54 protein-coding genes and 1 riboswitch (1 of these 55 running past the window's edge) are annotated in these 56,932 nt (G+C 71.2%); of the genes, 42 read left to right on the top strand and 12 right to left on the bottom strand.

The window, feature by feature from the left end; genetic code table 11:
• The 18 genes from proS to IE241_RS13400 all read left to right on the top strand — a co-directional run.
• Positions 1–1,255, top strand: partial view of a proline--tRNA ligase gene (gene proS / locus IE241_RS13485; RefSeq protein WP_190021955.1) — the 3' portion only. It extends 161 nt beyond the left edge of the window; 1,255 of the gene's 1,416 nt are visible here — the last part of the coding sequence; its start codon lies off the left edge, out of view; it ends in the stop codon at positions 1,253–1,255.
• A 330-nt stretch (positions 1,256–1,585) separates the two neighbouring features.
• Positions 1,586–2,176, top strand: coding sequence for a hypothetical protein (locus IE241_RS13480; protein ID WP_190021954.1), 591 nt, complete (start codon positions 1,586–1,588; stop codon positions 2,174–2,176).
• Between the two features lie 155 nt (positions 2,177–2,331).
• Complete coding sequence (rpsP, locus tag IE241_RS13475; protein ID WP_106679545.1) at positions 2,332–2,766, top strand: 30S ribosomal protein S16; 435 nt, start codon at positions 2,332–2,334, stop codon at positions 2,764–2,766.
• 2 nt (positions 2,767–2,768) lie between these two features.
• Entirely contained in the window at positions 2,769–3,008 is a 240-nt protein-coding gene (locus IE241_RS13470) for an RNA-binding protein (RefSeq protein ID WP_020868149.1), read from the top strand.
• A gap of 84 nt (positions 3,009–3,092) precedes the next feature.
• Entirely contained in the window at positions 3,093–3,800 is a 708-nt protein-coding gene (gene rimM, locus IE241_RS13465) for a ribosome maturation factor RimM (RefSeq protein WP_190021953.1), read from the top strand.
• Positions 3,800–4,609, top strand: a complete 810-nt coding sequence (gene trmD, locus IE241_RS13460; protein WP_190021952.1) for a tRNA (guanosine(37)-N1)-methyltransferase TrmD — start codon at positions 3,800–3,802, stop codon at positions 4,607–4,609. The genes rimM and trmD overlap by 1 nt, the downstream gene beginning before the upstream one ends.
• A gap of 130 nt (positions 4,610–4,739) precedes the next feature.
• On the top strand, positions 4,740–5,090 hold the full coding sequence (rplS, locus tag IE241_RS13455) for a 50S ribosomal protein L19 (protein ID WP_030369336.1): 351 nt from the start codon (positions 4,740–4,742) through the stop codon (positions 5,088–5,090).
• 45 nt (positions 5,091–5,135) lie between these two features.
• On the top strand, positions 5,136–5,981 hold the full coding sequence (gene lepB, locus IE241_RS13450; RefSeq protein WP_190021951.1) for a signal peptidase I: 846 nt from the start codon (positions 5,136–5,138) through the stop codon (positions 5,979–5,981).
• Positions 5,982–6,123: 142 nt separating this feature from the next.
• The gene (lepB, locus tag IE241_RS13445) at positions 6,124–7,008 is read left to right on the top strand and encodes a signal peptidase I (protein WP_373300664.1); all 885 of its coding nucleotides are present in this window, start codon (positions 6,124–6,126) and stop codon (positions 7,006–7,008) included.
• Entirely contained in the window at positions 6,950–7,954 is a 1,005-nt protein-coding gene (gene lepB, locus IE241_RS13440) for a signal peptidase I (protein ID WP_190022196.1), read from the top strand. Before lepB (IE241_RS13445) ends, lepB (IE241_RS13440) begins: the two co-directional genes overlap by 59 nt.
• Before the next feature lie 113 nt (positions 7,955–8,067).
• On the top strand, positions 8,068–8,811 hold the full coding sequence (gene lepB / locus IE241_RS13435; protein ID WP_190021949.1) for a signal peptidase I: 744 nt from the start codon (positions 8,068–8,070) through the stop codon (positions 8,809–8,811).
• Entirely contained in the window at positions 8,804–9,337 is a 534-nt protein-coding gene (locus IE241_RS13430) for an NUDIX hydrolase (RefSeq protein ID WP_190021948.1), read from the top strand. Before lepB (IE241_RS13435) ends, IE241_RS13430 begins: the two co-directional genes overlap by 8 nt.
• A 39-nt stretch (positions 9,338–9,376) precedes the next feature.
• Positions 9,377–9,685, top strand: coding sequence for a DUF2469 domain-containing protein (locus IE241_RS13425; RefSeq protein WP_007821609.1), 309 nt, complete (start codon positions 9,377–9,379; stop codon positions 9,683–9,685).
• A gap of 82 nt (positions 9,686–9,767) precedes the next feature.
• Positions 9,768–10,127 carry a YraN family protein gene (locus IE241_RS13420; RefSeq protein WP_190021947.1) on the top strand — a complete coding sequence of 120 codons (360 nt, stop codon included), beginning with the start codon at positions 9,768–9,770 and terminating at the stop codon, positions 10,125–10,127.
• Complete coding sequence (locus IE241_RS13415; protein ID WP_190022195.1) at positions 10,127–11,734, top strand: YifB family Mg chelatase-like AAA ATPase; 1,608 nt, start codon at positions 10,127–10,129, stop codon at positions 11,732–11,734. Before IE241_RS13420 ends, IE241_RS13415 begins: the two co-directional genes overlap by 1 nt.
• A complete protein-coding gene (gene dprA / locus IE241_RS13410; protein WP_229899209.1) occupies positions 11,731–12,912 on the top strand; it encodes a DNA-processing protein DprA in 1,182 nt (393 codons plus the stop codon). The genes IE241_RS13415 and dprA overlap by 4 nt, the downstream gene beginning before the upstream one ends.
• A gap of 236 nt (positions 12,913–13,148) precedes the next feature.
• Positions 13,149–13,985, top strand: coding sequence for an RNA polymerase sigma factor WhiG (gene whiG / locus IE241_RS13405; protein ID WP_190021946.1), 837 nt, complete (start codon positions 13,149–13,151; stop codon positions 13,983–13,985).
• Between the two features lie 206 nt (positions 13,986–14,191).
• The gene (locus tag IE241_RS13400; RefSeq protein WP_190022193.1) at positions 14,192–14,731 is read left to right on the top strand and encodes a TetR/AcrR family transcriptional regulator; all 540 of its coding nucleotides are present in this window, start codon (positions 14,192–14,194) and stop codon (positions 14,729–14,731) included.
• On the opposite strand, the gene IE241_RS13395 is transcribed toward IE241_RS13400, so the two are convergent.
• Entirely contained in the window at positions 14,721–15,182 is a 462-nt protein-coding gene (locus tag IE241_RS13395) for a M23 family metallopeptidase (protein ID WP_373300663.1), read from the bottom strand. The genes IE241_RS13400 and IE241_RS13395 overlap by 11 nt on opposite strands.
• A gap of 625 nt (positions 15,183–15,807) precedes the next feature.
• Here IE241_RS13395 and rpsB point away from each other — a divergent pair.
• From rpsB to IE241_RS13350, 9 genes are all read left to right on the top strand, one after another.
• Complete coding sequence (rpsB, locus tag IE241_RS13390; RefSeq protein ID WP_106676927.1) at positions 15,808–16,659, top strand: 30S ribosomal protein S2; 852 nt, start codon at positions 15,808–15,810, stop codon at positions 16,657–16,659.
• Between the two features lie 98 nt (positions 16,660–16,757).
• Positions 16,758–17,594, top strand: a complete 837-nt coding sequence (gene tsf / locus IE241_RS13385) for a translation elongation factor Ts (protein WP_190021944.1) — start codon at positions 16,758–16,760, stop codon at positions 17,592–17,594.
• Between the two features lie 163 nt (positions 17,595–17,757).
• The gene (gene pyrH, locus IE241_RS13380) at positions 17,758–18,537 is read left to right on the top strand and encodes a UMP kinase (RefSeq protein WP_190021943.1); all 780 of its coding nucleotides are present in this window, start codon (positions 17,758–17,760) and stop codon (positions 18,535–18,537) included.
• 167 nt (positions 18,538–18,704) lie between these two features.
• Positions 18,705–19,262 (top strand): ribosome recycling factor, encoded by a 558-nt coding sequence (gene frr / locus IE241_RS13375; protein WP_190021942.1) that lies wholly within the window; start codon positions 18,705–18,707, stop codon positions 19,260–19,262.
• The gene (locus IE241_RS13370) at positions 19,262–20,362 is read left to right on the top strand and encodes a phosphatidate cytidylyltransferase (RefSeq protein WP_190021941.1); all 1,101 of its coding nucleotides are present in this window, start codon (positions 19,262–19,264) and stop codon (positions 20,360–20,362) included. Before frr ends, IE241_RS13370 begins: the two co-directional genes overlap by 1 nt.
• 165 nt (positions 20,363–20,527) lie before the next feature.
• Entirely contained in the window at positions 20,528–21,637 is a 1,110-nt protein-coding gene (gene rlmN / locus IE241_RS13365) for a dual-specificity RNA methyltransferase RlmN (RefSeq protein WP_190021940.1), read from the top strand.
• Between the two features lie 66 nt (positions 21,638–21,703).
• A riboswitch (TPP riboswitch) is annotated at positions 21,704–21,811 on the top strand.
• Positions 21,807–22,907: a thiamine ABC transporter substrate-binding protein gene (locus tag IE241_RS13360; RefSeq protein ID WP_190021939.1), complete on the top strand. Its 1,101-nt coding sequence runs from the start codon at positions 21,807–21,809 to the stop codon at positions 22,905–22,907. (Overlaps the previous riboswitch by 5 nt.)
• A gap of 77 nt (positions 22,908–22,984) precedes the next feature.
• Positions 22,985–24,598, top strand: a complete 1,614-nt coding sequence (locus tag IE241_RS13355; protein WP_229899259.1) for an ABC transporter permease — start codon at positions 22,985–22,987, stop codon at positions 24,596–24,598.
• The gene (locus IE241_RS13350) at positions 24,599–25,642 is read left to right on the top strand and encodes an ABC transporter ATP-binding protein (protein WP_190021937.1); all 1,044 of its coding nucleotides are present in this window, start codon (positions 24,599–24,601) and stop codon (positions 25,640–25,642) included.
• 89 nt (positions 25,643–25,731) lie between these two features.
• Here IE241_RS13350 and IE241_RS13345 read toward each other — a convergent pair whose 3' ends face one another.
• From IE241_RS13345 to IE241_RS13325, 5 genes are all read right to left on the bottom strand, one after another.
• On the bottom strand, positions 25,732–26,655 hold the full coding sequence (locus IE241_RS13345) for a DMT family transporter (protein WP_190021936.1): 924 nt from the start codon (positions 26,653–26,655) through the stop codon (positions 25,732–25,734).
• Positions 26,656–26,800: 145 nt separating this feature from the next.
• On the bottom strand, positions 26,801–28,060 hold the full coding sequence (locus IE241_RS13340; RefSeq protein WP_190021935.1) for a hypothetical protein: 1,260 nt from the start codon (positions 28,058–28,060) through the stop codon (positions 26,801–26,803).
• A complete protein-coding gene (locus tag IE241_RS13335) occupies positions 28,042–28,779 on the bottom strand; it encodes an ABC transporter ATP-binding protein (RefSeq protein WP_190021934.1) in 738 nt (245 codons plus the stop codon). Before IE241_RS13335 ends, IE241_RS13340 begins: the two co-directional genes overlap by 19 nt.
• A 462-nt stretch (positions 28,780–29,241) precedes the next feature.
• Positions 29,242–30,621, bottom strand: a complete 1,380-nt coding sequence (locus IE241_RS13330) for an aspartate aminotransferase family protein (RefSeq protein ID WP_190021933.1) — start codon at positions 30,619–30,621, stop codon at positions 29,242–29,244.
• A complete protein-coding gene (locus IE241_RS13325; protein WP_190021932.1) occupies positions 30,606–31,109 on the bottom strand; it encodes an Lrp/AsnC family transcriptional regulator in 504 nt (167 codons plus the stop codon). Before IE241_RS13325 ends, IE241_RS13330 begins: the two co-directional genes overlap by 16 nt.
• Before the next feature lie 165 nt (positions 31,110–31,274).
• Between IE241_RS13325 and IE241_RS13320 the strand changes: the two genes are divergently transcribed.
• Together IE241_RS13320 and IE241_RS13315 are read left to right on the top strand one after the other, a co-directional pair.
• Positions 31,275–32,726 (top strand): gamma-aminobutyraldehyde dehydrogenase, encoded by a 1,452-nt coding sequence (locus IE241_RS13320; RefSeq protein ID WP_190021931.1) that lies wholly within the window; start codon positions 31,275–31,277, stop codon positions 32,724–32,726.
• Positions 32,727–33,012: 286 nt separating this feature from the next.
• A complete protein-coding gene (locus tag IE241_RS13315) occupies positions 33,013–34,200 on the top strand; it encodes a polyamine ABC transporter substrate-binding protein (RefSeq protein ID WP_190021930.1) in 1,188 nt (395 codons plus the stop codon).
• A gap of 101 nt (positions 34,201–34,301) precedes the next feature.
• On the opposite strand, the gene IE241_RS13310 is transcribed toward IE241_RS13315, so the two are convergent.
• A complete protein-coding gene (locus IE241_RS13310) occupies positions 34,302–35,015 on the bottom strand; it encodes a glycerophosphodiester phosphodiesterase (protein WP_190021929.1) in 714 nt (237 codons plus the stop codon).
• Between the two features lie 36 nt (positions 35,016–35,051).
• Entirely contained in the window at positions 35,052–36,074 is a 1,023-nt protein-coding gene (locus IE241_RS13305) for an adenosine deaminase (protein ID WP_190021928.1), read from the bottom strand.
• A 425-nt stretch (positions 36,075–36,499) separates the two neighbouring features.
• On the opposite strand from IE241_RS13305, the gene IE241_RS13300 reads away from it, so the two are divergent.
• The gene (locus tag IE241_RS13300) at positions 36,500–37,066 is read left to right on the top strand and encodes a DUF4190 domain-containing protein (protein ID WP_190021927.1); all 567 of its coding nucleotides are present in this window, start codon (positions 36,500–36,502) and stop codon (positions 37,064–37,066) included.
• Here the strand turns inward: IE241_RS13300 and ybiA are convergent.
• Positions 37,018–37,650 carry a riboflavin biosynthesis intermediates N-glycosidase gene (ybiA, locus tag IE241_RS13295; RefSeq protein WP_190021926.1) on the bottom strand — a complete coding sequence of 211 codons (633 nt, stop codon included), beginning with the start codon at positions 37,648–37,650 and terminating at the stop codon, positions 37,018–37,020. The two genes, IE241_RS13300 and ybiA, sit on opposite strands and share 49 nt — an antisense overlap.
• A 102-nt stretch (positions 37,651–37,752) precedes the next feature.
• Here ybiA and IE241_RS13290 point away from each other — a divergent pair, with 102 nt between their 5' ends.
• Positions 37,753–38,259: a DUF4190 domain-containing protein gene (locus IE241_RS13290; RefSeq protein ID WP_190021925.1), complete on the top strand. Its 507-nt coding sequence runs from the start codon at positions 37,753–37,755 to the stop codon at positions 38,257–38,259.
• A gap of 313 nt (positions 38,260–38,572) precedes the next feature.
• The gene (locus IE241_RS13285; RefSeq protein WP_190021924.1) at positions 38,573–40,096 is read left to right on the top strand and encodes a gamma-aminobutyraldehyde dehydrogenase; all 1,524 of its coding nucleotides are present in this window, start codon (positions 38,573–38,575) and stop codon (positions 40,094–40,096) included.
• Between the two features lie 110 nt (positions 40,097–40,206).
• Here the strand turns inward: IE241_RS13285 and IE241_RS13280 are convergent, their stop codons facing one another.
• A complete protein-coding gene (locus IE241_RS13280; RefSeq protein WP_190021923.1) occupies positions 40,207–40,647 on the bottom strand; it encodes a phospholipase in 441 nt (146 codons plus the stop codon).
• A gap of 244 nt (positions 40,648–40,891) precedes the next feature.
• On the opposite strand from IE241_RS13280, the gene IE241_RS13275 reads away from it, so the two are divergent.
• From IE241_RS13275 to IE241_RS13250, 6 genes are all read left to right on the top strand, one after another.
• Positions 40,892–42,088: a polyamine ABC transporter substrate-binding protein gene (locus IE241_RS13275; protein ID WP_190021922.1), complete on the top strand. Its 1,197-nt coding sequence runs from the start codon at positions 40,892–40,894 to the stop codon at positions 42,086–42,088.
• A 110-nt stretch (positions 42,089–42,198) separates the two neighbouring features.
• Positions 42,199–43,362, top strand: a complete 1,164-nt coding sequence (locus IE241_RS13270; RefSeq protein ID WP_190021921.1) for an ABC transporter ATP-binding protein — start codon at positions 42,199–42,201, stop codon at positions 43,360–43,362.
• Positions 43,362–44,282 (top strand): ABC transporter permease, encoded by a 921-nt coding sequence (locus IE241_RS13265; protein ID WP_190021920.1) that lies wholly within the window; start codon positions 43,362–43,364, stop codon positions 44,280–44,282. The genes IE241_RS13270 and IE241_RS13265 overlap by 1 nt, the downstream gene beginning before the upstream one ends.
• The gene (locus IE241_RS13260; protein WP_190021919.1) at positions 44,282–45,112 is read left to right on the top strand and encodes an ABC transporter permease; all 831 of its coding nucleotides are present in this window, start codon (positions 44,282–44,284) and stop codon (positions 45,110–45,112) included. The genes IE241_RS13265 and IE241_RS13260 overlap by 1 nt, the downstream gene beginning before the upstream one ends.
• A gap of 4 nt (positions 45,113–45,116) precedes the next feature.
• Positions 45,117–46,529 (top strand): NAD(P)/FAD-dependent oxidoreductase, encoded by a 1,413-nt coding sequence (locus IE241_RS13255; protein ID WP_229899207.1) that lies wholly within the window; start codon positions 45,117–45,119, stop codon positions 46,527–46,529.
• A 237-nt stretch (positions 46,530–46,766) separates the two neighbouring features.
• Positions 46,767–47,228 (top strand): hypothetical protein, encoded by a 462-nt coding sequence (locus IE241_RS13250; RefSeq protein WP_190021918.1) that lies wholly within the window; start codon positions 46,767–46,769, stop codon positions 47,226–47,228.
• On the opposite strand, the gene IE241_RS13245 is transcribed toward IE241_RS13250, so the two are convergent.
• Both IE241_RS13245 and gabT read right to left on the bottom strand, forming a co-directional pair.
• Positions 47,155–47,961, bottom strand: a complete 807-nt coding sequence (locus tag IE241_RS13245; protein WP_190021917.1) for a phosphatase PAP2 family protein — start codon at positions 47,959–47,961, stop codon at positions 47,155–47,157. The two genes, IE241_RS13250 and IE241_RS13245, sit on opposite strands and share 74 nt — an antisense overlap.
• A gap of 333 nt (positions 47,962–48,294) precedes the next feature.
• Positions 48,295–49,644 carry a 4-aminobutyrate--2-oxoglutarate transaminase gene (gene gabT / locus IE241_RS13240; protein WP_190021916.1) on the bottom strand — a complete coding sequence of 450 codons (1,350 nt, stop codon included), beginning with the start codon at positions 49,642–49,644 and terminating at the stop codon, positions 48,295–48,297.
• Between the two features lie 283 nt (positions 49,645–49,927).
• Between gabT and IE241_RS13235 the strand changes: the two genes are divergently transcribed.
• From IE241_RS13235 to IE241_RS13220, 4 genes are all read left to right on the top strand, one after another.
• Complete coding sequence (locus IE241_RS13235) at positions 49,928–52,189, top strand: ATP-binding protein (protein ID WP_373300661.1); 2,262 nt, start codon at positions 49,928–49,930, stop codon at positions 52,187–52,189.
• 99 nt (positions 52,190–52,288) lie between these two features.
• Positions 52,289–53,944: a PucR family transcriptional regulator gene (locus IE241_RS13230; RefSeq protein ID WP_190021915.1), complete on the top strand. Its 1,656-nt coding sequence runs from the start codon at positions 52,289–52,291 to the stop codon at positions 53,942–53,944.
• A gap of 218 nt (positions 53,945–54,162) precedes the next feature.
• Positions 54,163–55,608, top strand: a complete 1,446-nt coding sequence (locus IE241_RS13225) for an aldehyde dehydrogenase family protein (RefSeq protein ID WP_190021914.1) — start codon at positions 54,163–54,165, stop codon at positions 55,606–55,608.
• Positions 55,609–55,936: 328 nt separating this feature from the next.
• Positions 55,937–56,896, top strand: coding sequence for an NADP-dependent oxidoreductase (locus IE241_RS13220; protein WP_229899205.1), 960 nt, complete (start codon positions 55,937–55,939; stop codon positions 56,894–56,896).
• Positions 56,897–56,932 lie beyond the last annotated feature (36 nt).

The raw sequence follows: 56,932 nt of genomic DNA, 5'->3' as shown, positions 1-56,932 counted from the left end.
GGACGCGCGCATCAAGGACGCGGGCGCCTCCAACGCGTACTTCCCCCTCTTCATCCCGCAGTCGTACCTGACGCGCGAGGCCGAGCACGTCGAGGGCTTCGCCCCCGAGCTCGCGGTCGTCACGCACGGCGGCGGCAAGGAGCTGGAGGAGCCGGTCGTCGTCCGTCCCACCTCCGAGACGATCATCAACGAGTACTTCTCCAAGTGGGTGCAGAGCTACCGTGACCTGCCCCTGCTGATCAACCAGTGGGCCAACGTGGTCCGTTGGGAGATGCGCCCCCGTGTCTTCCTGCGCACGAGCGAGTTCCTCTGGCAGGAGGGCCACACGGCGCACGCCACGTACGAGGACGCGCGCGACTACGCCGCCCGCATCCACCGTGACGTCTACTACGACTTCATGGTCAACGTCCTGGGCATCGACGTCGTCCTGGGCCGCAAGACGGCCAAGGAGCGCTTCGCCGGTGCGATCAACACCCTCACCCTCGAGGGCATGATGGGCGACGGCAAGGCGCTGCAGCTGGGCACCAGCCACGAGCTGGGCCAGAACTTCGCCAAGGCCTTCAACACCTCGTACCTGTCCAAGGACGGCCACCAGGAGCTGGTGTGGCAGACGTCCTGGGGCGTCTCCACCCGCATGGTGGGCGGTCTGATCATGTCGCACGGCGACGACAACGGCCTGCGGGTGCCGCCGCGCCTGGCGCCGGTCCAGGCCGTCGTCCTCGCGATCAAGGGCGACGACGCCGTCATCGCCAAGGTGCGCGAGATCGGCGACCAGCTGAAGGCCGCCGGGATCCGGGTGCAGGTCGACGACCGCACCGACACGCCGTTCGGCCGCCGCGCCGTGGACTGGGAGCTCAAGGGCGTCCCCGTGCGCATCGAGGTCGGCCCGCGCGACCTGGAGAACGGCACCGCGATGCTGGCCCGCCGCATCCCCGGCGGCAAGGAGCCGGTCCGTCTGGAGGAGCTCGTCGGGCTGCTGCCGAAGGTCCTCGAGGAGGACCAGGCGCTGCTGCTGAGCCAGTCGCGCGAGCGCCGCGAGGCCCGCACGACCGACGTGAAGACCATCGAGGAGGCCGCCGAGGCCGCCGTGGCCGGCGGCTGGGCGCGCATCCGCTGGGCCGACCTGGGCCCGGAGGGCGAGGCCAAGCTGGCCGAGCAGGCCGTGACCGTGCGGTGCCTGGTGGGCGAGGACGGCTCGGTGCCGGAGGCGGACGACGCCCCGGGCACGATCGCGATCGTGGCGCGCGCCTACTAGGCGTGACGCGCGCCTACTAGGCGTCGCTTCCGCACGGGGCCCCGCCCCGTGCGGCACCGTCAGGGCGGCAGGCTTCGCCGCGATGCCGCCGCTGTTCACGCTCCGCGGGGCGCCTTCGGGCGCCCCGCTGTCCGTAGGGGCGCACGCCCCCGTGTGCGCGCTTACTGATGAGTCAGTACGTCCCGGGTTGCGAACGGGTGCGCGGCTTCTCCATAGATCTGCGCACCCGCCCTCGTCGGGACGCATGAGCGTGAAACTGACTGGTACGTGCAAATTATTTGGGATGGCCCGGTATCGGAACACCGGGCCGCCCCTGCTCGTTGTCACGACGTGAGCACGACACCACCTGTTCTCGCCGCAGAGCTGGCGCAGGCGTGGGCCGACATTCAGCGGCACCACCCCGAGCTGCCGGATCTAGCCGCGCCCGAATCGCTGATCGGGGAGTCGTCGTCCGCATGCGGCGCCGAGCTCTCCTTCGAACGGCTGCTGCACGAGGCAGTGCACGGCATCGCGGCCGCCCGCGGTGTCCGTGACACGTCACGTGCAGGCCGCTACCACAATCGCCGGTTCCTGGCGATCGCCGAGGAGCTCGGACTCGACCACAGCGAAGACCCGCATCCCAGTAGCGGCTTCTCCCTGGTCGTGCTCAACCCGGAGGCGCGCAAGCGCTACCGCCCCACTATCGAGAGACTGCAGCGCGCCCTCAAGGCGCACACGGTCGCCACCACCGCCGACACTTCGCGGACCTTCCGCGGGCCGGCGGCACGGCACGGCTCGTCCGGCGGCGGGGTGCGCGTCAAGGCGGTGTGCGACTGCGGCCGGAACGTGCGGGTCGTGCCCTCCGTGCTCGCCCAGGCGCCGATCATGTGCGGTGGCTGCGGGCAGCCCTTCCGGATTCCCGAGGCGGTCACGGTCGGCTGACCTGGAGGGGTGTGGCACAATGGGACGCTGTACTCGACAGTCGCATAGGACCCCTCTCTCCTCCGGCTGGCGCGTCCGTCGGGCATCCGAGTACCGCAACCCCACGTGGCATCTCGTTGTGCCCAACCACGTCAAGACCAGGAGACACCACTCCCGTGGCAGTCAAGATCAAGCTGAAGCGTCTGGGCAAGATCCGTTCGCCTCACTACCGCATCGTCATCGCCGACTCCCGTACCCGCCGTGACGGCCGGGCCATCGAGGAGATCGGTCTGTACCACCCGGTGCAGAACCCCTCGCGCATCGAGGTCGACTCCGAGCGTGTCCAGTACTGGCTGGGTGTCGGCGCGCAGCCGACCGAGCCCGTTCTGGCCATCCTCAAGGTCACCGGCGACTGGCAGAAGTTCAAGGGCCTGCCGGCCCCGGCCCCGATGCTCGTCGCCGAGCCGAAGAAGGACCACAGCGGTCTCTTCGACGCCGTCGTGAGCGCCGCGGGCGAGGCGAAGGGTGAGGCCATCACCCCGAAGGCGAAGAAGTCGGAGAAGAAGGACGAGGCCGCGGAGGCCGAGTCCGCTGAGTCGACCGAGGCCTGAGGATGCTCGAGGAGGCCCTTGAGCACCTCGTGAAGGGCATCGTCGACAACCCCGACGAGGTGCAGGTCGCTTCGCGCAACCTGCGCCGCGGGCGCGTGCTGGAGGTCCGGGTTCACCCGGACGATCTCGGCAAGGTGATCGGTCGCAACGGCCGCACCGCGCGTGCCCTGCGCACCGTCGTGGGCGCCATCGGCGGCCGTGGCATCCGCGTCGACCTTGTCGACGTGGATCAGGTCCGCTGAGAAGCGGTTGAGCACCGGCACGGGCCGGGAAGGGTTTGCGCCCTTCCCGGCCCGTTGTCGCGTACGGAGAGCAGAGAAGGAAACATGCAGCTCGTAGTCGGCAGGATCGGCCGCGCCCACGGCATCCGGGGTGAGGTCACCGTTGAGGTGCGCACGGACGAGCCCGAGCTCCGGCTCGGCCCCGGCGCCGTCCTGGCCACGGACCCCGCCGCCGCGGGGCCGCTGACCATCGAGTCCGGCCGCGTGCACAGCGGTCGGCTGCTGCTGCGCTTCGCGGGCGTGGGCGACCGCACCGCCGCGGAGGCGCTTCGCAACATCCTCCTCATCGCCGAGGTGGATCCGGAGGAGACTCCGGAGGACCCGGAGGAGTTCTACGACCACCAGCTGATGGACCTGGAGGTCGTCACGGTCGACGGCACGGTCGTCGGCCGGATCACCGAGATCTCCCACCTGCCCTCGCAGGATCTGTTCATCGTGGAGCGCCCCGACGGGTCCGAAGCGATGATCCCCTTCGTCTCCGAGATCGTCACGGAGATCGACCTCGACGAGCAGCGCGCCGTCATCGACCCGCCGCGGGGCCTGATCGACTCCGATGAGGCGGAGATCGCCAGCGCGCGGGAGGCGGAGCAGGAGGAGGGGCAGGGCCCCGAGAACGGTTCCGAGAACGGTTCCGCGGATGACTCCGAGGACGGCTCCGAGGGCGATTCCAAGGACGGTTCCGAGGACCGTTCCGCAGACGAGCACGGCTCCGGGGACAGCTCCCGGAACGGCTCCGAGCGGGGCGACGCCTGATGCGCCTCGACGTCGTCACGATCTTCCCCGAGTACCTCGAGCCGCTGAACGTCTCGCTCGTCGGCAAGGCGCGCGCACGGGGCCAGCTCGACGTCCGCGTGCACGACCTGCGCGCGTGGGCGCATGACAAGCACAACACCGTCGACGACACCCCCTACGGCGGCGGCCCGGGCATGGTCATGAAGCCGGAGCCCTGGGGCGAGGCCCTCGACTCGGTCATCGAGTCGGGCGAGGGGCAGCCCGTGATCGTCGTCCCGACGCCCAGCGGCCGCCCCTTCACCCAGGAGCTCGCGGTCGAGCTCTCCGAGAAGCCGTGGCTGGTCTTCACCCCTGCCCGCTACGAGGGCATCGACCGCCGGGTCATCGAGGAGTACGGCGACCGCCTCGACGTCCGCGAGGTGTCCATCGGCGACTACGTGCTGGCCGGCGGCGAGGCCCCCGTCCTCGTCATGGTCGAGGCCATCGCGCGGCTGCTCCCCGGCGTGCTCGGGAACGCCGAGTCGCACCGCGACGACTCCTTCGCCCCGGGCGCCATGGCCGACCTCCTCGAGGGCCCCGTCTACACCAAGCCCCCGGAGTGGCGCGGCCGCGGCATCCCCGACGTCCTGCTCAGCGGCCACCACGGCAAGATCGCCCGGTGGCGCCGCGACGAGGCGTTCCGGCGCACGGTGCGCAACCGCCCCGATCTGATCGAGCGCGCGGACCCCGCGGCCTTCGACAAGAAGGACCGCGAGATGCTCTCGATCCTGGGCTGGGGCCCCGGCCCCGACGGCCGATTTGGGCGAGTGGCCCCGGACGTGGAAGAATAAGCCGTTGCCTTGCGCCCGGCGTGCGCCCCTGCCACAGGGGGAACGACGTTCGCCCTGTGCTCCGGCACCATCCCCACTTCAGTACGAATTCCGCTGATGACCTGTGGCATCGGCGAGGAAGCAGACGAACATGTCCTCCCTGCTCGACAACGTCAACGCCGCGTCGCTGCGCACCGACGTCCCGGCCTTCCGCCCCGGCGACACCGTGAACGTCCACGTCCGCGTCATCGAGGGCAACCGCTCCCGTATCCAGCAGTTCAAGGGTGTCGTCATCCGCCGCCAGGGCGCGGGCATCAGCGAGACCTTCACGGTCCGCAAGGTCTCGTTCTCCGTCGGCGTCGAGCGCACCTTCCCGGTGCACAGCCCGATCTTCGAGAAGGTCGAGCTCGTCACCCGCGGTGACGTCCGTCGCGCCAAGCTGTACTACCTCCGTGAGCTCCGCGGCAAGGCCGCGAAGATCAAGGAGAAGCGCGACAACTGAGCTTCTGTCCGGAGTCCGCGCCTGGCCGGATAGGCTTTCGGCTCGATGGACACCGACGTACAGCTTTCGGAGCGCGACCGCTCTCCCCGCCCCGCAGAGGGCGCGGAGCAGGGGTCGCGCTCCTCGCGTTTTCCCGCTTCCCCGGCCGCCTGGGCCAAAGCCGCCCGGGCGTGGCTTCGGGGCGGCGGCCCGCTGCGCCGTGCGGGCGTGCTGCTGACACTCTGCCTGGTCTTCCTGCTGCTGCTCAGCAGCTACGTGGTGCAGCCTTTCCTGATCCCCAGCGGGTCGATGGAGAACACGCTCCGGGTGGGGGACCGGGTGCTCGTCAACAAGCTCGCCTACAGCTTCGGGGGCAAGCCGGAACGGGGTGATGTGATCGTCTTCGACGGCACCGACTCCTTCGTGCACGACGTGCCGGCGGAGAATCCGGCCGCGGCGCTGATCCGTAAGGGGGCCTCGTCCGTCGGCCTCATGGGGCCCGCGGCGACCGTCTACATCAAGCGCGTGGTGGGCGTCGGGGGCGACCGGGTCACCTGCTGCGACGCGCGCGGCCGGCTGCAGATCAACGGTCACCCGGTGGACGAGGCCTTCCTCTACCCGGGCGATACACCTTCACGCGCCCCCTTCGACGTCGTGGTCCCCGACGGCAAGCTGTGGGTGATGGGCGACCACCGGGGCGACTCCCGCGACTCCCGTGACCACCTGGGGGAGCCCGGCGGCGGCATGGTGCCGGTGAGCAGGGTCGTCGGGCGGGCCGACTGGATCGGCTGGCCGTTCGGACGGATGACCGCACTGGAGCGTCCCGACGGCTACGCGCGCGTGCCGGATGCCGACGCAGCCTCCGGCCACACGGGGAAGCCCGCCGGACGGAGCGGGAGGCCGGGTGGGTAGCAGGGGGCGCACGCTGCCGGGCCCCGCGGGTCCGGCGGATGCAGGAGCGGCGGGGGCGGGCAGCGCCACGGGCGGCCGCGCGGCGCGGCGGAAGGCGGCGCGGCGGGTCAAGCGGCGCCGGCGCCGCTCCGCGGTCAAGGAGGTGCCGATCCTCATAGCGGTCGCGCTCCTGATCGCCCTGGTGTTCAAGACGTTTCTGGTGCAGGCGTTCGTCATCCCCTCCGGCTCGATGGAGCAGACTATCCGGATCGGCGACCGCGTCCTGGTGGACAAGCTGACCCCCTGGTTCGGCTCCCGGCCGCAGCGTGGTGACGTCATCGTGTTCAGGGACCCCGGCGGCTGGCTGGACGGGGAGCAGCTGACGAACGGGCCCGACCCCGTGGGCGTCAAACAGGCCAAGCAGCTGCTGACCTTCATCGGTCTGCTTCCGTCCGCGAACGAGCAGGATCTGATCAAGCGTGTGATCGGTGTCGGCGGTGACACGGTCAAGTGCTGCGACAAGAACGGCAAAATCACGGTCAACGGAACGCCGCTCGACGAGCCGTACCTGCACCCCGACAATGCCCCCTCGAAGCTCGACTTCACGGTGCGGGTGCCTCAGGGCCGCTACTTCGTGATGGGCGACCATCGTTCCAACTCGGCTGATTCCCGCTTCCATCTGGACGAGCCGGGGCAGGGCACCGTGCCGCAGGAGCTGGTCGTCGGCCGTGCGGTCGTGATCGCGTGGCCGCTGGGCCACTGGCACCGGCTGTCCGAAAGAGACACTTTCGCATCGGTCGGTGACGCGCCGTCGGCGGAGGCGCGAGCACACGGCTCGGCGCATAGTGTGTCCTCCATGGATCAGCAAGGATTGATCCAGCTCCCGACCCCTGCGGAACTCCCGCTCGTTATGGGAGTGGTGGGCCTGCATCGTGTGTACGGCGGCCCGCAGCGTGGAGAGCGGAGCGAGAGGAGTGGATGTGGGGGACTTGGCGGTCGGCGCGCGGTCCGGTCACGAAGAGCCCGAGAAGCGGCCCGAGGAGGCTGACGGGTCGCCAGGGGCCGGCGGGCCGGCGGAGGCCATGTCCCAGGCATCCCAGGAGGCTACGGGCGGACCGGTGCGGACGGATGGCGAAGACGTGAGCCCGGACGGGGACGCGGACGGGGAGAGCCCGCGCGGTGCGGGGCCCAAGAAGCAGCGGTCCTTCTGGAAGGAGCTGCCGATACTGATCGGCATCGCTCTGGTACTCGCGCTGCTCATCAAGACGTTCCTGGTGCAGGCGTTCTCGATCCCGTCGGATTCGATGCAGAACACCCTCCAGCGCGGTGACCGCGTGCTGGTGGACAAGCTCACCCCGTGGTTCGGCGCCGAGCCCGAGCGCGGTGAGGTGGTGGTCTTCCACGACCCGGACAACTGGCTCGGGGATGAGACCCAGACGCCCCAGCCCGGCCCGCTGGGCGGCGGCGTGCAGCAGGTCCTCAGCTTCATCGGCCTCATGCCCTCGGCCGAGGAGAAGGACCTCATCAAGCGCGTCATCGCAGTCGGCGGGGACACCGTGGAGTGCCAGAAGGGCGGCCCGGTCAAGGTCAACGGCAAGGCCCTGTCGGAGAAGGACTACCTCTTCCCCGACAACACCCCGTGCGACGACCAGCCCTTCGGCCCGATCAAGGTGCCCAAGGGCAAGCTGTGGGTGATGGGCGACCACCGCCAGAACTCGCTGGACTCGCGCTACCACCCGAACCAGGACCACGGCTTCGTCCCCGTGTCCGAGGTCGTGGGCCGTGCCTTCGTGGTCGCCTGGCCGATCAACCGCTGGTCCTTCCTCGGTGTCCCCGGCACCTTCGACCAGCCGGGGCTGAACGCTGCTGCCGCAGCCGCCCCGTCCGCTCTCGGGCTCGCCGGTGCGGTGCCGCTCGTCCTGTGGCGCCGGCGCAGGCTCGTCGCGCAGGCCGGCCCGCAGGGAGCGGCCCGGACGAGCGTGCCGAAGAGGTGACGGGACCGGCCTTCCCGAGGGGCTGACTCGCCTGCATACCGCCCGGTAGTGTGCGGTTCCCGTGCCCCTGGGCATGCGGAGTCCGATCTTCTACGCGGGGCGGGAGCACTGGGATGAGCGCAGCAGGACGTACGGACGACGGCCACGGCCGCGCGGGCAGGGTGCTGTCCGGGCTGGCCGTGGCCGTCGGCTGTGTGCTCTTCCTCGGCGGCTTCGTCTGGGGCGCCCTGCTCTACCAGCCCTACACCGTCCCCACCGACTCCATGGCCCCGACCATCGGGCGGGGCGACCGGGTGCTCGCCCAGCGCATCGACGGCGGCGACGTGCGGCGCGGGGACATCGTCGTCTTCAAGGACAAGGTCTGGGGCGACTCCCCGATGGTCAAGCGGGTCGTCGGTACGGGCGGCGACACCGTGGCCTGCTGCGACAGCCGGGGCCGCCTCACGGTCGACGGCAAACCGATCGAGGAACCGTATCTGCAGGCCGAGGGGCCGGCGTCGCCCACCGGCTTCTCCGCCACCGTCCCCGACGGGCAGCTGTTCCTGCTCGGAGACCACCGCAACGACTCCGTGGACTCCCGCGGGCACCTCACCGACGCCTCCCACGGCACCGTGCCCCGGAGCGCCGTCAAGGCGCGCGTGGACGCCACTGCCTGGCCCATGGACGGCTGGGGCATGATGGACAGACCCGAGTCGTTCGCCGCCCTCCCGGACAGCACCTCGCAGCCCGGCCCACTGCCCCTGGTGCTGGCGGCCGTGGCCGTCGGCGCTGTGCTCATCCTGGGCGGCGCGGCGTACGGGCCTGTGGCGCGCTTCGTGACGCCGAGGCGCAGGGAGGAGGTGCCCGCTCATGGCTGAAGAAGGGCCCGCCGGCACGGCCGAGGAGACATCCGTCCGGGCCGGTGAGCTGCGCAGGGCGTCACGGGTCGTCCTGCTCGACCCGGACGACCGCATCCTGCTGATGCACGGCTACGAACCGGGCGACCCCACGACGACCTGGTGGTTCACCCCGGGCGGCGGCCTGGAGGGCGCCGAGAGCTGGGAGCAGGCGGCGCGCCGGGAGCTGGCCGAGGAGACCGGGATCACAGAGATCGACCTGGGCCCCGTCCTGTGGCGCCGCACCTGTTCCTTCCCCTTCGACGGCCGCCTCTGGAACCAGGACGAGCGGTACTTCCTGGCCCGCACCGCGCAGCCCGGGCGGTGGACCGGCGGAGGGACGGAACTGGAGCGGCGCAGCGTCACGGGGCTGCGCTGGTGGACCTGCGGGGAACTTCTCGCGACCCGTGAGACGGTGTATCCGACCAGGCTCGCCGGGCTGCTGCGTACGCTGCTCGACGAGGGGCCCCCGCGTACGCCAGTGCTCCTGGAGACGGAGCGCGCCTGACGCACAATGGGGGGACGCACGGCTGAAGGGGAACATGCCATGAGCGCCGAGGACCTCGAAAAGTACGAGACCGAGATGGAGCTGAAGCTCTACCGGGAGTACCGCGATGTCGTCGGTCTGTTCAAATACGTGATCGAGACCGAGCGCCGCTTCTACCTCACCAATGACTACGAGATGCAGGTGCACTCCGTACAGGGCGAGGTCTTCTTCGAGGTCTCGATGGCCGACGCCTGGGTCTGGGACATGTACCGCCCGGCCCGCTTCGTGAAGCAGGTGCGGGTGCTCACGTTCAAGGACGTGAACATCGAGGAGCTGAACAAGACTGACCTCGACCTTCCGGGTGGCTGAGTTCTCCACAACCGACGGGTTATCCACCAAGATCCAATAGTTTCGGGCGGCGGCGGCACGGTGGGCGCCGGAGGTGGTGCCCGTGAACGCCCGAGATGCACTCGGTCGCTACGGCGAGAATCTCGCCGTCCGCCGGCTGGCCCAGGCCGGCATCGTCGTCCTCGAACGGAACTGGAGATGCCGCGAGGGCGAGATCGACATCGTGGCCATGGAGGCCGACACCCTGGTGGTGTGCGAGGTCAAGACCCGCCGCACCGGTGCCTATGAGCACCCGATGGCCGCCGTCACCCCGGCGAAGGCCGACCGCCTGCGCCGGCTCGCCGAGCGCTGGCTGGCGCGCCACGGCGGACCGCCGGCAGGCGGCGTGCGGATCGACCTGGTGGGTGTGATCGTCCCCGACCGGGGAGCCCCCGCCGTCGAGCACGCCAAGGGGGTGGCGTGATGGGCTTCGCCCGTACGTGCTCGGTGGCGCTGGTCGGGGTCGAGGGCGTGGTGGTCGAGGTCCAGGCCGACCTGGAGCCCGGAGTCGCCGCCTTCACTCTCGTCGGCCTGCCCGACAAGAGCCTCGTGGAGAGCAAGGACCGCGTCCGTGCCGCCGTCGTGAACTCCGGCGCCGAGTGGCCGCAGAAGAAGCTGACCGTAGGCCTGAGCCCGGCGGCGGTTCCCAAAGGCGGAAGCGGGTTCGACCTCGCCGTCGCCTGTGCCGTCCTGGCCGCCTCGGAGCGCCTCGACCCCCGTGAGATCGCCGACCTGGTGCTCATCGGGGAGCTCGGCCTCGACGGGCGTGTCCGCCCGGTGCAGGGCGTCCTGCCGGCGGTGCTGGCCGCGGCCGACGCGGGCTACCGGCAGGTGGTCGTCCCCGAGCGGACGGCCGCCGAGGCGTCCCTCGTGCCCGGCGTCTCGGTCCTCGGCATCCGCAGCCTGCGTCAGCTGATCGCGGTCCTTACGGACGAGCCGGTGCCCGAAGAGGAGCCGCTGCAGGAGGGCAGCCCGGATCCGATGCTCGCCGGGCTCTCGGTGCCCGGGGCGGGGCTGGGCGCGGGGGTCCTGCAGGGGGAGCGCCGGCCCGACCTCGCCGAGGTCGCGGGGCAGGTCAGGGCTCGTATGGCCCTCGAAGTGGCCGCCGCAGGGCGGCACCACCTTCTGCTCCAGGGCCCGCCCGGAGCGGGCAAGACCATGCTCGCGGAGCGGCTGCCCGGCCTGCTGCCACCGCTCACGTCCCAGGAGTCCCTCGAGGTCACCGCGGTGCACTCCGTGGCGGGCACTCTTCCCGTCGGCCAGCCCCTGCTCGACCGCGCTCCCTACTGCGCCCCGCACCACTCGGCGTCCATGCCCTCACTGGTCGGCGGAGGCAGCGGTCTGCCGCGCCCCGGAGCCGTGTCCCTGGCTCACCGCGGAGTGCTCTTCATGGACGAGGCACCCGAGTTCTCCGGACGGGTGCTGGACGCCCTGAGGCAGCCACTGGAGTCGGGACACGTCATCGTGGCCCGCTCCGGCGGCGTGCTGCGGCTGCCTGCCCGGTTCCTCCTCGTCCTCGCAGCCAACCCCTGTCCGTGCGGGCGGCACGGCATGCTGGGGGAGGGCTGCGACTGCACCCCGCAGGCCGTCAGGCGCTACCGCGCGCGCCTGTCCGGCCCCCTCCTGGACCGCGTCGACCTGCGGGTGACGGTCGAAGCGGTGGCCCGTTCCGAGCTGACGGGCGCCGGAGCGGGGGCGGAGACGACCGCCGCGGTCGCCGACAGGGTCCGCGCCGCCAGGGAGCGGGCCGCGGCCCGCCTCACGGACATGCCCTGGCGGACCAACAGCGAAGTCCCCGGCCACGAACTGCGGACCCGCTGGCGCGTCGCTCCCGACGCCCTCGACGAGGCTGAACGCGATATGGAACGGGGCATGCTGACGGCACGTGGCCTCGACCGCGTGCTGCGCGTCGCCTGGACGGTGGCGGACCTCGCCGGCCACGACCTCCCCGACGCCTCGGACGTCAACTGCGCGCTCGAGCTGCGTACGGGTGTCCACCGCGGCGCGGTCGTGGCGGGAGGCCATCCGTGACGGGCCCCGCCCCCGAGGACCGGCTGGCCCGCGCAGCCCTCACCAGGCTGACCGAGCCAGGGGACGAGCGCGTGGGGCGGTGGGTCCGGGAGATGGGCGCCGCGGGGCTCGTGCGGGGGCTCACCGGAGCGGGCCCGGCGCCGCAAGGGGCCGGGCGGGAGCGGCTCGCCGGGTGCCGGGAGCGCGCCGCCGCCCTCGACCCCCGCGGCGACCTCGACGCCGTCGCCAGGCTGGGCGGGCGCTTCCTCTGCCCCGGAGATCGCGAATGGCCCCAGCAGCTGGACGACCTCGGCGACGCCCGTCCGCTCGGCCTCTGGGTGCGAGGCGGGGCCGACCTGCGGCTGTGGGCGCTGCGCTCCGTCGCCGTGGTCGGGGCACGCGCCTGTACCGACTACGGCTCACACGTCGCCTCCCTCCTGGGCGCCGGACTGGCCCGCCGCGGCTGGGTGGTCGTCTCCGGCGCCGCGTACGGTGTCGACGGCGCCGCCCACAGGGGAGCGCTCGCCGCGGGCGGGGCGACCGTCGCCGTGCTGGCCTGCGGGGTCGACGTTCCCTACCCGCGCGGCCATGCGGATCTGATCGACCGGATCGTGGAACGGGGTCTGGTGCTCGCCGAGTTGCCCCCGGGCGGACACCCCACCCGCAGCCGCTTCGTCCTGCGCAATCGTGTCATCGCCGCCTTGACGAGGGGAACGGTGGTCGTGGAGGCCGAGTACCGCAGCGGCTCACTGGTGACGGCCCGTCGTGCGCGGCAGCTCGGCCGTCAGACGATGGGCGTACCCGGTCCTGTCACGTCGGGCCTGTCGGCGGGCGTGCACGAACTGCTCCGTGAGGACGGCGCCCTGGTCACCGACGCGGACGAGGTCGCCGAGCTGGTCGGCGGCATCGGAGACCTGGCCCCCGAGCGGCGCGGTCCCGTCGTCGCCCGCGACCTGCTGGCCCCGGCGGCGGCCGTGGTGCTGGAGGCCGTGCCCGGAGGAGGCGGCGGGGACGGCGAGCTCATCGCGCGAAACGCGGGCCTGAGCAGGGATCAGACGCTTGCCAGGCTCTACGAGCTGCAGTCCCTCGGCTTCGTGGAACGCCTGGGTGATCACTGGCAGTTGGTCGCCCCATCGTCAACATCCGACACCTCCAAGCCCCCCGGACGGCGCCCGTCCGCGCGGCGAGGCGGTTCTTGACCTGGGGCGATCGGGTGAAAAGGTTAAGGGGACGACCGCGGCCGCCGATACGGCGAGGCTTGTGCGGACGCCGGCCCCCGGCGCCGCATGCCGGCGCCTCCGGCAGGGGAACGTATCCGCACACCGACGGAGAGGGCTCATCGCATACCGCAACGCAGCAGTCACGCTACGCTCACGGGATTCCAGTCATTCGTACCACTCGATCCACGTCACAGCAGAACGGCTCAAGACGACGAATGCCCCAGCACACCTCCGGTTCGGACCGCGCGGCGGTGCCGCCCGCGGCGCGCGGCGCCGAGCGCCCTCCCGCGCCCTCGACGCTCGATGAGCTGTGGCGGTCGTACAAGGCCTCGGGCGACGACCGGCTGCGGGAGCAGCTGATCCTCCACTACTCGCCCCTGGTGAAGTACGTGGCGGGGCGCGTCAGCGTCGGTCTGCCGCCCAATGTCGAGCAGGCCGACTTCGTCTCCTCGGGGATCTTCGGACTCATCGACGCCATCGAGAAGTTCGACCCCGCCCGGGAGATCAAGTTCGAGACGTACGCCATCACCCGGATCCGCGGCGCGATGATCGACGAGCTGCGTGCGCTCGACTGGATCCCGCGCTCCGTCCGGCAGAAGGCGCGCGCGGTCGAGCGTGCGTACGCCACGCTGGAGGCCGAGCTGCGACGCACGCCCTCGGAGGCCGAGGTCGCGGCCGAGATGGGCATTGCCATCGAGGAACTGCACGGTGTTTTCAGCCAGTTGTCGCTGACCAACGTGGTCGCCCTGGAGGATCTCCTGCATGCCGGCGCGGAGGGCGGCGAGCGGCTGAGCCTGATGGACACCCTCGAGGACACCGCAGCCGACGATCCCGTCGAGGTCGCCGAGGACCGCGAGCTGCGCCGCCTCCTCGCCCGCGCGATCAACACCCTCCCCGAGCGCGAGAAGACCGTGGTCACCCTCTACTACTACGAGGGCCTCACGCTCGCCGAGATCGGGCATGTCCTCGGCGTCACGGAGAGCAGGGTCAGTCAGATCCACACGAAGTCGGTGCTCCAGCTGAGGGCCAAGCTGGCGGACGTAGGCCGCTGACCGGGTCGGCGAGGGCCCGAGGGCCGGCAAGCGGCCTTGCGGGCCGGCCAGGGCTTGACGGGCCGGGCAGAGCCCGATGGGCCCGGGCACCCGATGGGACGGGCAAGGGGCGCGAATCCTCCCTCGGCGTCGTCCCGGCCCCCGGCAATCCGTAAAGTGGGGACGTGCCCAGGATTCGAGCGGCCTCGGTGGCCGAGCACCGGACGATGCAGCGCGGCGCCCTGCTGGACGCCGCCCGTTCCCTGCTGTCCGAGGGCGGCACGGAGGCGTTGACGTTTCCCGCCCTGGCCGAGCGCACCGGCCTGGCGCGGTCCTCGGTCTACGAGTACTTCCGCTCGCGGGCAGCCGTCGTCGAGGAGCTGTGCGCGGTCGACTTCCCCGTCTGGGCGGCGGAGGTCGAAGCCGCCATGGAGAGCGTGGACACGCCCGAGGCGAAGATCGAGGCGTATGTACGCCGGCAGCTGGCCCTGGTCGGCGACCGCCGTCACCGCGCCGTGGTCGCGATCTCCGCCGGAGAGCTGGATGCGGGCGCACGCGAGAAGATCCGGGCCGCCCACGGCGGGCTCATCGCCATGGTCGTGGAGGCGCTCGTCGCCCTCGGCCACGAGCAGCCCCGTCTGGCGGCCATGCTGCTGCAAGGCGTGGTCGACGCCGCCGTGCGCCGGATCGAGCTGGGTGCGGCCGAGGAGCCCGACAGCATCATCGAGGCGGCCGTGTCCATGGCGCTGCGCGGCGTCAAGGGCTGACCAGCGGCGCGCCCGGCCCGCCGCCCGACAGCGGCAGCAGCCGGGACGGCGGCCTGCGCAGCATCCACGGAGGCAGCAGAGACAAGGGGTCGAGGTAGACCCTTCCCCGGAGCAGCCCCCAGTGAAGGCAGCCCCCGGAACAGTGGAACGGCCCCGCCTGCAGGGTGCCGATCACCTGCCCCGCCGCCACGCGGTCTCCTTCCTTCACCACGGCTTCCACCGGTTCGTACGTGGTTCGCAGCGGCGGCTCGCCCGTCCCCGGATGCTGCACCGCCACTACGCCCCGCCCCGCGACGGTGCCCGCGAAGGAGACGGTGCCAGGCGCGGCGGCCCGTACCGGCTGACCGGCGCGGGCGATGAGATCCACCCCGCGGTGCCCGGCCGCCCAGGGCACCGGCGGCGGCCGCCAGGCCCGTACGAGCAGGGGCCGTCCCCCTCTCGACCCACCCACGGGCCAGGCCCGCTCGGCCTGCCCTCCACCGCCTACGGGCCCGCGCGGCCCAGGTGTACCGGGGGAAGCGGGCGGCCCCGGCGGTTCCGCCGGCCCGGGATCCGAGGCCGTGGACGCGGACGCAGCAGGCACCCCGGGCGTACCAGGTGCCGCCTGCGCACCCCCGGTCTCAGGGGCCGGAGCGGGCGCGGCCGCCCTCGCGGCTCCCGCACCCGCGGCCGTACCACTGGCGACCGCACCCGCGAGAACACAGAGTGTGACCACGCCCGCGGCGGCAAGCAGGCGTCGTGTGAAAGATCCGATGAGAGTCATGCCCGTACGGTGGCGGACCCCGGGCATTCGTGGGGATCTTGACGGAGATCTGTGGACTACTCGCGGGTTGTGCACAACGTCGTCACCCGCGCCTTCCCGGGTCCCGTACACTTCTCATGGCGATCCGGGTCACCGGATCGACTTCGCACGCCCCGCTACCGGCGCGTCAGTCCCTTTCGGGCAGCCCGGTGGCCGTGTCTCTCGGTCCGCGGAACGGTTCTCGCAAGGGCATCGTCCACGGCAGGCACGTCGGGGCGTCAGGAGCGGCGGCCGCCCGGCCGTCGTGGAACCGAGTATTTCAAGGAGCGCGGCCATGGCCGTCGTCACGATGCGGGAGCTGCTGGAGAGCGGCGTCCACTTCGGTCACCAGACCCGTCGTTGGAACCCGAAGATGAAGCGTTTCATCTTCACGGAGCGCAACGGCATCTACATCATCGACCTGCTCCAGTCGCTGTCGTACATCGACCGCGCCTACGAGTTCGTCAAGGAGACCGTCGCGCACGGCGGCTCCATCATGTTCGTCGGTACGAAGAAGCAGGCCCAGGAGGCCATCGCCGAGCAGGCGACCCGCGTCGGCATGCCCTACGTCAACCAGCGCTGGCTGGGCGGCATGCTCACCAACTTCTCGACCGTCTACAAGCGCCTGCAGCGCCTGAAGGAGCTCGAGCTCATCGACTTCGAGGATGTGGCCGCCTCCGGCCTCACCAAGAAGGAGCTCCTGGTCCTCTCCCGCGAGAAGGCCAAGCTCGAGAAGACCCTCGGCGGTATCCGCGAGATGCAGAAGGTGCCGAGCGCCGTCTGGATCGTGGACACCAAGAAGGAGCACATCGCCGTCGGTGAGGCGCGCAAGCTCCGCATCCCGGTCGTCGCGATCCTCGACACCAACTGCGACCCCGACGAGGTCGACTACAAGATCCCCGGCAACGACGACGCGATCCGCTCCGTCACGCTGCTCACCCGTGTGATCGCCGACGCCGTCGCCGAGGGCCTCATCGCCCGCTCCGGTGCCGCCACCGGTGACGCGAAGGCCGACAAGGCCGCCGGCGAGCCCCTCGCCGAGTGGGAGCGCGACCTGCTCGAGGGCGAGAAGAAGGCCGACGCCGAGGCCGAGAAGCCGGCCGAGGCCGCTGCCGAGGCTCCGGCCGCGGACGCCGAGCAGGCCTGACAACTCAGTCGGTAGATACGGCGGGGGACGGCGCGAGATGCGCCGCCCCCGTCGTGCACCCGTAGTCACCAACGACTTTCGAGAGAGATTCACAGACCATGGCGAACTTCACCGCCGCTGACGTCAAGAAGCTCCGTGAGCTCACCGGCGCCGGCATGATGGACTGCAAGAAGGCGCTGGACGAGGCCGAGGGCAACCTCGAGAAGGCCGTCGAGATCGTGCGCGTCAAGGGCCTCAAGGGCGTCGCCAAGCGCGAGAGCCGCACCACCGAGAACGGTGCCGTCGTCTCCGCCATCGCCGACGACTACACCTCCGGTGTCATCGTCGAGCTGAAGTGCGAGACCGACTTCGTCGCCAAGGGCGAGAAGTTCGTGGCCGTCGCCGAGGCTCTGGCCGCCCACGTCGCCAAGAGCGCCCCCGCCGACGTCGAGGCCCTGATGGCTTCCGAGATCGAGGCCGGCAAGACCGTCCAGGCGTACGTGGACGAGGCCAACGCCACCCTCGGCGAGAAGATCGTCGTGGACCGCTTCGCGTACTTCGCCGACGGCCTGGTCTACGCCTACATGCACCGCACCGCCGCGGACCTGCCCCCGCAGGTCGGCGTCCTGGTCGAGCTGGACAAGGCCAACGCCGAGGTCGCCAAGGACATCGCGCAGCACATCGCCGCGTTCGCGCCGAAGTACCTCTCCCGTGAGGACATCCCGGCCGACATCCTGGAGAACGAGCGCCGCGTCGCCGAGGCCACCGCCCGCGAGGAGGGCAAGCCCGAGGCCGCCCTGCCGAAGATCATCGAGGGTCGCGTCACCGGCTTCGTCAAGGAGAACTCCGTTCTCGAGCAGGCGTTCGCCAAGGACAACAAGAAGACCGTCCAGAAGGTCCTGGACGAGGCCGGTGTCACGCTGAAGCGCTTCGCGCGCATCCGCGTCGGCGCCTGAGCCCGTCAGCAGGGCAGCGATTGACCTGCGACCCGCTAGGGTCGTACGCAGCCGATCCCTCACCGGTCGGCCGCTGATGTGACGAGGAGGCCATTGCCGCACAGGGAACCGAAAGGACCCATCCGGCAATGGCCTTCTTCGTATGTGCACGAGGAGAGCTCCAATGAATCAGGGTGCGGACGCCCGGCAGACTGCCGACGACACCATTGCTGACCACGGCCCACGCCGCCGGTTCTTGCTCAAACTGTCCGGCGAGGCGTTCGCCGGCGGGGGCGGTCTCGGCGTCGACCCCGATGTCGTGCACGCCATCGCCCGTGAGATCGCGGCCGTCGTCCGCGAGGGCTACGAGATCGCCGTCGTCATCGGCGGCGGCAACTTCTTCCGCGGCGCGGAGCTGCAGCAGCGCGGCATGGACCGGGCCCGCTCGGACTACATGGGCATGCTCGGCACCGTGATGAACTCGCTCGCCCTCCAGGACTTCCTGGTCAAGGAAGGCATCGAGACCCGCGTCCAGACCGGCATCACCATGGGGCAGGTCGCGGAGCCGTTCATCCCGCTGCGCGCCGTGCGCCACCTGGAGAAGGGCCGCGTCGTGATCTTCGGCGCGGGCATGGGCATGCCCTACTTCTCCACCGACACCACTGCCGCCCAGCGCGCCCTGGAGATCCACGCAGAGGCGATCCTGATGGGCAAGAACGGCGTCGACGGGATCTACGACTCCGATCCGAAGAAGAACCCCGACGCGGTGAAGTTCGACGCCCTCGAGTACAGCGAGGTGCTCGCACGGGGCCTGAAGGTCGCCGACGCCACCGCCATCAGCCTGTGCATGGACAACAAGCTGCCGATCCTGGTCTTCGAGCTGCTCGCCGAGGGCAACATCGGGCGTGCGGTCAAGGGTGAGAAGATCGGCACGCTCGTGAGCGACCAGAGCACGCGGGACTGACGACCCGCACAGCCGTCCGTAGCGGCCAGACCCGATACGGACGGCAACTCCGTGCCGTGGGAAGACCTCGGCACGGGGATGGACAACTGCCTGCCGGTCGGACACCGTGCAGGAGAAGACGCGCGCAGGGGCGAGGCTCTGCTTACTGATAACACCAGGAGCAAGTGGTGATCGAAGAGATCCTCCTCGAGGCCGAGGAGAAGATGGAGAAGGCCGTTGTGGTCGCCAAGGAGGACTTCGCGGCGATCCGCACCGGGCGTGCGCACCCGGCGATGTTCAACAAGATCGTGGCGGACTACTACGGTGCGCTGACGCCCATCAACCAGCTGGCGTCCTTCTCGGTGCCCGAGCCGCGCATGGCCGTGGTCACCCCGTTCGACAAGAGCGCGCTGCGCAACATCGAGCAGGCGATCCGCGACTCCGACCTCGGCGTCAACCCGAGCAACGACGGCAACATCATCCGGGTGACCTTCCCGGAGCTGACCGAGGAGCGCCGCCGGGACTACATCAAGGTGGCCCGGGGCAAGGGCGAGGACGCCAAGGTCTCGATCCGCTCCATCCGCCGCAAGGCCAAGGACGCCCTGGACAAGCTCGTCAAGGACAAGGAGTCCGGCGAGGACGACGTCCGCCGCGCGGAGAAGGAGCTCGACGACACCACCGCGAAGTACGTCGCGCAGGTGGACGAGCTGCTCAAGCACAAGGAAGCCGAGCTCCTCGAGGTCTGATGAACGAGACATCCTGGGGGGCCCCGCCGAGCGCCGGATACCGGGGGTCCACCGACCGGGGGCCGTCCTCTGCGGCCCGTTCGGCGGGTCCTGTGCACGAGGCGGGCGTTGCGGCGCAGACTCGGCCCATGCCCATCGTGCCCCCCTCAGGCGGAGACCAGGACGACCGTGACCAGGGGGCCGCTCACCTTCGCGGCCCCCTGTTCCGCGATGAACAGGAGCCCGACATCCGGCCCCAGGACCCTGCCCCGGTGCCTGCCTCCCCCGAGTCGCCGAAGGCAGGAAAGAAGAGCGCCGGCCGTGATCTACGGGCGGCGATAGGGGTCGGCGTGGGCCTTGGAGCGGTCATCCTCGCCTCCCTGTTCATCTACAAGCCCGTCTTCCTCGGCGTGATCGTGATCGCCGTCGTGGTCGGGCTGTGGGAGCTGACCTCGCGCCTCGCGGAGCGCAAGGCGATCCGCGCCCCGCTGGTGCCGCTCGCGGTCGGCGGAGCCGCCATGGTCATCGCCGGCTACGCCAGCGGTGCCGAGGGCGCGTGGGTGGCCGTGGCCTTCACGGCCCTGGCCGTCCTCGTGTGGCGGATGACGGAGTCGCCCGACGACTACCTCAAGGACGTCACGGCGGGCATCTTCGCGGCCTTCTACGTGCCGTTCCTGGCCACCTTCGTGGCCCTCATGCTCGCCGCCGGGGACGGCGCGTGGCGCGTGCTCACCTTCCTGATCCTGACCGTCGTCAGCGACACGGGTGCGTACGCGGTGGGCTGGAAGTTCGGCAAGCGCAAGCTGGCACCGCGCATCAGCCCCGGCAAGACGCGCGAGGGGCTGCTCGGGGCGGTCGCCTTCGCGATGGTCGCCGGCGCCCTGTGCATGCAGTTCCTGATCGACGGCGGTGTGTGGTGGGAGGGGCTGCTCCTCGGCCTCGCCGTCGCCGTCAGCGCCACGCTGGGAGACCTCGGCGAGTCCATGATCAAGAGGGATCTGGGCATCAAGGACATGGGCGCCCTGCTGCCGGGGCACGGCGGCATCATGGACCGGCTGGACTCGCTCCTGCCGACCGCACCGGTGGTGTGGCTCCTGATGGTCGTCTTCGTCGGCTCCTGACCCGGGCCAGGTACCCTGGAAGGGCTCGCTGCTGTGCGGCGGGCCCTTTTCCGGCCCCGCGGCTGCGGGGGTGCCCCTGTGAGATCTCCGGGTTCCGGCTTCGTCCTGCCGCTGGCTCCGCGATTGCGGAGGTCATCCGCCGTCGTCAATGAGGAGTTTTTGCTCATGGCCCCCGCGCCTGGAGAACTGACGTTCGTCGCCCCCCGTGGGGCCAAGCTGCCCCCGCGGCACCTTGCCGACCTCTCGCCCGCCGAGCGCCGCGAGGCCGTCTCCGCGATCGGTGAGAAGCCGTTCCGCGCCAAGCAGCTCTCGCAGCACTACTTCGCCCGGTACACCCACGATCCCGCCGCATGGACCGACATCCCGGCGGCGGCGCGCGAGAAGCTCGCCGCCGAACTGCTGCCGGAGCTCATGAGCGTCGTGCGTCACATCTCGTGCGACGACGACACCACCCGTAAGACCCTCTGGCGGCTGCACGACGGCAAGCTGGTGGAGTCCGTGCTGATGCGCTACCCCGACCGGGTCACCATGTGCATCAGCTCGCAGGCCGGCTGCGGCATGAACTGCCCGTTCTGCGCCACCGGCCAGGCCGGCCTGGACCGGAACCTGTCGACGGCCGAGATCGTCCACCAGATCGTGGACGGCATGCGGGCACTGCGCGACGGAGAGGTCCCCGGCGGCCCCGCGCGGCTGTCCAACATCGTCTTCATGGGCATGGGCGAGCCGCTGGCCAACTACAAGCGGGTCGTCGGCGCCGTCCGCCGCCTCACGGACCCCGAGCCGGACGGCCTGGGGCTCTCCCAGCGCGGCATTACCGTCTCCACGGTGGGCCTGGTGCCGGCGATGCTGCGCTTCGCCGACGAGGGCTTCAAGTGCCGCCTGGCCGTCTCCCTGCACGCGCCGGACGACGAGCTGCGCGACACCCTGGTGCCGGTCAACACCCGCTGGAAGGTCCGCGAGGTCCTCGACGCCGCGTGGGAGTACGCGGAGAAGTCCGGCCGCCGGGTCTCCATCGAGTACGCCCTGATCCGCGACATCAACGACCAGGCATGGCGCGGCGACCTCCTGGGCCGGCTCCTCAAGGGCAAGCGCGTGCACGTCAACCTCATTCCGCTCAACCCCACCCCGGGGTCGAAGTGGACGGCCTCCCGCCCCGAGGATGAGCGCGCCTTCGTCGCGGCGATCGCCGCGCACGGGGTGCCCGTCACCGTCCGGGACACCCGCGGCCAGGAGATCGACGGCGCCTGCGGCCAGCTGGCGGCAGCCGAGCGCTGAGCCAAGGCCGCAGGTCAGACACCGATCTGTGGGGAGGGCAGTGATACGGTGCCCTCGCACAAATGAACAATCCGACAGGGGAGCGCCCACGGGGCGCTGAGAGTGCGGCACGGCCCGCAGACCCTCGGACCTGATCCGGGTCATACCGGCGTAGGGAGTCAGCTCGATCATGAACACCAACCTCCGGCGTGCCATCGGCGCCGCCGCCGTCGGCGTGCTCGCCCTTCCGCTCCTGGCCGCATGCGGCGGCTCGGACGGCTCCGGCGGCTCGGGCACGTCCGAAGGCAAGGACAAGACCGTCACTCTGGTCTCGCACAACTCCTTCGCGGCGTCCGACGAGGTTCTGAAGCAGTTCACCCGGCAGACCGGGTACAAGGTGAAGGTCCTCAAGGGCGGCGACGCCGGCCAGGCCGTCAACCAGGCCATCCTGTCCAAGAGCCACCCGCAGGGCGACGTCTTCTTCGGTGTCGACAACACCCTGCTCTCGCGTGCGCTCGACAACGGCATCTTCGCGCCGTACGAGGCCAAGGGCCTGGACCGCGTCCCGAGGAAGCTGCAGGCCGACGCCGGTGAGCACCGGGTTACGCCCATCGACACCGGCGACATCTGCGTCAACTACGACCGCGCGTACTTCGCCGGCCACAAGCTGGCACCGCCGCAGTCCCTCGACGACCTGGTCAAGCCCGAGTACAAGAACCTGCTGGTCACCGAGAACGTCGCCACCTCCTCCCCGGGCCTCGCCTTCCAGCTCGCCACGATCGCCAAGTACGGCGACGACGGGTGGCAGGACTACTGGAAGAAGCTCAAGGACAACGGCGTCGAGGTCGTCGACGGCTGGGAGCAGGCCTACAACGAGCGCTTCTCCGGCTCCGCGGGCGGCAAGAAGGCCAAGGGCGACAAGCCCCTCGTCGTCTCCTACGCCTCCAGCCCGCCCGCCGAGGTCCTGGGCGTGAAGCCGCAGCCCGCGGAGGGCCCGACGGCTGTCGCCACGGGCACCTGCTTCCAGCAGACGGAGTTCGCCGGGCTGCTGAAGGGCGCGAAGAACACCGAGGGCGGCAAGGCCCTGATCGACTTCCTGCTGAGCCGCACGTTCCAGGAGGACATGCCGCTGCAGATGTTCGTCAAGCCCGCCAACCAGGACGCCAAGCTGCCCGAGGTGTTCACCAAGTACGGCGCGCAGGTGAACGAGCCCGGCACCATGGCCCCCGAGAAGATCGCCAAGAACCGCGACCAGTGGGTCAAGGCATGGTCCTCGCTCGTCCTGAAGTAGGGCCCGGGGCCCCTGCACGGGGCCCCGCACGAGGCCCCGGCGGGGCCGGGCGGAGGACAGCGGTGCGGCTCGGCCTCATGGCCCTGCCGCTCGCCTTCTTCGCGGTCTTCTTCGCCTACCCCGTCGCCGCGATCGTCTCCCGGGGGCTGAAGGACGAGGGGCAGTGGCAGTTCGGCCGCATCGGCGAGGTCGTGACCGATCCGGCGATCGGCCACGTGCTGTGGTTCACCACCTGGCAGGCCGCCGCCTCCACCGCCCTGACGCTCGCCCTCGCCCTGCCCGGGGCCTACGCCTTCGCGCGGTTCGACTTCCCCGGCAAGCGCATGCTGCGTGCCGTGGTGACCGTGCCGTTCGTCCTGCCGACCGTCGTCGTCGGCTCGGCCTTCCTGGCGCTGCTCGGGCGCGGGGGGCTGCTGGACGAGCTGTGGGGTGTGCGCCTCGACACCACGGTCTGGGCGATCCTGATCGCGCACGTGTTCTTCAACTACGCCGTGGTCGTCCGCACCGTCGGCGGTCTGTGGGCCCAGCTCGACCCGCGCCAGGAGGAAGCGGCCAGGGTCCTGGGAGCGGGGCGCTTCGCGGCCTGGAGGCGCGTCACGCTGCCCGCGCTGGCGCCGGCCGTGGCCGCCGCGGCCCTCATGGTCTTCCTGTTCACCTTCACCTCCTTCGGCGTCGTGCAGATCCTCGGCGGTCCGCGCTACGCCACGCTGGAAGTGGAGATCTATCAGCAGACCGCCCAGATGCTCGACCTGCCGACGGCCGCCGTCCTGACCCTGCTGCAGTTCGTGGCCGTCGCCGTTCTGCTCGCCGTGCACGCCGGGACGGTGCGGCGGCGTGAGGCGACCCTGCGGCTGGTCGACCCGGCGCGCACCGCGCGGCGCCCACGGGGCGCGGCTCAGTGGGCGTTCCTGGCGTCCGTCCTGGCGGTCATCGCCGTGCTCATCCTCGCCCCGCTCGTGGTCCTCGTACTGCGCTCCTTCGACGGCCCTGACGGCTACGGGCCGGCCTTCTACCGCGCCCTGGCCTCCGCGGACGGCAACGGCGGCACGTTCGTCGTGGCCCCGCTTGAGGCCATCGGCAACTCGCTCGCGTACGGCCTGGCGGCCACGGCCATCGCCGTCGTCATCGGCGGGCTCGCGGCCGCGGCGCTGACCCGGCGCGAGGGGCGGCTCGTCCGCGGCTTCGACGCGTTGCTGATGCTGCCGCTCGGCACGTCCGCCGTGACCGTCGGCTTCGGCTTTCTCATCAGCCTGGACGAGCCACCGCTGGACCTGAGGACGTCCTGGATCCTGGTGCCGCTCGCACAGGCCCTCGTGGGCGTGCCGTTCGTCGTACGGACCGTGCTGCCGGTCCTGCGTGCCGTGGACGTCCGGCTGCGCGAGGCTGCCGCCGTGCTGGGGGCCTCCCCGCTGCGGGCCTGGCGGGAGGTGGACCTGCCCCTGGTGGGCCGTGCCCTGGGGGTCGCGGCCGGCTTCGCTTTCGCCGTGTCGCTGGGCGAGTTCGGGGCCACGGTCTTCATCGCCCGCCCCGACAGCCCCACGCTGCCGGTGGCGGTGGCCCGGCTCCTCGGCCGCCCCGGGGAGCTCACCTACGGACAGGCGATGGCCCTGAGCACGATCCTGATGCTGGTGTGCGCCGCGGCGCTGCTGGTGCTGGAGCGTATCCGCACCGACCGTACGGGAGAGTTCTAGATGGCCCTGCTGCGACTGGAGAAGGTCGCCGTCCGCTTCGGTGAGCGCGCGGCGCTCGATGCGGTGGACCTGGAGGTCGCCGAGCACGAGATCGTCTGCGTGCTGGGCCCCAGCGGCAGCGGTAAGTCCACGCTGCTGCGGGTGGTGGCCGGACTGCAGCACACGGATGCCGGACGCGTGCTCCTTGCGGGCCGCGACCAGAGCGGGGTTCCCACGCACCGGCGTGGGGTGGGCCTTATGTTCCAGGACCACCAGCTGTTCCCGCAGCGGGACGTGGCGGGCAACGTCGCCTTCGGGCTGCGCATGCGCAGGACGGGGCGGGCCGAGACGGCACGGACGGTTGCCGGGCTGCTGGACCTGGTGGGGCTTCCCGGCGCGCAGCGGCGCTCCATCGCCGCCCTGTCCGGCGGCGAGCAGCAGCGAGTGGCCCTCGCTCGTGCCCTCGCGCCGCAGCCCCGGTTGCTGATGCTGGACGAGCCGCTCGGGCAGCTGGACCGCGGCCTGCGGGAGCGCCTGGTCGTCGAACTGCGCGACCTCTTCGGCCGGCTGGGCACCACGGTGCTGGCCGTCACTCATGACCAGGGTGAGGCGTTCGCCCTTGCCGACCGTGTGGTCGTGATGCGTGACGGCCGGATCGCCCAGGCCGGCACGCCGCTGGAGGTCTGGCGGCGCCCGGCCTCCGAGTTCGTGGCCCGTTTCCTCGGCTTCGACAATGTCGTCGAGGCGACGGTCGACGGCGAGTGTGCCGACACCGTGTGGGGCAAGGTCCCGGTGCCGTCGGGGTCGCGTCAGGGCGCGTGCAGGCTCCTCGTACGACCTGCCGGAGTGCGGCTGGTGCCCGAGACGGAGGGCCTGCCGTGCACGGTCACCGGGCGGACGTTCCGGGGCGATCACGTGGTGCTGATGCTGCGCCCCGCGGACGGCCCCGTGCTGGAGGCGGCATGCGGGCTGCACGGGGCCCCTGCGGCCGGCGACCGCGTAGGAGTCGCCTTCGACGTCGCGGATGTCGTGGTGCTGGACGATGCGGGTACCGGGAAGGGCTGAGCAGAGCCTCTCCCCGCGGCGGCGAGTCCCTCGGGACGGACATGCCTGAGCCCCGGCTGCCGGTGCGGCGGCCGGGGCTCAGGCGGCGGTCAGCGGACCGCGGTCGGCTGGAGTTCCTGTGGTTGGGATTCGGCCTCCACGGGGGTGTCCGGCTCACCGAACCAGGCCACCGCGACGGCGCCTGCCACCGCCAGGACGAAGCCGAGAACGGCGACCCAGGCGAAGCCGGGGCGCGAGTTGTCGCCGAGCAACAGGACGCCGATGATGCCCGGGAGAATGGTTTCGCCGACCACCAGCGCAGCCGTGGCGCCGTTGACCGAACCGATCTGCAGGGCCACCGTGTGCAGGTACATGCCGACCGCACCCGATATCAGGATCGCGTAGAGCGCCGGGTCGGCGATCAGCTTCGGCAGGTCGAACGGGTCGATGCCGTTCAGGATGCGTACGCCTACGCCGATCGCGCCGAAGCCCAGACCGGACAGCAGACCGGCCAGGATCGCGGCCCGCGCGCCGAGCAGGCGGACGGCCACCGTGCCACCGCCCATCAGCACCACAGAGATGATCAGCAGCCACCAGTGGGTGGACATCGACGTGTCGCCGCCGCCTTCGTGGCCCGCGGCCGTCGCCAGAAGCACCAGTGCCGAACAGACGACACCGATCGACGCCCACTCGGGCTTGGTCAGCCGGATGCCCAGAAGCTTGATGCTCAGCAGCGCGGTCACGACGAGGTTGGCGCTGATGACCGTCTGGGAGAGGAAGAGCGGCAGCATGCGGGCGGCGAGCGCGCCGAGCCCGAAGCCGAGGAAGTCGAGGACCGTACCGACCATGAACTCCCACGTCACCGCGGCCTTCGCGGTGGAGGACAGGCTCGGCCCACCGTGCTGGGTGGTGCCCGTCGAGGAGGCCTTCGCGGCCTCCCGCCGGGCCGATTTCCGCGAGCCCACGGCTTGCAGGACCGAACCTGTGCCGTAACAGGCCGAGGCCGCGACAGCCGTCACAAGGCCGATGATCACCAATAGCTCCGTTCGCCGGATATCCGTCGTGCTCCTCAAGCAGACGCGCAATTCGGCGACGAAGTTGCCTTGAGTCAAGAACTGGTCAAGAACTGTTGAGTTGCAGCCGTTCGGCGGGCCCGTATCGCGGGCCCGCCCGACGCATTCACCGCGACATGGGCAGCGTCACGAGCTCCGCGATCGCCCATGTCAGAGGCGTCAGAACGGCCAGCAGTACGCCGGTGCGCAGGATGGCCGCCCCACGCAGCATGGATGCCGGGATGCCGAGACGCTGCAGGGCCGCCGTGGTGCCGGTCCGGTTCTGCCGGCTGTCCAGGGCGGCGGTGATGGCCGTGGCCGTCACACAGGCCATCACGAGCGCCGCGCCGAGGCCGGTGAGGGGGCCGAAGGGGCGCGGCCCGGAAGAGTCCCATGCCGCGCCGTAGAGTTCGGCGGCGGCCAGGGCGCCCGAGGCGACCGCGCACAACACGCCCAGAGGGCGGCCGATCCGGGTGGCGGCGTCCTGCAGTATCCGGCCGGCCAGCAGCCGCACCGCGCCGGGCCGTCCGGCGGCGAGCAGAACCCCGCACCAGTGGGTCAGCCCGGGGCCGGCCAGCACGAGCCCCAGGGAGGCCAGAAGCCAACCGCCCAGCACCCCGGGGGAGGCGCCGTCCGTCCGGCCGGGCAACGAGATCAGCCTGTTGGGGTCGGGCGCGGGGCCGTGCCCCACATACGCCTCCAGGGCGAGCCCGACGGCGATGATCGCGATGCCCCACGGGAGGCCGGCGTAGGCGGGTTTGGGCGTGGGGACGACGGGTGGCGGGGCCGGAGGAACGTCGGACGGTGTCTCGGCGCTCTCGGCTTCCTCAGCGCCCTCCAGGGGCTCCGCGGCGGCCTGCTGCGTCATGGCAGCGGCCTCCCGCCGTGGGTGCAGTGCGAGGACGCAGGCGCCGGCCGCGAGAGCCGGCAGGAGGCCGAGCAGGGTCAGCGTCGCGCCCCACGGAAGGTGCACTTGCCCGTCCAGCAGCCGTCTCGCCGAACCGCTCAGTGGGCCACCGACGTCACCGCGGAGCACCTTGTAGAGCAGCAGGGCGAAGCCGCTGCCGAGCGTGCACGAGATCGCTGTGGAGGCTGCCGCGAGGACCGAGAGCCGCACGGGGCCGAGCCCGGCCGCGTCCAGGCCGTCGCGGGGGCGCGTGGCGGGGTCCGTACGGGCCACGGCCACGGCGAACTGCACGACGGCCGCCAGCGGCACCGCGCACCAGACCAGCCGCACGAGCGACTGCCCCGTCGACTTCGGATGGGCCACCGCGTACCCCAGAGTGCACAGCAGCAGGAAACCCACGCCCGCCGCGGCCGCTGCCACCAGCAGCCGCCGGAGCAGGACGAGCGGGTGCGCGCCGCGCGCTAGGCGGAGACTGAGCACGCCGCCCTGCCCTCTCCCTCGGGCGCGTCGGGTACCGGGATGGCGGTGCCGCGGCGGCCGTCGACCAGGGAGACCGTACGGTCGGCCAGGGTGGCGATCTCGTCGTCCAGCGTGGCGATGACGACCGTGATGTGGTGCGAGCGGGCCGCCGTGGTCAGCGTGCGCAACACCTGCGCCCGGTCGGCGTTGTGCAGGGGCGCCGTCGGCTCGTCGGCGAAGAGGACGGTGGGTTCGCTGGCGAGTGCCCGCGCGATGGCGACCCGCTGGCGCTGTGCCTGGAGCAGGGCGGCCGGACGCTTGCGTTGGCAGTCGCCGACGTCCAGACGCTCCAGCCACTCACCGGCCGTGCGCTTGGCGGCCCGGTGCCCGACCCCGCGCAGCAGCAGCGGCAGGGCGGCGTTCTCCCACGCGCTCAGCTCCGGTACGAGGTGCGGCTCGCTGTCGATCCAGCCGAACCGCTCCCGCCGCAGCCGCTCCCGGGCGGCGCGCGAGAGCGTGTGGACGGGGGCGCTGTTGAACCACACCTCTCCGGGCGTGGGAAGGAGCTGTCCGGACAGGCATTTGAGGAGCGTGGTCTTGCCGGACCCGCGCGGCCCGGTGATGGCGAGAATCTCTCCCTCGCGTACGCCGATGGACACCCCTGAGAGCGCGGGGGAACCACTGTGGGCGTAGTGCAGGCCGCGTGCCCAGAGCACGTCGTTGTCCGGCGGGGCCACCATATCGAGCACCTCGGGTCGCTGTAGGGTCCGTTCCCCTGTCCGGGGGAACGAACCGGAGGCCATTGGGTCACTGGCACCGTACGGAACCGGGATCCTAGCCTTTGCCCAGGCTCGGCGCTGGACGGCCCACTTTCCTCCGGTCGGCCTCATGCCCCAGGGGTCGCATATGAGTCGGAGCGCAAATGCGGCGGAGTGTGCGACCGGGTGCGCGGTGGGGCGTGGTGTGCGTGCTACGGGCGTGCGTCTCGTATGCGAGGGGTGCGCGGCGTGCGCCGGGTGGCCGGCATGGGGCCCGCCCCGTCACCGGCATGGGGCCCACCCTGTCACTGGCATGGGGCCCCGAGGCCGACGCGCGCGTGCAGCGAAGCCGTGGCCCACGCGCGCGTGACGAGTGGGGGGTCGCGCGGGGCCACGGCGGGAGGGGCGAGCCGCGGGCGGCGCGGGCGGCTCGCCCTGGTCCGGTCAGATCCTGGTCCAGGCCTCCGTGAGCACGCCGCGGACGATCTGCTCGATCTCGTCGAACGTCGACTGGTCGGAGATCAGCGGAGGGGCGACCTGGATGACCGGGTCGCCGCGGTCGTCCGCCCGGCAGTACAGGCCGTTCTCGAACAGCTTCTTGGACACGAAGCCGTAGAGCAGGCGCTCGCACTCCTCCGGCGTGAACGACTCCTTGGTGGCCTTGTCCTTGACCAGCTCGATGCCGTAGAAGAAGCCGTTGCCGCGCACGTCGCCCACGATCGGCAGGTCGTGAAGCTTGGAGAGCGTCGCGTGGAACGCCGCCTCGTTGTCCAGAACGTGCTGGTTGAGGCCCTCGCGCTCGAAGATGTCGAGGTTGGTGAGGGCGACCGCCGCCGAGACGGGGTGGCCGCCGAAGGTGTAGCCGTGCAGGAAGGTGTTGCTGCCCTTGAAGAACGGCTCGGCGATCCGGTCGGAGATGACGGCCGCGCCGATGGGGGAGTAGCCGGACGTCATGCCCTTGGCGCAGGTGATGATGTCGGGCACGTAGCCGAACTTGTCGCACGCGAACATCGTGCCGAGGCGGCCGAAGGCGCAGATGACCTCGTCCGAGACGAGCAGCACGTTGTACGTATCACAGATCTCGCGTACCCGCTGGAAGTACCCGGGCGGGGGCGGGAAGCAGCCGCCTGCGTTCTGGACCGGCTCCAGGAAGACGGCCGCGACCGTGTCGGGGCCTTCGAAGAGGATCTGCTGCTCGATCTGGTCGGCGGCCCAGCGGCCGAACGCCTCAGGGTCGTCGCCGTGGATCGGGGCCCGGTAGATGTTGGTGTTGGGTACCTTGAAGGCGCCGGGGACGAGCGGCTCGAACGGGGCCTTGAGGGCCGGCAGGCCGGTGATGGCCAGAGCGCCCTGGGGCGTGCCGTGGTAGGCGACGGCCCGGGATATCACCTTGTACTTGGTGGGGTTGCCGGTGAGCTTGTGGTACTGCTTCGCGAGCTTCCAGGCGGTCTCCACGGCCTCTCCGCCGCCAGTGGTGAAGAAGACCTTGTTGAGGTCGCCCGGCGCGTGGTGGGCGAGCCGCTCGGCGAGCTCGATCGCCTTGGGGTGCGCGTAGCTCCACACGGGGAAGAACGCCAGCTCCTGCGCCTGCTTGGCGGCCGCCTCGGCCAGCTCGGCCCGCCCGTGGCCAGCCTGGACCACGAACAGCCCTGCGAGACCGTCCAGGTAGCGCTTGCCCTTGTCGTCGAAGATGTAGGTGCCCTCGCCGCGCACGATGGTCGGCACGGGGGCGTTCTCGTACGACGACATGCGGGTGAAGTGCATCCACAGGTGGTCGTACGCAGTCTGGGAGAGGTCCTTGCTCACGGCTATCGGGTTCCCCATGTGTAGGTCTGCTTGCGGAGCTTGAGGTAGACGAAGCTCTCGGTGGAGCGCACGCCCGGCAGGGTCCGGATGCGCTTGTTGATCGTTTCGAGGAGATGGTCGTCGTCCTCGCAGACGATCTCGATGAGGAGGTCGAAGGAGCCTGCGGTCACGACGACGTACTCGACCTCGTCCATCGCGGTCAGGGCGTCGGCGACGGGATCGAGGTCGCCCTCGACGTTGATGCCGACCATCGCCTGCCGCCGCAAGCCCACGGTGAGCGGGTCGGTGACGGCGACGATCTGCATGACGCCCTGGTCGAGCAGCTTCTGGACACGCTGCCGTACGGCTGCCTCGGACAGCCCCACGGCTTTGCCGATCGCCGCGTAGGGGCGGCGGCCGTCTTCCTGGAGCTGCTCGATGATCGCCAGGGAGACTGCGTCGATCGGCGGCGTGCCGTGCACGCTCTTCGGGTCTGGACTACGAGTGGCCACGGCTCCACTGTGCATGCGTCTCGCCCGTGAAGCAACCCTCAGGCGATGAAATTCGTTGTCCAGGGTCCAGGGAATAACTGATTCCGTTGTTCATGGGTCTGAGGTATGTCGAAAGCGTGGGCTCACTGACTAGGCTGACGGTCTCACCCAGTGGACATCTGACAGGAGGGGTGGCAAGCCATGACCACCGAGCTGCGTCGTCTTCGCAATTTCATCGACGGGGAGTTCCGGGACGCCGCCGACGGGCGTACCACCGAGGTGGTCAATCCGGCCACAGGCGAGGCCTACGCCACCGCCCCGCTGTCGGGCGCCGCGGACGTGGACGCCGCCATGGCCGCGGCCGAGGCCGCCTTCCCGGCCTGGCGCGACCTCGTACCCGGAGAACGCCAGAAGGTCCTCCTCAAGATCGCCGACGCCTTCGAGGCGCGCGCCGAGGAACTGATCGCCGCGGAGTCCGAGAACACCGGCAAGCCGCTGGCTCTCACCCGCAGCGAAGAGGTCCCCCCGATGGTGGACCAGATCCGCTTCTTCGCGGGCGCCGCGCGGATGCTCGAGGGCCGCTCCGCGGGCGAGTACATGGAGGGCCTGACCTCGATCATCCGGCGCGAGCCGATCGGCGTCTGCGCCCAGGTCGCCCCGTGGAACTACCCGATGATGATGGCGGTGTGGAAGTTCGCCCCGGCGCTCGCCGCGGGCAACACCGTCGTCCTCAAGCCCTCCGACACCACGCCCGCCTCCACCGTCCTCATCGCCGAGATCATCGGCGGCGTGCTGGAGGAGCTCGGCCACCCGAAGGGCGTCTTCAACGTCATCTGCGGCGACCGGGAGACCGGCCGCCTCATGGTCGAGCACCCGGTGCCGGCTATGGCCTCGATCACCGGCTCCGTGCGGGCCGGCATGCAGGTCGCCGAGTCCGCCTCCAAGGACCTCAAGCGCGTCCACCTGGAGCTCGGCGGCAAGGCCCCCGTCGTCGTCTTCGACGACGCCGACATCGCCAAGGCCGTCGAGGACATCTCGGTCGCGGGCTACTTCAACGCCGGCCAGGACTGTACGGCCGCCACCCGCGTGCTCGTCCACGAGTCGATCCACGACGAGTTCGTCACCGCGCTCGCCAAGGCCGCCGCCGAGACCAAGACGGGGCAGCCGGACGACGAGGACGTCCTCTACGGCCCGCTCAACAACGCCAACCAGCTCAAGCAGGTCGCCGGCTTCATCGAGCGGCTGCCCGGCCACGCCAAGCTCGAGGCGGGCGGCCACCGGGTGGGGGAGAAGGGCTACTTCTTCGCCCCGACCGTCGTCTCCGGCCTCAAGCAGGAAGACGAGATCATCCAGCACGAGGTCTTCGGCCCCGTGATCACGGTCCAGTCCTTCGTGGACGAGGACCAGGCCGTCGCGTACGCCAACGGTGTCGAGTACGCCCTGGCCTCCTCGGTGTGGACCAAGGACCACGGGCGCGCCATGCGGATGTCCAAGAAGCTCGACTTCGGCTGCGTGTGGATCAACACCCACATCCCGCTGGTCGCCGAGATGCCCCACGGCGGCTTCAAGAAGTCCGGCTACGGCAAGGACCTGTCCGCCTACGGCTTCGAGGACTACACGCGCGTCAAGCACGTCATGACGTCGCTGGGCTGACGGAGCCGGGCCGCCTCGTGCCGGGGGCGGATCTGCCCCATGCCGCATGGGGCCGGGCCGCCCCATGCGGCCATGAGCGGCGCCCCGTGCCGTCGCGCACAGCACGGGGCGGCCAGAAGCCCTGAAGTGGCCCGTACCGGGCGTTTCCGGTGCGGGCCACTGTGCGTCGTTCCCCGGTATCATCGACGGCCGGTCGTTCCCGGGCCGTCAGGGTGTCGGGAAGTGCGGTCGCCTCCCGGACAGGCCGTACATTGTCCGCGAAGATCCGCCCCGCCATGCTGCCGGAATGCGAGAGAAGCCCGTGAAGCCCCTGTCCCGCCGGACCCTGCTGCGCGCGCTGGGCGCCGGCGCCGGGGCCGCCGCACTCGCCGGGTGCGGAGTGCCCGCCGCGTACGTCGAGTCGGCCGACCGGGCCGCGGAGGACCGCTCCAGCCGCGACAGGAGCCTCGTCTTCGCCAACTGGCCGCTCTACATCGACGTCGATGAGGACGACCCGCAGAAGCGCCCCACGCTCGACGCGTTCGAGAAGCGCAGCGGGATATCGGTGAAGTACACCGAAGAGATCAACGACAACGACGAGTTCTTCGGCAAAGTCAGCCCCGCCCTGATGAATCATCAGGAGACCGGGAGGGACCTCATCGTCGTCAGTGACTGGATGGCTTCCCGCTACGTGCGCCTGGGCTGGGTCCAGGAGATGGACCGCTCCCGTCAGCCGAACGTCGACCGCAACCTCGACCCGCTGCTGCGCAAGCCCTCCTTCGACCCCGGCCGGCTGCACACCGTCCCCTGGCAGTCCGGCATCACGGGCATCGCGTACAACCGCAAGAAGCTCGGCCGGGAGATCCGGCACACCTCCGACCTGTGGAAGGACGACCTGCGCGGCAGGGTCACGCTGCTGGCCGGCCTGGACGAGGCGTACTCGCTGCTCATGCAGGGCAACGGCGCCGACGTCACCCGCTGGACCGCCGACGACTTCCACACCATGACCGATCAGCTGCGCCGCCTCGTGCGCAAGCGGCACATCCGCCGCTTCACCGGCAACGACTACATCAAGGATCTGTCGTCCGGCGATGTGCTGGCCTGCCAGGCGTACTCCGGCGACGTCATCCAGCTCCAGGCCGACAACCCCGACATCGAGTTCGTGGTCCCGGAGGAGGGCGCCGAGCTGTGGGCCGAGAGCCTCATGGTGCCCAACCTCGCCCGTCACAAGCGCAACGCCGAAGCGCTCGTCGACTACTACTACCGGCCCGAGGTGGCCGCCGAGCTCGCCGCCGCGGTCAACTACGTCTGTCCCGTCCCCGCCGCGCGGGACGTCCTCGCCTCGTCCTCCGACAAGGAACTCGTGGAGCTCGCCGGGAACCCGCTCATCTTCCCGAGCGACGACATGCGCAAACGCCTCGCGACGGCGCGCGACATGACCGCGAAGGAACGACCGGGCTTCACCAAGGAGTGGAACGAGATCGTCGGGCTCTGACGGGGCACGCCACGAGACCGCCCCGTGCGCGCCGCAAGCCCGCCGCCCCACGCGCAGCGGCGGCCCCGCCCCGTACTACGCCCCCTGCCGACCGTACCCGCTCAGCCCCGCAGCAGTGACCGCAACGTGCCGACCCGGTTCGTGGTGATCGCGTCCACGCCGGCCGCCAGCAGCCGGCGCATCGTGAAGCGGGTGTCCGCGGTCCAGGCCGAGACCAGAAGCCCGTCGGAGTGGTTGCGGGCGACCAGTTCGGGGCTCACCAGCCCGAAGCGGTAGTTCAGCCAGCGCGGGGCGACGGCACTGAGCAAGGCCTGGCGCGGCGGCATCAGCGTCGTCCACGTCAGGGCGGTCTCCGCGGCCGGGTCCGCGCGGCGTACGGCGAGCATCGACGTCGCACCCCCGCAGTAGTACACGCGCTCCGCGGCTCCGCTCGCGTGCACCTCGGCGACGGCGGCCTCGGCGGCCGACGCGTCCGGCAGATCGATGAACAGCCGCGGTCCGGACTGCTCCGAGCCGAGCCGGAGGGCCTCACGCAGGGTGGGCACGCCGCCGCCGGTCAGCTCCCGCAGTTCGTCCGCCGAGAGCGAGTCCAGGACCCGCGTACGGCCCCACAGGCGCTCGAGTGTCGCGTCGTGCAGCAGTACAGGTACACCGTCGCGCGTCAGCCGGACGTCGACCTCCACCGCCCCCGCCCCGGCCTGCAGGGCCGAACGGATCGAGGCGAGGGTGTTCTCCCGGAACCGGTAGGGATTGCCGCGGTGGGCGACGACGGTGACGGTGCGGGCTTCCACGGCAGGGGAGTTCGGGATGGCCATGGGCCCCATTGTGGCCGCGGTGTGCGCCTGCCGAGGTCAGCCCCGCCAGGCCGCGGTGTACGCGTCGATCTCCGCCCGGAGCACCTTCTTGCCCGTCGCGTCCATGAACGACGCGTCCACGGCGTTCTTGGCGAGGTCGGCGACGCCGGCTGCGTCGAGCTCCAGGAGGCGTGCGGCCACGCCGTACTCCCGGTTGAGATCGGTGCCGAACATGGGCGGGTCGTCGCTGTTGACGGTGACCAGGACGCCCGCGGCGACCATTTCCTTGATGGGGTGGCGGTCCAGGTCGGTCACGGCGCGGGTGGCGAGGTTGGACGTCGGGCAGACCTCCAGGGGGATGCGGTGCTCCGCCAGGTGGGCCAGCAGGGCCGGGTCCTGCGGGGCGCTGGTGCCGTGGCCGATGCGCTCGGCGCGCAGGTCGACCAGGGCGTCCCAGATGGTCTGCGGACCCGTCGTCTCACCGGCATGGGGCACGCTGTGCAGGCCCTCGGCGATGGCCCGGTCGAAATACGGCTTGAACTGGGGCCTGGGCACGCCGATCTCCGGCCCGCCCAGCCCGAAGGAGACCAGACCCTCGGGCTTGAGCTCGCAGGCGATCCGTGCGGTCTCCTCCGCGGCTTCCAGCCCCGCCTCGCCGGGGATGTCGAAGCACCAGCGCAGCATGACGCCCAGCTCGCTCTCGGCCGCCTTGCGGGCGTCCTCGATCGCCTCCACGAAGGCGGCGTCCGGGATGCCCCGCCTGGTCGAGCTGAAGGGGGTGACGGTCAGTTCGGCGTAGCGGATGTTCTGCCGCGCCATGTCGCGCGCGACCTCGTACGTCAGCAGCCGCACGTCCTCGGCATCACGGATCAGGTCGACCACCGAGAGGTAGACCTCGATGAAGTGGGCGAAGTCGCGGAAGGTGAAAAAGTCGGCCAGTGCCTCGGGGTCGGTGGGCACGGGCGAATCCGGGTGGCGGGCGGCCAGCTCGGCGACGATGCGCGGGGACGCCGACCCGACGTGGTGCACATGGAGCTCCGCCTTCGGGAGCCCGGCGATGAACGAGTCGAGTACGGACATGCGTGCCTCCATGGCGCGGTCGGCTGGTGCCGGTCGACGGGTGCCGTTCATCGTATGCGGGACGTACGCGACGGTTGTCCTCAGGCCTTAGCATGACTGGGTATCGACTGGGGAGGGCTATGTCTGACAAGGCAGCCGGGGCCGATGAGCAGTCCGAGCCGCGGGAACCCGATCCCTGGGCTCCGCCGGAGCGGCGGGTCGCACTCGGTAAGCCCGGCCCACGGCCGGCGTCCGGGCAGCAGACCGGGCCCGTTCCTGCGCCCCATGCCGCTGTGGCACCGTCCGGGCCCCATGCGCAGCCGGCCGCGCCCCATGCCGCCGTGACACCGCCGGGGCCCCATGCGCAGACGGCGCCCCACGCCGTGCCCCCGCCCCATGCGGCTCCGCAGCCGCCCCACGCTCCCGCCCCCGGCTCCGTTCCCCCCGTGCCTCCCGCGCCGACCGGCCCCGGCACCCCCAGCGCCTACCGCAGCAGCCCGTACGACCAGGCGCTGTACGGAATACCTGGTGGCCTCTCCGGGGCCCCAGGCTCCACTGCCCCGTACGGCATGCAGACTCCGTACGGCCAAAGCCCCTACGGGCCGGGGCCGTACCAGCCGGGCGCGTACGGCTATCCAGCGTCAGCGCTCTATGCGCAGCAGTCCGCGCCCAGCAACGGCCTGGGGCTGGCAGCCCTCGTGCTGGGCATCGTCGGCACGGTGCTCTCGCCCACCGTCGTGCTCGGGGTGGTGCTGGGCATCCTGGCCGTCGTCTTCGGCGCCGTGGGCCGCGCCAAGGTGCGCGGCGGCGAGGCCACGAACCCCGGACAGGCCCTCGCGGGGCTGATCCTCGGCTGCGCGGCGCTCGTCGCCACCGTCCTGATGGTCGTCGTCTACATCAACATCGATGTCGACGACAGCGACGGCCCCGTGCCCGACGAGGAGCCCGGCGCTACGTACGGCGCCTACTTGTCCGCGCCGGTGCTGCTCGTGGACCGCGACGCCAGCCGCTGACGCGCCTCCATCAGCGCGAAGCCGAGGAGGTTGTCGCCCTGCCAGCGAGCGGGGTCCTGGGCGTGCTCGTCATCGGCGGCCAGGCCGATGCCCCAGACCCGGTCGAGCGGGCTGGCCTCGACCAGCACCCGCTCACCGGTGCTCAGCAGGTAGGCGCTCAGCGCCGCGTCCTGGGCGAACTTCTGGACGCTGCCCTCCACCACCAGCTCGAAGCGGTGCTGACGCCACGTCTCCTCGTCGAAGCCGCGCACCTTGCGGCCCGCGTCCTTCGCCTGCTTGGGGTGTGAGGCGGCGATCGCCTCGGCCTCGGCCTCCGCGTCGCCGAAGAGCCGTGCCTTGCCGGCCATCATCCAGTGCTCGGCCGTGGCGTAGACGGTGCCGTCCACCGTGAACGGCGAAGGCCACCACTGACTGAAGCAGCTCGCTCCGATGCTGCCGTCCCGTCGCGGCTGATGGCCCCAGAAATAGACGTACTTGAACTGTTCGCCGCGGGCGACGGCCGCTGTCAGCTCCGCCACCGAACGCGGTCCGTCCGCACGCTCTCCTGCGTGCGCATATCCGTGCCGGTCCCCGTTGATCTTCATGCCGGTCATTCTCGCATCCGCCCGGCAGCAGAACTGGGCTGACCGGGCACGACCGTTCCCCATAGCATTGCCCGACGCAGTTCAACGGAGGGGACATTCCTTATGTCTGACTACAACCAGAATCCTTATGGGGCGCCGCAGTCGCCGCCCCAGCCGCCCGTGCCGCCCCAGTCGCCCGGCTACGGCTACCCGAACCAGGCCCAGCCGGCGCCAAGCAGCTACCCGGGGCAGAGCGGATATCCCGCCCAGGCGCAGAGTGCCTACCCGGCGCAGAGCGGCTACCCCTCCGCACCGCCGGTCCAGCCCTACCCTGTAGCCGGCTACGCAGGCGCGGCACAGCCCAGCAATGGCATGGGTACCGCCGGCCTTGTCTGCGGCATCATCGGCGCCGTGTGCAGCCTCCTGGTCTTCCTGTGGTTCTTCGGGTTGATCCTGGGCATCCTCGGCATCATCTTCGGTGCCGTGGGCCGCTCCAAGGTCACGAAGGGTGAGGCGACCAACCGGAGCGCCGCGACCACCGGCATCGTCCTGGGCATCGTGGCCTTGGTGCTCCCCGTCCTGTGGTTCGCCTTCTTCGCGAGCCTCCTCGGCGTCGGGGCCGGCTTGTAAGGCTTGTAGCCGTCACTGCAGCGCGATGCATGCACCGAACGGCACCGCACGCACGGCACGACGCGCACCGCACTGCACGCACGGCACGGCGCTGCACCGGCCGAGTCCCGGTTCCCGGCCTCGTGCGGGCGGCCCGGCCGGTCCGGGCGGCGCCGGGAGGCGGTCCTTCAGTCGCTCCGCTAACCGATTCCGTCGCAGGGCAGGCTGACTGCGACGGAATCCCTTGTTGGTTGCGGTCTCCTCTGCCAGGATCGGCTCCGGGCGCCTGCGCGGTGCAGCGCAAGGAGGGCGCAGCCGGCAGAGGAGTGTGCGGATGGGCGCGACGGATCAGCGGTTCGATGCGGCGGAGCGGTTCGCCGGCGGAGCCCAGTACATCGGCGGCCGGCTGCGCCCCGGCACCTCGGGCCGCATGCACGCGGTCGTGGACCCCGCCACGGGCGAAGAGATCCTCCGGTACGAGCCGGCTGGCCCGGAGGACGTGGACGCCGCCGTCGAGGCCGCCAAGGGGGCCTTTCCCGCGTGGGCGGGAGCGACCCCCGGGGAGCGCTCCGACGCACTGCACCGGTTCGCGGATGTGCTTGCGGGCCGCGCGGAGGAGTTCGCCCGTGCGGAGTCGGTCCAGTGCGGCAAGCCGATCCGCCTCAGCACCGGATTCGACGTCCCGGGCACCGTGGACAACACCGCCTTCTTCGCGGGCGCGGCGCGCCACCTGGAAGGCCGCTCCGCGGGTGAGTACAGCGCCGACCACACCTCCTACGTGCGTCGTGAGCCGATCGGCGTGGTGGGTTCGATCGCGCCATGGAACTACCCCCTGCAAATGGCCGCATGGAAGGTCCTCCCGGCGGTCGCGGCGGGCAACACGATCGTGCTCAAGCCCGCCGAGCTGACGCCCCTGACGTCGTTGCTGTTCGCTCAGGCGGCCACCGAGGCCGGTATCCCCGACGGCGTAGTGAACGTGGTCTGCGGGGCCGGCCCGGATGCGGGGGAGCGCCTCGTGGGCCACCCGGACGTCGCCATGACCTCGTTCACCGGATCGACAGCGGTCGGCAGGCGCGTCGCCGAGATCGCCACGAGGACGGTCAAGCGGCTCCATCTCGAACTCGGCGGCAAGGCCCCGTTCGTCGTCTTCGACGACGCCGACCTCGAGGCGGCCGTGCACGGGGCGGTCGCCGGTGCCCTCATCAACAGCGGACAGGACTGCACTGCCGCCACCCGCGCCTACGTCCAGCGCCCCCTGTACGACGCGTTCGTCTCCGGGGTCGCCGACCTGATGACGTCCGTGCGCCTCGGCGACCCCTTCGATCCCGCCACCGACCTCGGCCCGCTCGTCTCGTACGCCCAGCGTGACCGCGTCGCCGGCTTCGTGGACCGGGCGCGCTCGTACGCCACCGTGGTCACCGGCGGTACGGCGCCCGCGGGGGAACTGGCCAAGGGCGCGTACTACCGCCCCACGCTCGTCACAGGAGCCGCTCAGTCCAGCGAGATCGTCCAGGACGAGATTTTCGGCCCTGTGCTCGTCGTGCTGCCCTTCGACGGCGATGACGAGGGCATCGCGCTCGCCAACGACACGCCGTACGGGCTGGCGGCCTCCGCATGGAGCCGGGACGTCTACCGCACGGGGCGGGCCACCAGGGAGATCAAGGCGGGCTGCGTGTGGGTCAACGACCACATCCCGATCATCAGCGAGATGCCGCACGGCGGTTACCGGGCATCAGGCTACGGAAAGGACATGTCCGTGTATTCCTTCGAGGAATACACCCAGATCAAACACGTCATGTCCGACAACACCGCAGCGGCTCGCAAGCCCTGGCACCGGACCGTATTCACCCTGGGCTGACATTCTGTTTCCAGGCCGGTTCTCGTGCCGTCCGGTGCCGGCTCTCCTGCCGGTTCTCGTACGGGTCCTGGTGCTGGTTCTCGTACCCCGGTCCTCATGCCGGCCCGGATTCACGGGCCGCCGTGTTCGCGGACCTTGTCGTAGTAGACCCGGGCCCAGTACTCGCAGCTGCCGATTTTCGCCTTGGCCAGGGTCCGGCAGTAGGCGTACAGGTCCGCCTTGAAATTGTTGTCCACGGCGAGACGCGTGCCGTGGTCGAACCGGCCCTGCTTCTTGTAGTTCCGGTAGCCGAAGTCATGCCGCTGGCAGGACGGCAGAAAGTTGAAGCCCATGGGCCTGTCGGGCGCCCAGGAGCAGCCGTCCGACGACCAGTCGAGCTTGTCGCTGCGGCCCTTGTTGTTGCGTACGGACTGGAACTGGTCCATCGAATAGGCGAAGAGCAGTTTGTCGGTGTACGCCTGGAGCGGAGGTTTCGATGACGGTTCGGCGATCGCCGGTTCGGCCACGGCCCCCATGAGCAGTGCGGCGCCCAGTGTCGCGACGACTGTCATTCTTTTTCTGTAACCCAACGGTTTTCCCCGTTCCGTTCTGTTCCGCGCCGCGAGCGGATTTGTGCTGCCCGCTTGCTCCCCTGTGAGCAGGCACCAGGTTGGCAGGTCCATGGCTGGATGATCCATGTGAGTCGTGGAACTGTTGCGTAACCAAAAGGCAACAACGGAATCCCTTGTTCAGGCCGGGTTGCTCTGCCAGGATCCTCGCTCAAAGTCCGTTGGAGCTACGGAAAGGGCACCTTGCATGGAGCGCTACCAGCCACGGACCACCGTGAACCGGCGGACTCTGCTGAGGGCGGGCGGAGCGGGCGCACTCGCCGCCGGCGCGCTCGCGTCCCTGGCCGGCTGCGGCATCCAGCCTGCCGGGCGCCCAGACGGCGCCCTGGGCGCCTCCGAGGACCGCTCGGCCCACGAGCGGACCCTCGCCTTCTCCAACTGGACCGAGTACATCGACATCGGCTCGGACGGCACAAGCCGCCCCACGCTCGACGACTTCAGGCGCTCGACCGGCGTCGAGGTCACGTACACCGAGGACATCAACGACAACGTCGAATTCTTCGGCAAGGTCAGCAAACAGCTCGCCGCCGGCCAGGACATAGGCCGGGACCTGATCTGCGTCACCGACTGGATGGCCGGCCGCATGATCAGGCTCGGCTGGGCCCGGCGGCTCGACGCGGCGCACATGCCCAACGCCTACGCCAATCTCGCCCCGGGATTCCGTGCCCCCGACTGGGACCCCGGGCGCGTCCACTCCTATCCGTGGACCGGCATTCCCGCCGTCATCGCCTACAACCGCAAGGCCACCGGCGGCCGCACCGTCGACTCCGTGTCCCAGCTCCTGGACGACCCCCGGCTCAAAGGGCGGGTCGGATTGCTCTCCGAAATGCGCGACACGGCCGGTCTCACACTCCTCGACATGGGCAAGAGGCCCGAAGACGTCACCGCCGAGGAATACGACGCCGCCGTCACACGGCTGCGCCGGGCCCGCGACCGCGGACAGATCCGCCGCTTCACCGGCAACGACTACACGGGCGACCTCAACAAGGGCGACATCGCCGCCTGCATCGCCTGGGCGGGAGACCTCGTACAGCTTCAGGCCGACAACGCCGACATCCGCTACGCGATCCCGGACGCGGGCTACATGCTTTCCAGCGACAATCTTCTGGTCCCCCGCACCGCCCGCCACCAGAGGAACGCCGAGCGCCTCATCGATTACTACTACCAGCCCAAGATCGCCGCGCGGCTCGCCGCCGCCATCAACTACGTCAGCCCGGTCGCCGGGCTGCGGGACGAGCTCGCGAAGATCGACAAGCGGCTGGCCGACAACAGCCTGATCATCCCCAGCGAGGCGATGCTGGCGAAGGCCCATGCCTTCCGCTCCCTGACCGCCGCCGAGGACAAGGCGTTCGAGGCCGCCTTCTCCGAGCTCACCGGCGCCTGACCCGCCGAAACGGGCCACCGGCGCGGCGCCCGGCCCCGGACATATGAGAACGTACGCGGCTGTACGTGCCGCACGTGCTCACGCCCCCGAGACCCCTGGACCGAAGACCCATGACAACAACCGCCCCGACCGACAGCAGCAGCGGCACGGACGTCCGCCTCACCGCCATCAGCAAGAGCTACGGCGCCTTCACCGCCGTCCACCCGCTCGACCTCAGCGTCCCCGCCGGCTCCTTCTTCGCCCTGCTCGGCGCCTCAGGCTGCGGCAAGACCACCACCCTGCGCATGATCGCCGGCCTGGAGCAGCCCACCACCGGCACCGTCCGGCTCGCCGGCCAGGACGTCACCGGCCTCCCCCCGCACAAGCGCCCCGTCAACACCGTCTTCCAGAGCTACGCGCTCTTCCCGCACCTCGACATCTACGAGAACGTCGCCTTCGGCCTGCGCCGCCGCGGCATCAAGTCCGTCAAGAAGCAGGTCGGCGACATGCTCGACCTCGTCCAGCTCGGCGACTTCGCCCGCCGCAAGCCCCACCAGCTCTCCGGCGGCCAGCAGCAGCGCGTGGCGGTCGCCCGCGCCCTGATCAACCACCCCCGGGTGCTGCTGCTCGACGAGCCCCTCGGTGCCCTCGACCTCAAGCTGCGCCGCCAGATGCAGCTGGAGCTCAAGCGCATCCAGACCGAGGTCGGCATCACCTTCATCCACGTCACCCACGACCAGGAGGAGGCCATGACCATGGCCGACACGGTCGCGGTCATGAACGCCGGCCGGGTCGAACAGCTCGGCGCCCCCGCCGACCTCTACGAGACCCCCCGCACCACCTTCGTCGCCAACTTCCTCGGCACCTCGAACCTCATCACCGCCGAAGTCCTCGACGCCTCCGGCGACACCCTCGTCCTGCGCGCCGCGGATACCAAACTCGCCCTGCCCCGTGCGCGATGTACCACCGCCCCCCAGGCGGGCGGGAAGCTCCTCGTCGGCATACGGCCGGAGAAGATCACCCTGACGCACGCCGAGGACGCCGGCACCGTTCCCGAGGGCCGCAACCGCGTCCACGGCCGCATCACCGCGTCGAGCTTCATCGGCGTCTCCACCCAGTACCTCGTCGACAGCCCCGTGGCCACAGGCCTGTCCGTCTACGAGCAGAACATCGAGCGCGACAGCCGTCTCGCCCCGGGCGCCGACGTCGTCCTGCACTGGAACCCCGGGCACAGCTTCGGCCTGGACGCCGCACAGAGCATCGAGGCGGGCACGGACGCGGGGGAGGGCACCTGATGGCACTCGTCACCGACCAGCCCCCTGCGCCCCCCGCGCCCCTCCCCACGGCCGCACGGGGCAGGAAGCTCATCCCGTACTGGCTGCTGCTCCCCGGCATCCTGTGGCTGCTCGTCTTCTTCGCCGCCCCGCTCGTCTACCAGGCGTCCACCTCGGTGCAGACCGGATCGCTCGAAGAGGGCTTCGACGTCACCTGGCACTTCGCCACGTACTGGGACGCCCTGACCGAGTACTACCCCCAGTTCCTGCGCTCCGTCGCCTACGCCGCGACCGCCACGGCGCTCTGCCTCGCCCTCGGCTATCCGCTGGCCTACCTCATCGCCTTCAAGGCCGGCCGGTGGCGCAACGTCCTGATGATCCTCGTCATCGCGCCGTTCTTCACCAGCTTCCTGATCCGCACCCTCGCCTGGAAGACGATCCTCTCCGACGGCGGCCCCGTCGTCTCCGCCCTCGCGAGCCTGCACGTCCTCGACGTCACCAACGCCCTCGGCGTCACCGAGGGACACCGCGTGCTCGCCACGCCCCTCGCCGTCGTCTGCGGCCTGACCTACAACTTCCTGCCGTTCATGATCCTGCCGCTGTACACGTCCCTGGAGCGCATCGACGCGCGGCTGCACGAGGCGGCCGGCGACCTCTACGCCCGCCCGCTGACGACCTTCCGCAAGGTGACCTTCCCGCTGTCCATGCCCGGCGTCGTCGCCGGCACGCTGCTCACCTTCATCCCCGCCACGGGCGACTACATCAACGCCGAGCTGCTCGGCTCCACCGACCAGAAGATGATCGGCAACGTCATCCAGTCCCAGTTCCTGCGCGTCCTGGACTACCCGACCGCCGCCGCCCTGTCCTTCATCCTCATGGCCGCCATCCTCGCCATGGTCACCGTCTACATCCGCAAGTCCGGGACGGAGGACCTGGTCTGATGACTGCTACGCCCGCCCGCCAGGCCGTCCTCTCCAGCCGCCCCGTGCGGTGGCTGCGCCGCAACCTCGTCGTGCTCGCGGGGCTGGCCACACTGGCCTACCTCGTGCTGCCCAACGTCGTCGTCACCGTCTTCTCGTTCAACAAGCCCAACGGCCGCTTCAACTACGAGTGGCAGCGCTTCTCCACCGATGCCTGGACCGACCCGTGCGGCGTCGCCGACCTGTGCGGATCCCTCTCGCTGAGCCTGCAGATCGCCGTCTGGGCCACCGTGGGCGCCACCGTGCTGGGCACGGCGCTCGCCTTCGCGCTCGCCCGCTACCGCTTCCGCGCCCGGTCCTCCGTCAGCACCCTGATCTTTCTGCCGATGGCCATGCCAGAGGTCGTCATGGCCGCCTCGCTGGCCACCCTCTTCCTCAACATGGGCGTCACCTTCGGCTTCTGGACCATCCTGATCGCCCACATCACGTTCTGCCTGAGCTTCGTGGTGACGGCCGTCAAGGCCCGCGTGATGTCCATGGACCCCCGGCTCGAACAAGCCGCCCAGGACCTCTACGCCACCCCGCTGCAGACCTTCCTGCGGGTCACCCTCCCGATCGCAGCCCCGGGCATCGTGGCCGGCGCCCTGCTCTCCTTCGCCCTGTCCTTCGACGACTTCATCATCACCAACTTCAACGCCGGCTCGACTGTGACCTTCCCCATGTTCGTCTGGGGATCCGCACAACGGGGCACACCCGTTCAAATCAATGTCATCGGAACGGCGATGTTCGCCGTCGCCGTGCTGTGCGTCCTCGTCGGTCAACTGATCGGCGGGCGCCGAAAAAGGAGCTGAGAACATGGCCGCTCGTGCCATGAACCCTGTCCAAGCACTTTCCGACGCCGCTCCCCGGCCCTACTGGCTCGACGACCCCTCCCGGCCGGAGGCGCTCCCCGCGCTCGTCGGCGACGAGCACTGCGACCTGCTCGTCGTCGGCGGCGGATACTCCGGCCTGTGGACCGCGCTCCTCGCCAAGGAGCGCGACCCCGGCCGGGACGTCGTCCTCATCGAGGCCCAGGAGACCGGCTGGGCGGCCTCAGGCCGCAACGGCGGCTTCTGCTCGGCCTCCCTCACCCACGGGTGGGCCAACGGCGCGGCACGCTGGCCGGACGAGCTCACCACACTGAACAAACTCGGCCTGCAGAACCTCGACGACATCGAGGCCACTCTCGCCCGCCACGGCATCGACTGCGACTTCGAGCGCACCGGTGAGATCGACATCGCCACCGCCCCGCACCAGGTGCACGAGCTGCAGGAGGCCGCAGAGGAACTCGACGCCCTCGGCATCACCGGATACGAGTACCTCGACCGGGACGCCCTGCGCGCCGAGGTCCACTCCCCGACCTTCCTCGCCGGCCTCTGGGACCGCGACGGCGTGGCGATGCTGCACCCCGCCCGGCTCGCCTGGGGCCTCAAGCGCGCCTGCACGGAGCTCGGGGTGCGCATCTACGAGCACACGCCGGGCACCGAACTGTCCTCCCGCGCCGCCGGCATCGCCGTACGCACCCCCTACGGGCGCGTCTACGCCCGGCACGCCGCGCTCGGCACCAACGCCTTCCCCTCGCTCGTCAAGCGCGTCCGCCCGTACATCGCCCCCGTCTACGACTACGCGCTGATGACGGAGCCCCTGAACGCCGAACAACTCGACGCCGTCGGCTGGAAGGGACGGCAGGGACTGGGGGACGCCGCCAACCACTTCCACTACTTCCGCATCACGCCCGACCACCGCATCTTGTGGGGCGGTTACGACATCGTCTACCACTACGGCGGCGGCGTCCGGGCGGAGTACGACCACCACCCCGCCACCTACCAGAAGCTCGCCGAACACTTCTTCCGCTGCTTCCCGCAGCTCGAAGGCGTGCGCTTCACCCACGCCTGGGGCGGCGCCATCGACACCTGCTCGCGGTTCTCGGCCTTCTTCGGTACGGCGCACGGCGGCAAGGTCGCCTACGCGCTCGGCTACACCGGGCTCGGCGTCGGCGCCACCCGCTTCGGCGCCGACGTCATGCTCGACCTGCTCTCCGGGAAGCGCACCGAGAGGACCGAACTGGAGATGGTGCGCAGCAAGCCGCTGCCGTTCCCGCCCGAGCCCGTGCGCTCCATGGGCATCGGCATCACCCAGTGGTCGATGACGAAGGCCGACGAGAACGGCGGTCGCCGCAACCTCTGGCTCAAGGCCATGGACAAGGTCGGCCTGGGCTTCGACAGCTGAGGGGGCGGCATGGGGCCGGGGGCCTCGTGCCCGGGCCCCATGCCCCGCTCGTGCCCGGGCCCCATGCGGGCGCCGGTCTCCCACCGGTGCGCCTTCAGGGCGCACCGGAGCACGCAAGCCTGCGGACAGTGAACCCTTCACCACCGGTCGGTCCCGGAAACCCGCGTAATGATCCGCACTCCGCGGCCTCTCCATCCGTGAACGCAGGACGAGCGAACACGGAACGGAGGCACCGCCATGAATGACGACGCGGGGAAGCGGAGCGCGGTGGAGTGGCTGGCGACAGCTGCACCCGACCCCGGGACCTGCCGGTGGGAGTGGGAACGCAACCCCCTCGGGGTGGCGCTGCTGCCCGCTGGCAAGCTCTGGGACGTCCTCATCCTCCCCAGCGAGCTGGGCCGCCCCACGCTGGAGATCCTGACCCACTGCACCGAGCGGGTCGGGCCCGTCCTGGCCGACTTCGGTGACTGCCGCATGGGCTTCTTCGTCCCCCCGGGCACTGCCGCGGGATGGTTCGCCACAGGGGTACGGGCCGCCGGGGCCGGCAGCTGGGTCGTCGTCCCTCATCCGGGGCGGGCGGCTTCCGGCCTCCGCTGGGTGGTGCCGCCCGACGGCAACGGCACGCTCACCGACCCGGCGCTGCTGGAGCTGTCGATGCACGAGGCTGCCGCGAGCCTGGCCGACGGACAGGACGGGTGAGGGCCCTTGCCAGCCCCCACAGCAGCACCCCGGCCAGGCACCATGCGCCCACCACGTCCAGCGGCCAGTGATAGCCGCACCGCACCAGGCCGGTCGCCACGCCCGCGTTCAGCAGGACGTATGCGGTGGCCGCACACGCGCGTGCGCGCGCGTGGCGGTGGCGGCGCCTCATGCCGTCAGGCCCGGCATGGGGCGCCGCGTGGGCGAGGGCGGCACGGGGCAGGGCGCGGGCGGGCTCCGCATGGGGCGGCGTCACGGAGGCGTCGGCATGGGGCGGCGTACGGAACGAGTCGGCACGGGGCGCCAGAAGCAGGAGTGCGGCCGCGCCGTACGCGACAGCAGCAGTGGCCGTATGCCCTGAAGGGAAGAAGCCGTCGTGTGCCCCGGTCGCGGCCATGGCCGGCGGCCCCGTGCGGCCGATCCAGGACTTCAGCGGTACGACGACGGCCGGTACGGCCGCCATGGTGAGGGTCGCCCATATCGGCGGCAGCCACGGCCTGGGGCCGCGGCGACGCAGCAGCGCGGACACGGCCATGGCCGCGACCAGCACGGGCACCGCGACCGATGCGTTTCCGAGGTCGGCGAAGAATTGCGCGACTGAGCCGGGGAACGAGGAGTCCGCCACCGTACGGCCGAGGTCCTCGTCGAGCATCCGCACGGGGCCACGCGCCGCGACCTGCCAGGTGACCAGAGCGAAGAGCAGCGCACAGAACGCCGGGAAGAGCCCGCACACGAGGCGGGATCGTGCCGGCGGCCCCGGAACAGGGGGGGAGGTTCCGAGGCCGCCGTGGGGACCGGGGTGCCGCGCGCCCCGGGGGGTATGGGGCGGGCGGCCATCCGATCGGTGAGGATGTCCGGAGCGCAGGGCTCCAGTGGTGTGCGCGAAGGCACGGCCGGGTCGGCACTGGGGAAGTACCGGCTCGGCTCCGTCCGCAGTCCCCTGCGGACGAGGTGTTTCTCTCATCTGCAGAAACCGTACGGCAGGGCGGGCGGTCCGGACAGCCGGATCACCCGTCCACCACCCGCTCCGCACAGGTTCTTCACCCGCATCCCCCCTCACCGGCGGCTACAGGCGGGCGAAAGCGGCCTCGATGATGTCCAGACCCTCGTTGAGCAGGTCCTCACCGATCACCAGCGGCGGCAGGAAACGCAGCACGTTGCCGTACGTGCCGCAGGTGAGCACCAGCAGGCCCTCCGCGTGGCAGGCCTTGGCAAGCGCGCCGGCGGCCTCCGGGTTGGGGTCCTTGGTGCCGGACTTCACCAGCTCGATCGCGATCATGGCGCCGCGGCCGCGGATGTCGCCGATGATGTCGAACTTCTCCTGCATGGCGGAGAGGCGGCCCTTCATGACCTCCTCGATGCGCTTGGCCTTCGCGTTGAGGTCCAGCTCGCGCATGGTCTCGATGGCGCCGAGCGCCGCCGCGCAAGCCACCGGGTTGCCGCCGTAGGTGCCGCCCAGGCCACCCGCGTGCGCCGCGTCCATGATCTCCGCGCGGCCGGTGACGGCGGCGAGCGGCAGGCCGCCCGCGATGCCCTTGGCCGTGGTGATCAGGTCGGGGACGACGCCCTCGTCCTCACACGCGAACCACTGGCCCGTGCGGCAGAAGCCGGACTGGATCTCGTCCGCGACGAAGACGATGCCGTTGTCCTTCGCGAACTGCGCGATGCGCGGGAGGAAGCCCTTGGCCGGCTCGATGAAGCCGCCCTCGCCCAGCACCGGCTCGATGATGATCGCGGCGATGTTGTCGGCGCCGACCTGCTTGGTCATGGCGTCGATGGCCTGGGCCGCGGCCTCCTCGGCGCAGTTCTCCGGGCCGGTGGGCCAGCGGTAGCCGTAGGCCACCGGCACGCGGTAGACCTCGGGGGCGAACGGGCCGAAGCCGTGCTTGTACGGCATGTTCTTGGCGGTGAGAGCCATCGTCAGGTTCGTACGGCCGTGGTAGCCATGGTCGAAGACGACGACGGCCTGGCGCTTGGTGTACGAGCGGGCGATCTTCACCGCGTTCTCGACGGCCTCGGCGCCCGAGTTGAACAGCGCGGACTTCTTGGCGTGGTCACCCGGCGTCAGCTCGGCGAGCTTCTCGCAGACCTCCACGTAGCCCTCGTAGGGCGTCACCATGAAACAGGTGTGGGTGAAGTCGGCGAGCTGCGCGACGGCGCGGCGCACCACGGCCTCGGCGGAGTTGCCGACCGAGGTCACGGCGATGCCGGAGCCGAAGTCGATCAGCGAGTTGCCGTCCACGTCCTCGATCACGCCACCGCCGGCACGCTTGGTGAACACCGGCAGCGTCAGGCCCACGCCACCCGCGACCGCCGCGTTCTTCCGGGCCAGCAGCTCCTGCGACTTCGGGCCGGGGATCGCGGTGACGATGCGGCGCTCCTGGGGGAGGGCCGGGCCTCCAGTCAGTTCGGTCATGAGGTGCTCCAGGGGGAGAGAACGGGCTTCGGTCGGACTTTTAGTCGCAGGCTAGGGGCGGGAGCGGGGGTCGGGCATGTTCCGTTCGGGAGAAGTGGGCGCGTCGCGTTGTCCGTACCGGACATGGCGGGGCGCGAGATGTCTGTCAGCACGTTCTCCGGGTGATCATGCGCTCGGCGTGGCCCGGGACGCTGAACCCGCCACGGCCGACCACTAGATTGAGCGGCGGCGCGCACTCAGACGAGAAGCCAGAAGTCGGCCGGGCGGGGGGCGAGGGGCAGCGATGGAGCACGAGGGCACGTACGACGCACCGGGCGCACGGGGCCGGCTGCCTGGGGCGGCCGACGTACCGCCCGCCCAGGCAGCCGACGCCGAGCCCTGGCACCGGCAGCCGGCAGGGCCGCCCGCTCATCCGCCCATGCCCCACGCAGGGCCGCCTCCTGCGCCCCATGCCGCGCCGCCGGCCACGCCTGCGGAGGCCCCGCCCCGGCCCCGTGCGATGCCGCCGCAGCCCGGCAGGGCGCCCGGGGCGGCACCGCAGAGCCGTTCCCCGTTCCTCGCCTGGCTCCGCACGCCCCGTGTCTTTGCCGGCCCCGGTATCTGGGCGTACGGCTACCGCCCCAAGCCGCCGGAGGAACCGGACCGCATCCCGGGCCGGCAGCTCCTCAGCGGGGCGGTCATCGCCCTCCTGTGCGGCTGGCTGCTGGGGTCTCTGCTGTGGAACGGCTACCTCGGCTCCTACTGGTTGTGGCCCCTGACCGTCCTGACCCCCGACTCGTGGCACCAGGGCATGGCGGCGGTGTGGACCGTCTACATCTATTACGCCCTCTGCCTCGGCGTACTCATCTGCGTCTTCGGCCGCCTGGGGCGCTGGCCCCAGGTCTGGCGGCGGTACTTTGCGCCCCTGCTGGCGCGGCTGTGGGACGACGGAGGAGCCCTTCCGGCCGCCGTGGGAGGCAGTCCGCACCAGGACCCGGCCGACTGGCCCCAGCTGCGCGCCGCGGGCGCGCATGAGGCGGCGGAACGGCTCGCCGCGGAAGCGCGGGCCGGGCTGATGAACGACGTCGACCACTCCCGTATCGAGCGCGCCTGGCAGACCGTACGCGTGCAGCCGGGACGGCTCGCCGCGTTCACCGAAGCCGTTCTGCGGCACGGGGCGGCCGCCTGCGCGCACCCGTCCGGTGCGCGCGATCTGCCCGTACGCGCCGCGCGCCACGACCTCGTCACCCGGCAGGTGCGCATCGGCACCGCCGTGGACGACGAGCGCAACCCCTACCTGCACCGGGGTACCGGGTTCGCCCTCGACCCCCGTCTGCTGGGTACCTCCCTGCTCGCCGTCGGGCCGCCCGGCAGCGGCAAGACGGACCGGCTGAGCCGCCCCGTCCTGGAGTCGTTGTGCCTGCAGGCGCTCGCCGGCCGGGCGGCCGTCGTCGCGGTCGGCGCGGCGGGGGCGGGGCTCGCGCCCGACGGGGCGTTCGACGTCGTGGTGCGCATCGGCCGACCGGACTCCGCGTATGACCTCGACCTCTACGGCGGCACCGACGACCCCGACGAGGCCGCCGCAGTCCTCGCCGAAGGCCTCGTGGGCGACCTCACCGCCACACTGCCGGGTGAGGGTGGCCGCCGGGCCGCGACCGCCCTGGCGCAGATCCTCGGCCCCTACCGGGCCGCTCACGGCCGCTTCCCGTCCGTCCCCGAACTGCGCGAGCTCCTGGACGGTACGCCCGCCGCTGTGGCCTCCCTGCGCGCCGCCCTCACGGACGCGGGGCAGGAAGCGCTCATCCGCGAGATCGACGCGCGGGAGCGCCAGGCGCACCGCCCCGGTGACGCGGGCCCCATGCTCGCCGACCGCCTCGCACTGCTCGACCGCCCCGCCTTCGCTCGCTTCTTCGACACCACCGACCCTTCGCGCACCTTCTCCCTGCGCGCCCTGGAGCACCCCCTGCGCGTACGGATCGACCTGCCCGAGCGCGGGCACGCCGAGGCGTCACGGATGCTGGCCCGGCTCGTCCTCGCCCAGTTCACGGAGTGCGCGGTCGCCCGGGGCGACCGCTCCCTCTTCGCGTGCCTCGTCCTCGACGACGCCACCCACGCCGTCACCCCCGAGGCCGTACGGGGCCTGGCGCGGCTCCGTTCGGCCAATGCGGGGGCGCTGCTCACCCTCCGTACGCTCGACGACGTACCCGAGTCCCTGCGCAGTGCGCTGCTGGGCTCCGTCGGCTGCCGCATGGCGTTCTCCGGCGTCACCACCTGGGACGGGGCGCGCTTCGCGGAGGTGTGGGGCAAGGAGTGGGTGGAGACCCGCGACGTCACCGACCGTCAGGTCATTGCCCACGAGCCGCTGACCCGCGTCACTCACGTGGTGCGCAGGCTGGTCACGGGGCGCGCGGTGACCGCCCAGTCGGTGACGGTGCGCAAGGTGGAACGGGAGCGCTGGTCCGCGTCGGAGCTGGCGCACGCGGTGCCTGCGGGGCATGCCGTGCTGTCCGTGACCTCCGTGCGGGGGAACAGCGCGCCGCCGGTGCTCGTCGATCTGCAGCGGTGAACCGGCTCGTGTTACCGGTGATTGCTCCACTGAGGCAGAATCGGTCACAGATGTTCATACGCGACGGCACTTTTGCCACGACGCCCCTCCGAAGGTGCCATGCCCCTCACGCTCGCCTCACTCGTCCACCACTCCGCGCTGAAGCTCGCGGTCCTCGCGGGGGAGGACCGGCTGGACAGGCCCGTCCGCTGGGCACACGTCAGCGAGCTGGCCGACCCCGTGCCGTGGATGGACGGCGGCGAGCTGCTGCTGATCACCGCGCTGAAGATCGACGCGGAGGATCCGGAGGCCATGCGGCAGTATGTCCGCCGCCTCGTGCGCGCAGGCGTCGTCGGCCTCGGCTTCGCGGTCGGCGTCAACTACGAGCAGGTGCCTGAGGCTCTGGTCGACGCCGCACGGGACGAGGGCCTGCCCCTGCTGGAGGTGCCCCGCCGTACGCCCTTCATCGCCATCACTAAGGCGGTGTCCGCGGCCATCGCGGCCGACCAGTACCGGGCGGTGACGGCCGGCTTCGAGGCCCAGCGCGAACTGACCCGGGCCGCACTCGGCCCGGACGGGCCGGCGGCCCTCGTCGCCAGGCTCGCCGCGCACCTCGACGGGTGGGCGGCGCTGTACGACGCCTCGGGCGCCGTCGTCGCGGCGGCGCCCGAGTGGGCCGCGCGCCGGGCCGCGCGCCTCGGAGCGGACGTCGAGCGGCTGCGGGAGCGCCCCGCGCCCGCCACGGCCGTCGTGGGAACGGATCCCGCAGAGGAAGGCGCCGACCGGGTCGAACTGCAGTCCCTCGGCTCGGGGCGGCGTGCACGCGGAGTCCTCGCCGTCGGCACGGGCGCGCCCCTGGGCACCGCCGAGCGTTACGCCGTGCACTCCGCGATCGCCCTCCTCACCCTCACCACCGAGCGCTCCCGGGCCCTGCAGGAGGCGGAGCAGCGACTGGGTGCGGCACTGCTGCGCATGCTCCTCGCCGGCGAACCGGACCATGCACGGGCCGTCGCCGGAGACCTGTACGGCAGCCTGCTGGACGCACCCTTCCGGATGATCGTCGCGGAGGCGGCGGACGCGCCCACCGACGCTGACAGCGTCGGCCCGGAGGGGGAGTCCGAGCCTCCCGTGGAGCCGCTCGCCGTACTCGCGGACGCCCTGGAGACCGCCGCGGGCCGCGTGGCGGAGCCGCTGCTGGTCGTCCCGGACGGCGAACGGCTCGTCGTCCTCGCGCCTGACGGAGGGGCGGTCGCCGCGGCATGCGGGGAACACGCCCGGGCCATAGAAGCCCGCCGCGGGACGAAGGCACGGCCCCGGGACCGCAGCGCCGCCGCCCCCGCCTGCGACCTCGTCATCGGCCTGTCCGCCCCCGCGGGGCCCATCGCCGCCGCGGCGGCCTTCCGCCAGGCGGAGCAGGCCCTGTCCGTCGCACGCCGCCGCGGCAGGGTCCTCGTGGAGCACGAAGAGGTCGCCGCCGGCTCGGTGCTGCCGCTCCTCGCGGACGATGCGGTACGTGCCTTCGCAGACGGCATGCTGCGGGCACTCCGCGAGCACGACGCGACGGGCCGCGGCGACCTCGTCGCCTCCCTGCGCGCCTGGCTCTCCCGCCACGGCCAGTGGGACGCGGCGGCGGCGGACCTCGGCGTCCACCGTCACACGCTGCGCTACCGCATGCGCCGGGTGGAGGAGATCCTTGGCCGCTCCCTCGATGATCCCGACGTCCGTATGGAGCTGTGGCTGGCCCTGAAGGCGACTTCGGCCTCGGGACAGGAGTAGCACCCAGGTCTTGACGCGCCGTACGGGGCGCAGGCGTGGGCCCCATGCCGCTGCGACGGCGGGCGGTCCTCGGCCCTGAGGGCGCATGAGGCACCCGCCACTCCGCCATTGCGGTGCCCCCCGCCCCGGTACTGCTCCACCGCGGACAATCGGCGCCCGGCCGCCCCGCACCTACCGTGGGGGAGCAATATCCACACCACTTGGGAAGGGCCGGGATTGTGACTGCTCCCCACGCGTTCTGGCTGGCCGGCCGCGAGGCCACCGGCGAGGAGACCTTCGACGTCACGAACTCCTGGGACGGCCGTCTCGTCGGCACCGTGAGCGTGCCCACCGAGGCGCAGGTCGAGGAGGCCGTGGCCGCCGCGCACGCCGTCCGAGAGGAGTTCGCGGCGACGCCCGCGCACGTGCGGACCGCCGCCCTCGACCACGTCGCGAAGCGGCTCACCGAGCGCGCCGAGGAGATAGCCCAGCTCATCTCCGCCGAGAACGGCAAGCCCATCAAGTGGGCCCGAGGCGAGGTCGGCCGTGCCGTCTCCGTCTTCCGCTGGGCCGCCGAGGAGGCCCGCCGCTTCAACGCCGGTGACGCGCAGCGCCTCGACACCGACGCGGGCGGCACCGGCCGCCTGGCGCTGACCCGCCGCTTCCCGCGCGGCACCGTGCTGGGCATCGCGCCGTTCAACTTCCCGCTGAACCTGAGCGCCCACAAGGTCGCCCCGGCGATCGCCGTCGGCGCGCCGATCATCCTCAAGCCTGCTCCGGCGACCCCGATCTCCTCCCTCGTACTGGGCGAGATCCTGGCCGAGACGGACCTGCCGGCGGGCTCCTGGAGCGTGCTGCCGGTCCCGAACGACCGTATGCCGGCCCTCGTCCAGGACGAGCGCCTGCCGGTCATCTCCTTCACGGGCTCCGGGCCGGTGGGCTGGTCGATCCTCGACTCCGCCCCCCGCAAGCACGTCACCCTCGAGCTCGGCGGCAACGGCGCGGCCGTGGTCCTGGCCGACTGGTCCTCCGAGGAGGACCTCGACTGGGCCGCGCAGCGCATCGCGACCTTCTCGAACTACCAGGGCGGCCAGTCCTGCATCTCGGTGCAGCGGGTCATCGCGGACGCCTCGCTGTACGAGCGCCTCGTGCCCAAGGTCGTCGCCGCCGTCGAGGCGCAGGTCACCGGTGACCCGTCGGACGCCGCGACGGACGTCGGCCCGCTGGTCAGCGAGGACGCCGCCAAGCGGGTGGAGTCCTGGGTGGACGAGGCTGTGGAGAAGGGCGCCACTCTCCTCACCGGCGGCAAGCGCGACGGCGCGACCTACGCCCCGACCGTGCTCGCGGACGTGCCGGCCGACGTGACCATCGCCTGCGAGGAGGTCTTCGGCCCCGTCCTGACGATCACCAAGGCCGAGGGCGAGGAGGCCGCTTTCGCCGCGGTCAACGATTCTCCTTACGGCCTGCAGGCCGGTGTCTTCACGCACGATCTGCAGACGGCGTTCCGGGCGCACCGTGCACTGGAGACCGGTGGCGTCATCATCGGCGACGTCCCGTCCTACCGTGCGGACCAGATGCCCTACGGCGGCGCCAAGCAGTCCGGCGTGGGGCGCGAGGGCGTGCGCTACGCGATGGACGACTACACCTACGAGCGTGTGCTCGTCCTGACGGGTCTGGCCCTGTAGTAGCAACTACCTGAAGGCACGCGCCTGCAGGTAGAGGAGTCCCGCCTGACGGCCGGGGCGCGCTCCGTGCGCGCCCCGGCCGTCTGTGTTCCTGCCCGTGCCCCTCCGGCTGCCTGCCGAACCGCATGGGGCGAGGGAGGCGGGCCCATGCAGCAGCCCCGTGCGGTGGCCTCGTGCCGTCGGCTGGGGCGACTGCGGCCCCAGGGCAACCTCGCGACCCGTCTGGCCGGATTCTTGCGAACCGTGGCAGTCAGGCCACTCGTTGTCGTTCGTGATCTCCGGAAGTCTGGGGGCATCGAAACAGAACGACCGCAAGGAGCCCACCGCCATGAACGCAGCCCCCGCCCGCATGCACGCCATCCGTCAGGAGTCCGCCGGCGGCCCCGAGGTGCTGCGCCTGGCCGAGACCGACCGCCCCGTGGCGGGGCCCACCGAGATCCTCGTGCGGGTACGGGCCGCGGGGGTCAACCCCGTCGACTGGAAGACCCGGGCGCGCGGCTACTACTACACCGGGGACACCCCGCCCTTCGGTCTCGGCTTCGACGTCTCGGGTGTGGTCGAGGCGGTCGGCGACGGCGTGACGCTGTACGCCCCGGGCGACGAGGTGTACGGCATGCCGCGCTTCCCGCACCCGGCCGGCGCGTACGCCGAGTACGTCGCCGCGCCCGCCCGGCACTTCGCCCCCAAGCCGCAAGGTCTCGACCACGTACAGGCCGCTGCACTGCCCCTCGCCGCCCTCACGGCGTGGCAGGCCGTCGTGGACACCGCCCGCGTCACCGAGGGGCAGCGCGTGCTGATCCACGCGGCTGCGGGCGGCGTGGGCCACCTGGCCGTCCAGATCGCCAAGGCGCGGGGCGCGTACGTCATCGGAACCGCAAGCGCCGCCAAGCACGAGTTCCTGCGGGGCCTCGGAGCCGACGAACTCATCGACTACCGCGAGCAGGACTTCGCCGAGGAGCTCAGCGGCCTCGACGCCGTCGTGGAGTCCATCAGTGGCGACTACCCGGCCCGCTCCTTGCGTACTCTCCGCGCCGGCGGCACCCTCGTCTCGCTGCTCCCCCTGACGGAGCCGGTCCTCGCCGAGGCGCGCGAGCGCGGCATCCGCGCCGTGCGCATGATGGTCGAGCCCGACCTGGCGGGCCTGCGGGGCATCAGCGAGCTCGTCGAGTCCGGGCGGCTGCGCACCGAGATCGCCGCTGTCCTGCCGCTCGCGGAGGCCGCCAAGGCACACGAACTCGGGGAGACGGGCCGCACCGCCGGGAAGATCGTGCTCACGGTCGGCGACTGACCGCCTCGCCCCATGCCCCCCCGCCCCATGCCGGCC

The organism is Streptomyces hiroshimensis (genome assembly GCF_014650335.1).
In the GTDB taxonomy this organism is placed as follows: Bacteria; Actinomycetota; Actinomycetes; order Streptomycetales; family Streptomycetaceae; genus Streptomyces; species Streptomyces hiroshimensis.
The sequence above is the reverse complement of the archived record's forward strand: the minus strand, read 5'-3'. Positions and strand labels throughout refer to the sequence as shown.

Coding starts and splice junctions, on each gene's coding strand:
- IE241_RS13430 (WP_190021948.1), top strand. CDS start 8,804: ATGGCTGAAGAAGGGCCCGCCGGCACGGCCGAGGAGACATCCGTCCGG.
- IE241_RS13325 (WP_190021932.1), bottom strand. CDS start 31,109: ATGCACAGTGGAGCCGTGGCCACTCGTAGTCCAGACCCGAAGAGCGTG.
- rlmN (WP_190021940.1), top strand. CDS start 20,528: ATGGCCCCCGCGCCTGGAGAACTGACGTTCGTCGCCCCCCGTGGGGCC.
- IE241_RS13335 (WP_190021934.1), bottom strand. CDS start 28,779: ATGGTGGCCCCGCCGGACAACGACGTGCTCTGGGCACGCGGCCTGCAC.
- IE241_RS13260 (WP_190021919.1), top strand. CDS start 44,282: ATGACTGCTACGCCCGCCCGCCAGGCCGTCCTCTCCAGCCGCCCCGTG.
- lepB (WP_190021949.1), top strand. CDS start 8,068: ATGAGCGCAGCAGGACGTACGGACGACGGCCACGGCCGCGCGGGCAGG.
- IE241_RS13425 (WP_007821609.1), top strand. CDS start 9,377: ATGAGCGCCGAGGACCTCGAAAAGTACGAGACCGAGATGGAGCTGAAG.
- IE241_RS13270 (WP_190021921.1), top strand. CDS start 42,199: ATGACAACAACCGCCCCGACCGACAGCAGCAGCGGCACGGACGTCCGC.
- trmD (WP_190021952.1), top strand. CDS start 3,800: ATGCGCCTCGACGTCGTCACGATCTTCCCCGAGTACCTCGAGCCGCTG.
- IE241_RS13255 (WP_229899207.1), top strand. CDS start 45,117: ATGGCCGCTCGTGCCATGAACCCTGTCCAAGCACTTTCCGACGCCGCT.
- IE241_RS13355 (WP_229899259.1), top strand. CDS start 22,985: ATGGCCCTGCCGCTCGCCTTCTTCGCGGTCTTCTTCGCCTACCCCGTC.
- tsf (WP_190021944.1), top strand. CDS start 16,758: ATGGCGAACTTCACCGCCGCTGACGTCAAGAAGCTCCGTGAGCTCACC.
- rplS (WP_030369336.1), top strand. CDS start 4,740: ATGTCCTCCCTGCTCGACAACGTCAACGCCGCGTCGCTGCGCACCGAC.
- pyrH (WP_190021943.1), top strand. CDS start 17,758: ATGAATCAGGGTGCGGACGCCCGGCAGACTGCCGACGACACCATTGCT.
- IE241_RS13470 (WP_020868149.1), top strand. CDS start 2,769: ATGCTCGAGGAGGCCCTTGAGCACCTCGTGAAGGGCATCGTCGACAAC.
- IE241_RS13315 (WP_190021930.1), top strand. CDS start 33,013: ATGCGAGAGAAGCCCGTGAAGCCCCTGTCCCGCCGGACCCTGCTGCGC.
- IE241_RS13370 (WP_190021941.1), top strand. CDS start 19,262: ATGAACGAGACATCCTGGGGGGCCCCGCCGAGCGCCGGATACCGGGGG.
- IE241_RS13290 (WP_190021925.1), top strand. CDS start 37,753: ATGTCTGACTACAACCAGAATCCTTATGGGGCGCCGCAGTCGCCGCCC.
- rimM (WP_190021953.1), top strand. CDS start 3,093: ATGCAGCTCGTAGTCGGCAGGATCGGCCGCGCCCACGGCATCCGGGGT.
- lepB (WP_190021951.1), top strand. CDS start 5,136: ATGGACACCGACGTACAGCTTTCGGAGCGCGACCGCTCTCCCCGCCCC.
- IE241_RS13330 (WP_190021933.1), bottom strand. CDS start 30,621: ATGGGGAACCCGATAGCCGTGAGCAAGGACCTCTCCCAGACTGCGTAC.
- IE241_RS13360 (WP_190021939.1), top strand. CDS start 21,807: ATGAACACCAACCTCCGGCGTGCCATCGGCGCCGCCGCCGTCGGCGTG.
- IE241_RS13285 (WP_190021924.1), top strand. CDS start 38,573: ATGGGCGCGACGGATCAGCGGTTCGATGCGGCGGAGCGGTTCGCCGGC.
- ybiA (WP_190021926.1), bottom strand. CDS start 37,650: ATGAAGATCAACGGGGACCGGCACGGATATGCGCACGCAGGAGAGCGT.
- IE241_RS13305 (WP_190021928.1), bottom strand. CDS start 36,074: ATGTCCGTACTCGACTCGTTCATCGCCGGGCTCCCGAAGGCGGAGCTC.
- IE241_RS13265 (WP_190021920.1), top strand. CDS start 43,362: ATGGCACTCGTCACCGACCAGCCCCCTGCGCCCCCCGCGCCCCTCCCC.
- IE241_RS13235 (WP_373300661.1), top strand. CDS start 49,928: ATGGAGCACGAGGGCACGTACGACGCACCGGGCGCACGGGGCCGGCTG.
- gabT (WP_190021916.1), bottom strand. CDS start 49,644: ATGACCGAACTGACTGGAGGCCCGGCCCTCCCCCAGGAGCGCCGCATC.
- IE241_RS13275 (WP_190021922.1), top strand. CDS start 40,892: ATGGAGCGCTACCAGCCACGGACCACCGTGAACCGGCGGACTCTGCTG.
- IE241_RS13350 (WP_190021937.1), top strand. CDS start 24,599: ATGGCCCTGCTGCGACTGGAGAAGGTCGCCGTCCGCTTCGGTGAGCGC.
- rpsB (WP_106676927.1), top strand. CDS start 15,808: ATGGCCGTCGTCACGATGCGGGAGCTGCTGGAGAGCGGCGTCCACTTC.
- IE241_RS13310 (WP_190021929.1), bottom strand. CDS start 35,015: ATGGCCATCCCGAACTCCCCTGCCGTGGAAGCCCGCACCGTCACCGTC.
- IE241_RS13280 (WP_190021923.1), bottom strand. CDS start 40,647: ATGACAGTCGTCGCGACACTGGGCGCCGCACTGCTCATGGGGGCCGTG.
- IE241_RS13400 (WP_190022193.1), top strand. CDS start 14,192: ATGCAGCGCGGCGCCCTGCTGGACGCCGCCCGTTCCCTGCTGTCCGAG.
- IE241_RS13230 (WP_190021915.1), top strand. CDS start 52,289: ATGCCCCTCACGCTCGCCTCACTCGTCCACCACTCCGCGCTGAAGCTC.
- IE241_RS13320 (WP_190021931.1), top strand. CDS start 31,275: ATGACCACCGAGCTGCGTCGTCTTCGCAATTTCATCGACGGGGAGTTC.
- whiG (WP_190021946.1), top strand. CDS start 13,149: ATGCCCCAGCACACCTCCGGTTCGGACCGCGCGGCGGTGCCGCCCGCG.
- IE241_RS13415 (WP_190022195.1), top strand. CDS start 10,127: ATGGGCTTCGCCCGTACGTGCTCGGTGGCGCTGGTCGGGGTCGAGGGC.
- IE241_RS13220 (WP_229899205.1), top strand. CDS start 55,937: ATGAACGCAGCCCCCGCCCGCATGCACGCCATCCGTCAGGAGTCCGCC.
- IE241_RS13250 (WP_190021918.1), top strand. CDS start 46,767: ATGAATGACGACGCGGGGAAGCGGAGCGCGGTGGAGTGGCTGGCGACA.